Below are 57,671 nucleotides of genomic sequence, written 5' to 3'. Positions count from 1 at the left end.
GCTTCTTGTTGTGCCTGTACCGTTTGTGCTTGTGCTAATTGTAAACGTGCTGCGTGTAACTCTGCTTTCATTTGCCGCACTTGCGCATTGGGATACGCCTGTACTTGTGTCTTTAAATCGGCTAAACGTTGCATATTTTGTTGATAACTCTGCAACTTTTCTTGTAGATGTGCATATTGCGTTTGGGCTTTTGTCAAAGCCTGCACTGAATCAGCATACTTTCCTTTTGGCTGCTGTCTACTCGTGGTGACCAAAGCATCCAATTGCGCTTGCAAATAAGCGAGTAAAGGATGCGCTTGTTGGCATTCTAGATACTGCACCTGTTCAGCTAATGCTTCATGCAAACCTTGCTGTGCCACCTTTCCTTGCATCCCAAGGGTCGGAATCTGCCCTTGGGTTAACCAAAGCAAGCCCAATAATCCTTGATGTTCGCCCTTGCTTACCCCTTGTCTGGCATACTCATATCCCAAATAGTGAGCAAGATAATCTTCTGCAGCATCTCCCTGTAAATGCTGACCATCAACCCATAACTGACAATCGGCTTGATAAAAAAAACGTTTATAAATTCGCCACTGTTGTTGCTGATATAAAAAATCCACTTCAATTTCTATGGGCGTTTTATCACTTGCTTGCCAAGATTTAAAAGATTCTAAAGGTTTTTTAACCCGTGCACGTTGTAAAAATGCGGCTTTAATTGCCTCAACTAAAGTCGTTTTACCGGTTTCATTGGCACCAAAAATAATATTTAACCCTGCCGTAAAATGCACTTCTATGGGCTGCTGAAAACAACGGAAATTTTGGATTTTTACCCTTTGAATTTGCATATCCTTACGCCTTATTAATTTCTGTTAACCCTTGCGCTAAGATGGTTAATGCCGTGCGTGCCATAGGGGCTTGTTGTGGATGCTTTTGCAATTGCTGCAACTCTTTGAGTATATCCTGTAAATAGGCATCTGCTTGCAATGCTTGTAGATCCTCTGTCGTTGGGGTGACATCAATTTCAGCAATATTGACACGGCAAGCATGACATTGGGCGCGCGCTTGTGCGATAAGAGATTCTAATTGATTTTTTTCTTGCCATCCTAAAGTACCCGTTAATTGGATTTGACACACTTGATCCCGAGTTAACTGGTTTAAATAATGGGTTAAAGCTGCTAATTCTTGTGGCAAATCAAACTGAGATTGTTGCCATTGATATTGTCCTATAGGATAAGGTCTGATTTGTGGGTCCTCACCTAAATTTGTCAGCTCTACTTCTAAGCAATACCCTGAGTGATTATTACGAAATCGATCGCTTTCCGGCGTACCTGCATACCAAGTTTTTGCATTAATTTGTAAATATCCGTGCCAATCTCCCAAAGCGAAATAATCCAAGTGCGCACTTTGTGCCCGATCTGCTGCAATTAAGTTACTTGCTTGCATCTGCTCACTTAGCACACCCGCCACACTCCCATGCGCGATACCTACACGATAAAAATCTTTAGGTGTTGAGGCCTGATCAAACCAAGCGGTCAAATCTTGATAAGTATGACGCTGAGTTAAAGGCGCGGCTAAAAGCGCAACACCACTAGTTTCCTGCAAATAAACCTTGGGTTCTAATAATAAGTGGACATGATCCGGAATCAGGTTTAAGGCTTGGGCACGTGTCCATACACTGGCATTTAAAGCAGCATCATGATTACCCGGCAATAAATACCAAGGCCCAGAAAAAGCTTCTAGCGTATTAAATAAACGTCTTAAGGTGCGTTCAGGGACCGTATGCGAATCAAAAATATCCCCAGCCACCCAAACCCCTTGGCATTTTTGCTGCTGCGCATATTCCGCTAAGGCTTGTACAGCCTGTAAGCGAGCTTGTGCTAGCACAGCGGCTTCTTCTGGCTCAAAGGTGGTAAATTGACGGCCAATTTGCCAATCAGCTGTATGCAGAAATTTAGGCATATCTCGCCAGATCCTCTAGTTAGGTTTCATCTCATCGTCAAGCAAACGTCATCTTTTTGTTTTATAAGCAAATCAGTGGGTGATGTCGTTTGGGCTGACTCTGGTTGACTCTCTCACGGCAAATATCGCCTCCATAACATCATTACTGACCAAGATTTTGCTGCGGGAGCATTTAGAGTATGTCAGCTTCAAATGACTTTAACCATATATTAGAAAAAGGCTTAAGCCGTCGCCGTTTTTTGCAAGCCTCCAGTATGAGTGCCATGGGGCTCTTTCTTGCCACTCACCCTTTATCACAAGCGGTTGCCTCCGTCAGTCAAAAAACCGCTTTACTAGGTTTTCAACCTGTACCTGCTTCTACTGCAGATACTTTTGTGGTCCCTGCGGGGTATCGCGCCCAGCCGCTGATTTCTTGGGGAGATCCTTTATTACAACAAGCACCGGCATTTGATGAATCCGGCACGCAAAATTCACAAGCCCAAGCCGGCCAGTTTGGGGATAATACCGACGGTATGAGCTTGTTCCCACTTGCCGAAGATCGCGCCCTTTTAGCCGTCAACAATGAGTACACGAATTACGAATATCTATTTGCACATCAAGGGAAATCCATGAGTGCAGAGGATGTTAAAAAAGCCCAAGCCGCTCATGGGGTCTCTATTTTTGAAATTCGCCGCCAAGCCGATGGCCGCTGGCATTATGTGCAGGGTTCTGAATTTAACCGTCGCATTACCGCTTATACGCCCATGCAACTAACCGGTCCGGTGGCAGGGCATCCACTGGTCAAAACCGCACAAGATACCAGCGGCACGCACGTTTTAGGTACCTTTAATAATTGTGCCAATGGACAAACCCCTTGGGGTACCTACCTCACTTGTGAAGAAAACTTTCATGGTTATTTTGGATCAGCACAAGCAGATTTGGCCCTGGATGCCCGTGCTCAACGCTATGGTTTGGGTGCAAAAGATGCTGGCTATCAGTGGCATACACAAGATGAGCGTTTTGATTTAGCACAACACCCGCATGAGCCACATCGTTTTGGCTGGATTGTCGAAATCGACCCCATGAACCCAGAATCAACCCCGCTTAAACGTACGGCGCTGGGACGTTTTAAACACGAAAATGCGGCCCTAGTACTGGATGATACTGGGCATGTCGTGGTCTATATGGGGGACGATGAGCGCGGCGAACATTTATATAAATTTGTTTCTAAACACAAATATCAGGAAGGCCAAGCACAGCATAATCGTCAACTCTTAGAAGAAGGCACCTTATATGTAGCGCGTTTTGAGGCACAAGAAGGCGCTTTAGAAGGACGTGGCCAATGGATCGAACTGACCCATGGCAAACATGGCCTGACCGCAGAAAACGGTTTTGCTGACCAAGCAGAAGTCTTAATTTTTGCACGTGCAGCGGCCACCCAAGTCGGTGCAACCACTATGGATCGTCCTGAATGGGTCGCTATCCACCCGAATAAACAAAGTGTTTTCTGCACCTTGACCAATAACAAACACAGAGGCAAAAAAGATCATCAACCCGTTGGCGGCCCCAATCCACGTGCGGCGAATCATTATGGGCAAATTGTACGCTGGTATCCTGCACAAGCCAGCCATATCAGCCAAGCGTTTACTTGGGATTTATTTGTATTAGCAGGTAACCCTGAAGTGCATCAAGACTTGTATGCAGGCAGTGCCAATATTCATGCAGATAATATGTTTAACAGCCCAGATGGTTTAGGTTTCGATCAAAGCGGACGCTTGTGGATTCAAACCGATGGCAACTATTCCAATGCCGGCGATTTTGCGGGTATGGGCAATAACCAAATGCTCTGCGCAGATCCCCATTCTGGTGAGATCAAGCGTTTTGCTACCGGCCCTATCGCATGTGAGCTGACTGGGCTTGCCTTTAGCCCGGATTACAAAACTTTATTTGTTGGTGTGCAGCATCCAGGGGAAGATTTAGCACCTTCACACTTCCCTGCTGGCGGGCAAAGCAAACCACGCTCCACCATTATGATGATTCAAAAAGAAGACGGCGGTGTGATCGGTAGTTAAGTTCAACCTAGGCACATACTTTTCTGTGATAAAACCCCGCTTTGCGGGGTTTTTTCTTTTATACTGACCAGTTTGATTTCATGGTTAGGAAGAAGTGTATGCTTGCCAGTTTGCTCCCTGTAGATGTTATTTTCGGATTTCTCATCACCGCCTTACTTCTCTGTCTTGCCCCTGGGCCAGATAATTTATTTGTTATCGCACATTCTGCAAGTCAAGGTTATCAAAGTGGCTTATGGATTACTTTAGGCCTATGTAGTGGCCTGATTTTTCATACAAGTGCCGTTGCTTTAGGGATTGCGGGTTTATTGCAAACCACACCTTGGGCTTTTTTACTCCTTAAAATCTTGGGTGCGGCTTATTTAATTTATTTAGCTTGGCAAACTTGGCAAACCGCACAGCAAGCGCCTCAAAAGATAGCGGATACAAAGACACAACTGAGTGCCGCTGTAGCGTATCGTCGCGGGCTGATTATGAATTTAACCAATCCTAAAGTTTCTTTATTCTTTTTAGCTTTATTACCCCAGTTTATTCCAGATCATCTGGAAGCCACTGGGTTACGTATTTATTTTCTCGGTGGATTATTTTTAATCACTGCACTGGTGAGTTTTTCTTGCATGGCGGTTATTGCTGCTCGTCTCGGTCAAGGTTTAATGCAATCTAAAAAAATACACCAAGGCATGCAATATATATTAACTTTAGTTTTTGTTGTGCTCGCGGCGAAGTTATTGGTTTGATTGGACTTACCAGGAAAATATCCATATTTAGCAAGCGGTTACTTAACTATCTAAACCGGATAACATCAATCTAGATCACAATCTTTAACCACATCATCACAAAAAACCACCAAGGTGACATCAACGAGCATCTTGGTGGTTGTTTTATAAATAAATGACGGAATTGTCATTTTTTATTCTATTTGTTCTGGTCAACTCCAACCGGACACTTTTTGTAGAGACTTTTCATAATTAACCGGCGACATATCATTGTTCGCCGAATGCAACCTTTCGAGGTTGTAATACCTCATGTAGGCTGCGACATCTTCCTTCATATACTCTCTGGTTGGCTGATGTACTTTAAATAACCAGTCGTGCTTTAAGCTTCCGAAGAACCGCTCGACCACGGCATTATCCCAGCAAGCTCCTACATCTCCCATGCTCGCACGCATGCCATAACCCCATAGCTGTTTGCGATATTGTCTGCTCGTATACTGGGAGCCTCTGTCGCTGTAGAACACAAGCCCCTTTCCTGGTTGCCTCAGGTTATATGCCTTTACCAATGCCTTGCTAACCAAGTCGGTTGTCATTCTCTTATCAATATGCCAGCCAACAACTCGTCGCGAGTACAAATCCATGACGATAGCTAAATACATCCAGCCTTCACCTGTTTTCAGATAAGTCACATCACCCGCCCAAACCTGATCAGGAGTAACTGGATTAAAGTTCTGATTTAACAAGTTATCAGCTACTGCATCACTGTGTTTGCGCTTCGTCGTGACTTTGTAAGCTACTCGCTGAGTCACTTTTAGGCTAAGCCTATTCATCACAGTGCGAACCTTGTACCGACCAACGCTAAAGCCTTCTTCACGCAGCTTCTTTGTCATTTCCCGATTACCAAGACTCTGTCGGCTTTGTTTAAATAGCCACTTCACCCGGCGATACAGGTTCAGCGTTTCAGCAGTGACCACTTTTGCTGGCCGTTTTAGCCAGTCGTAATAACCTGAGCGGCTTACTCTCATCGTCTGACATAGATGGGTTACTGGGTATCGGGTTGACTCAGTTTTAATGAAGTTAAACCTTACTTCATTTCTTTCGCGAAGAAGGCTGAAGCCTTTTTTAGAATCTCCTTCTCCATACGTAACTCTTTGACTTCTTTACGAAGTCGTTTGAGCTCGTCACGTTCGTCATCGGATAGTTCAGTGCCTTCTAGTTGGGCTTCTAACTTTTCCTTCCACTTGTAGAGAACCGTAGTTGTAACACCAACAGCTTCTGCTGCCTGAGCTATGCTATAACCTTGCTCTCGTACTAATGCGACTGCTTCTTCTTTAAATTCCTTGGGGTAGCGTTTGTAAGCTCTTTTCTCAGTCATGTTTCACCTCATTGTTCTGACAAGTATTGTCTCTCAATTCGGTGTCCAACTTCATTAGACCAGTACATACCTTCAGTGACTTAGATTTAGCGACAAACAAGATTGTTTTTTCTGGCACTAAAAACGGTTGTATTCGTGCTGTGCCTGTACAAGTTGGCTTAATCCAGCGCCTTGCTAGGCGTGGCAACAAGCTTTTTAGGAATGTAGATCATAGTTCTACTTTTAGAGATGCTATTTACGCGACGGGCATTCAATTACCCGCAGGTCAATTAACTCATGTATTAAGGCATACCTTTGCTAGCCATTTTATGGCGAATGGTGGGAGTATTTTGGTATTGCAAAAAATTTTAGGTCATTCGACCTTGGCTATGACTATGCGTTATGCGCACCTTGCCCCTGACCATTTGCTTGATGCTTTAAGCAAATTACCTTTGTCTAAGGCAAAATATCTCGACTTGGATTTAGCGATTTAAACCGCCGTTGACACTTGGTTGACACTGCTTAATTTTTTTCAGGTAGTTTTAGGAGTTTCTTGCTTGGATTAAGCTTTTTATAAGCTTTTGATATTGCGGGTTTTTTTGAATGGTGCCCAGGGCCGGACTCGAACCGGCACAGCCTTGCGGCCGGGAGATTTTAAGTCTCCTGTGTCTACCTATTTCACCACCTGGGCAGGTGTCCACTTGTGTGGCTTGGAGGCTGGAGTCGGAATCGAACCGGCGTACACGGAGTTGCAGTCCGCTGCATAACCACTCTGCCATCCAGCCTCTAGTGAGGATGTGTTCTTTGGAGCGGGAAACGAGACTCGAACTCGCGACCCCAACCTTGGCAAGGTTGTGCTCTACCAACTGAGCTATTCCCGCTGAACACAGGGCGGCATTATAGAGAATTCCGCGTGGGTGTCAACACCTTTTCTAAAAAAAATTTAGTTTTTTTCCATTGCTAAGCTAGGACGCATCATAGGCCAAGCCACTTTCAAGTAAATAAACATCGACCATAAGGTCAATACTGCTGCTATATAAAGCAATAGCAGGCCCAAACAAGCCCAAACATGGCCTGGTTCAAAAGCTAATAGCATGCCTATGGCTATCATTTGCAAGCTGGTTTTCCATTTCCCTAAAGATGAAACAGCCACCTGTGCCCTTTGTCCAAGTTCTGCCATCCACTCACGCAAGGCAGAAATTACAATCTCACGCCCAATGATGATCAAAGCAGGTGCTGTCATCCATAAGCTGGCATGGGTTTCAATCAAAACACCCAAAGCGACTGCGACAATTAGTTTATCGGCTACCGGATCAAGAAAGGCACCAAAAGGTGTTGTCTGATTCCAACGCCGCGCCAGGTAACCGTCTAACCAATCTGTAATCGCTGCCAAAATGAAGATTGCCGAAGCAAAAAGTGCAGCCCAAGCTATTGGCAAATAATAAACCACCACCAAAAGCGGGATTAATAAAATACGCAGCAAAGTCAATAAGGTGGGAACATTTATGCTCATGCAGTCCAAGCTCATCCTGTCATTCTTGTCATTAGGCGCAGAGTTTAGCATTTTTTATACCTAATGCGTTCCAATAGCTGAATTTTTCCCCGAAGAACACCAAGAGAATTTCTAGAAAAAAAAGACTTGCTTTAAAAAAAAATTCCCTTATAATGCACGCCCATAACCCAGAAGGACTATAGCTCAGTTGGTTAGAGCACCACCTTGACATGGTGGGGGTCAGCGGTTCGAGTCCGCTTAGTCCTACCAAATTTTAAGAAAAAGCCATCTTTTATGAGATGGCTTTTTTTTGCTTTCTGCCTTAGCTGATTTTATCTTATTAAGACGCAAGGTACCTTTAGCAAACCCTTTTCTAATAGCAGAAAGTCAATAAATTAAAACCAGCTAATTTACATAAGAAAAATATTTTTTCTTATTTTTAATCAATAAGTTAATGATTTTTTCCAGAAATGCTTTCTACTTTCACACCCACAAACCAGCTTCTTAGCTACATGCCGAAACACTTTCCAACATTCTGAATGCCACTTTAGGCTTATCAGTGTCTTCTAAAACCTCTAAACTTTAGCTTAATATGCCGCAGGATTTTTTAGGGTTTTCTAGATGACAACTTCCGCTTATGCCTTTATCGAGCGTCTTTATAGCCAAGTTCTCGGGCGCACCAGTGACACTGCAGGCGCAGATTATTGGGTGCAAGTCTTACAAAATTCCACTGCTGCCGAGGTTGCTTATACTTTTTTTAATAGTCCCGAATACTTACTGACAAACGCGAGCGATGATGCGTTTGTCAGCACCTTATATCTGACTTATTTAGATCGTAGTGCAGACACAGGTGGTCTTAGCTATTGGTTAAGCGAGCTAGATGCTGGCAAGACACGCAACGACTTGATTGATGCCTTTGCACGCTCTTATGAGTTTTCTGTGCTTGCACAAACTTATGACGTCGTTGCTTATGAAGATTTTAGTACCGCCTCTTTTATCACCCATCTGTACAAAGGATTACTTGATCGTCCGCCTGAGCCTTATGGTTTAAATCTTTGGGTGCAAGATTTACAAGCTGAAGAAAAAACTGCTGCTGATTTGGTCTACTCCTTGGTGTTTTCTGAAGAGTTTACCCAAAGAGATTTAAGCCAGAATGAATTTATTGATACCTTGTATCAAGCCTTGCTGAAGCAAACACCCGACGACACGAGCCAAGCTTATTGGAGCAGCCAGCTCGCTACAGATGGTAGTCGTTCGCAAATGCTTGACCAACTGATTGCAAGCAAGGAATTTGCCGAGTTTAGCGCGCGCTATCAGGTGCAAGCACGCCCTTTAGATCCAGTTGCCGATCCAGATACAGACCTTAGCCTGGAAGACTTGGTAGGTTACTACAAACTGGAAGGCGCCTTAGTTGAGTTTGATACTGGGCATATTGAAAATATTACCCCATATGAAGCACAAGGCTCTTTTATGCATATAGAGATTGATGGTTCTATCACCCAGTATCTGAATTATTTGGGTGAACATCTGTATGCCAATGGGCATATTTTGGAAGTAGATGCTGAGCGTCTATACGTACAAGATCATGTACAAAACCGAGAATATCACCTAGAAATCGAATTTAATCCACCTGAGCTTGTCACCCAACTGCAAACTTACACTTATACAGAAACCGATTATTGGGTGATTGCTTAAGGGTCGGCGCGCATTTGGGAGCCTCTTTATGTTCAGCATCCTGCGCAATCATCCATCATTTTATGTATTGAAGAATATCAATCTCTTTTAGATAGATTTTGGGGGGCAGACATAAAGACTCGGTGGTTTTAGAACCTTCGTCTGCCTTATCCTAACTCAGTGACTGCCCCTTTGACATGACCCGCCTTGCATGAGCCATTCTATCGAGTACGAATAAGAAGATTTTGATCTTCGAATGGTATTTACAATCCAGACTCGCATAAATGTGGGCAAGCTAATTTCCAGACTTCATAGCCTCCGTCTAAGCTATAGACGGTGTCAAAGCCTTGCTCTGCTAAAAATGCCGCTGCACCCTGACTACTATGGCCATGATAACAGCACACAATGACGGGGTTTTGATAGTCAACTTGCGCTAAAAATGCATTGACATTGGTATTATCTAAACGCTGCGCACCTAGAATATGGCCTTGCTGAAAGCTGTTAGCATCACGAATATCCACCCAAGTGACATGCATTTTTTGCATCATTTTAGCGGCATCAGCTGCTTGAATATGCTTAAAACCGGCCATGATCAACTCCTACTGACATTTTGTTAGAAACAACGAATATAAAAGATCTCAGGATGCAGCGCTAGCGAAAAATACTTAAGATGTCTGCGCAAGTATTGAAAATAACGATAAGGATCGCCTGATGAGTACACCACTTTATATTGTTGCTGCAGCACGCAAAATAGACCAAGAAGGTCATTTAGATAGCGTCCAACAAACCCAGCAAGCATTGCAGGAAGCTGGTGCACGGATTGAAACCCTCGTTATCGACCCTTTAAAAGCAGGTTGGCAAACACAAATACGCCCTGGACATTTTCGTTCTGGATGCGCACCCTTAGATGCCTTAGCAAAAGCCCAACGCCGTTTACAAGCTGACTTAGCCGATGCAGTCCTGATTCAAGGAGAAGATCTTTTACGCACTGGCTATACACGCGCACAACGTCATCAATTGATGGCAATTTATGGCGATGTCAGTATTCCGGAGGCTTATACTTTACTGGCCAAACACTTTTGCCGCTTGCATGATCTTGCTCAGTGTGAGTTTTTTGCCTTACGTAATTTGCTGCTGGAGAATTACCGACGCACCTATCAAGCCCTACATCCTGATTTTGATCCAAACACACAAGCCGCTTGGCTAAAGCCAGTTACCGAATGGTTTCGTGGTGTCGATTGTGCAAATCCCAGTATCGATTTTAGCGGCCAATTGCTATTAACCCGTGCGGACTGGTTAGGCGCTTTGACCCCCTTATCTCAACGTCCTATTCGCTTGGCAGGGATAGGTATTGGTTTAGCACCTGATGATGGTCCTGATCATGTGGCAGAGTTAGCAGAATACTGGCATCTACAAAAAGCAGTGCATTATGCCAATTTACAGGCAGAAGTGGATTTTTGTGAACTTTTTCAACAAGGACAGGCTTACCTCGAAGCCTATACCTGTTATCCAGTTGTCCCTTTAGCTTTTTTGATGCATGCAGGACTAGCAGACTCTGTGCATGCACTAGCAGATATCTTGCAAAATCAGGCGATTACCATCACAGGAGGTATGAACTTAGCGCGCGCCCCCTGGAACAACCCTGCATTTAGTGCCTTAATTGCCGCTTATCAAAAGTTACAAGACGAAAATGCACGCCCTTGGGCTGGTATTCATGCCAATGGTGGCTTAGGTTATCGTCAAGGTTTTGCTTTGCTGCATAGGGATAAGCTTTAATTTGCTCGCATCCCCGTTTTGTGCGAAGCGGGGATTTTCCAACACCTTATTAAAAAGATACCTCCATGGCCATTGTCCCCTTAATTCCTATTACAGCAGCTAATTGTTTTGCGGATTTAGGCATGCTTGCTGCAACACAGACACAAGATGCTTTTCAACGTGCACCCAAGCCAAAAGACCCTATCACCGAGCACTGGCTAATCCAAGCCAATGCCCAGGGTGCTTTAGGCACTTTATCACAGGCTCCCCCACACCTTATCTTAGAGCCGCCTACAACATCCTGTCTATTTATCGGCTATTGGCAGCAAAAGCCCGTTTATTTGCAGCCTATTGAGGTCATGGAAACGGCAGAGCTTATCCCTTGGCGAACTTGGTTTCAACACACAGATAGCCAACATTTCGCGCTGTATTCAACTTGTGCACAAGTATGGCATTGGTGGCATGAGCATATTTTTTGCGGACGCTGTGGGCAGCAAACTTTGATTGCTGATCATGAATTTGCGCGCATCTGCCCTGCATGTGCACACACGAGCTATCCGCGTATTTCTCCTTGTATCATTACGCTTGTCGTGGATGGCGAACGCTTTTTATTAGCTCACAGCCCAAGATTTAAGACGGGATTTTATAGCACTTTAGCCGGTTTTATCGAGGCAGGGGAATCCGCAGAGCAGGCCTTACGCAGAGAGGTGTACGAGGAGGTGGGTTTACACTTGGGACGCTTACATTATTTGGGAAGTCAATCTTGGCCTTTTAGTCATTCACTGATGCTAGGCTACCTTGCCGAGTACCAAGCAGGCGACATACGCTTAGATGAAGAAGAAATCACAGATGCCGCTTGGTTTAGCGCAGATAATTTGCCTTTATTACCGCCACAATTTGCCATTTCACGCCAACTGATTGACTACTATCTTACTTGTATTGCCGCACATCGTCAGTGACTGCTTTCCATCCTGAAAGACGGGAGTTTCGGCTCATCTGATAAAAAAAGGATGCACTCAGTGGCATCCTTTTCTTGAGTTTGCTAAGACATCATCAAAAATTCTAGCAAAGCTTTTTGCGCATGTAGGCGGTTCCCCGCTTCTTGCCAGACAACAGATCTTGGATCTTCCAACATATCTAGGCTGATTTCCTCACCGCGATGTGCAGGCAAACAGTGCATAAACAGCGCCTCTTTAGCCGCCAAATCCATCAAGGCAGGGGAGACCTGATAAGCTGCAAAATCACGTTCACGTATTTTTTGCTCTTCTTCCTGCCCCATAGAAGCCCACACATCCGTCACTACTAGGTGTGCTCCAGCTACTGCCGCTTGTGGATCTGCTTCTAAAGTCACCCGGTCAGCGTTAGCATCGAGCAAATCTTGTCGTGGTGCATAGCCTTCTGGTGTACTAATACACAGCTCAAAATCAAACTGGCGTGCGGCATTAATGTAAGAATTACACATATTATTGCCATCACCGATCCAGACGACTTTTTTACCTTGGATACTCCCACGGCACTCAACGAAAGTTTGCACATCTGCAAGTAATTGGCAGGGGTGGAAATCATCAGTCAAAGCATTAATCACGGGTACGGAAGAATAAGCAGCAAACTTTTCTACCATTGCATGACTAAAAGTACGAATCATGACCCCATCAACCATTTCGGCCAACACACGCGCAGTATCTTCGACAGGTTCCCCACGCCCTAGTTGAGTATCACGCGATGACAAAAACATCGCCGATCCGCCTAACTGCGTCATGCCGGCTTCAAAAGATACCCGTGTGCGCGTTGATGATTTTTCAAAAATCATCGCTAATACGCGATTTTTTAGCGGCTCATCAATCTGGCCACTTTGATGACGCGCTTTTAATGCAATCGCGCGTTGGATCACTTGATTGAGCTCCTGCGGAGTCAAATCTAATAGGGTTAAAAAATGGCGTACACTCATTCTTATTATTCTCCTTGCGCTTCCAGCTCCACAGGTACGGATGCACCGACAAAGCGCCGCACTAACAGGGCAACTTTTTGGCTAATTTGTATCGCTTCAGCTTCATTAATTATCAAAGGTGGCAACAAACGCACCACCTGTCCTGCAGTCACATTAATTAAAAGTCCTGCATCTAAAGCCTGTTTCACCAACTCCGTACAAGGACGATCCAGCTCTACACCGATCATCAAACCTAAACCACGAATTGAGCGCACTGCGTCAACATCTGCCAGCCAGTGGCTAAGTTGAGAACGAATCAGCTCTCCCCGTGCTTGCGCCCGCGCTGGTAAGTTTTCCCGCTCTAAAGTGTCTAAAACCGCCAAACCCACTGCGGAAGCCAAAGGATTACCACCAAAGGTGGTGCCATGACTCCCTGCTTGAAATAAATCTTGCGCTTTACCTTGCACCATCACAGCACCAATAGGAAAGCCATTTCCTAGACCCTTGGCGGTCGTCAGCACGTCTGGCAACCAAGTGTGATGCTGAAAAGCAAACATGCGCCCAGTCCGTCCGTTACCAGTTTGCACTTCATCTAACATCAGCAAAAGATCATGTTGATCACACAGTGTACGCAAGCCATCTAAATATTCTTGCCGTGGTATATGTACACCACCTTCACCTTGTACTGGCTCAACTAAAATGGCACTGATTTGTGCACAATTTTGAATGGCAGCCTTTACCGCAGCCAAATTATCATAGGGAACCCGAATAAACCCTTCGACTAAGGGTTCAAACCCAGCTTGGGCTTTTGGATTGCCAGTCGCACTTAATGACGCCAGAGTCCGCCCATGAAAAGCATTTTCCATCACAATAATATGAGGCACCTGATGCCCTTTGCGATGTCCATAAAGACGCGCCAATTTAATCGCCGCTTCATTAGCTTCTGTACCTGAGTTACAGAAGAATGCACTTTGCATCCCTGTAATTTGTGTTAGCTTACGTGCTAAAGCTTCCTGTTGCGGAATTTGATATAAGTTAGAGGTATGCAACAAACGTCGCGCTTGCTGACTGATAGCCTCACTCACTACAGGATGCGCATGCCCAAGGCCACACACCGCAATGCCACTGAGTGCATCTAGGTAGGCCTGCCCGTTTTCTGCATACAGCCAAGCGCCCTCACCGTGAGTAAAAGCCACAGGTAAGCGAGCATAGGTTTGCATTAAGGCCTGATCAGTCATGGAGTTTTTCTTTAACCTCCTTGCAAAAGCGCGTGATGCGCGACAAAAAGAGAAATCCTATAGACAAAGCGTGTCTTTGGCAACTTTTCCGCCTTGGGTTTGTGGAAAACTAGTCTAGGCGACTCAACTTTACACTTTTGCTCAGTCACATAAAATTGACTTAAACACTAGGAAATAGCTAGTATACTGGAAATTGATCACCTACCTTTTCTTTTATCATTCACTGACGAGGATTCAGCATGAGCACAACGCTGGAGACTATCCAAGAACAAATCCAAGCTAACCCTGTTCTCCTTTATATGAAAGGTACGCCTCAGCTACCTCAATGTGGTTTTTCTGCACAAGCTGTACAAGCTGTGATGGCCTGTGGCGAGCGATTTGCCTATGTGAATATCTTAGAGCATCCAGATATTCGTGCGGAACTGCCTAAATATGCCAATTGGCCAACGTTTCCACAATTGTGGATCAGTGGCGAGTTAGTCGGTGGTTGCGATATTATTACTGAGCTTGCGCAACAAGGTGAGCTTGAACCCATGATTAAAGCTGCTGTTGCAGCCTAATTTTGATCTGAATAAGGATTTTTACATGAGCGTTTTAGTCGGTAAGCCAGCACCAGATTTCACAGCAGCTGCAGTTTTAGGCGATGGCCAAATTGTTGGTGACTTCAACTTTAAACAAGCGACCCAAGGCAAATACGCGCTGGTCTTCTTTTATCCATTAGACTTTACCTTTGTTTGCCCTTCCGAATTGATCGCACTGGATCACCGTATGCCTGAATTTAGCGCACGCGGTGTCGAAGTCTTAGGTGTTTCTATTGATTCTCAGTTTACCCACAATGCTTGGCGTAACACCCCAGTGAACCAAGGTGGTATTGGTCCGGTCAAATACACCTTAGTGGCGGATGTGAAGCATGAGATTTGCCAAGCTTATGATGTTGAAGCTGAAGCAGGTGTTGCTTTCCGTGGTGCGTTTTTAATCGACAAAGAAGGCACTGTGCGTTCACAGATCGTGAATGATTTGCCTCTAGGCCGTAACATGGATGAGTTGCTGCGTCTTGTAGATGCCCTGCAATTCCACGAAGAGCACGGCGAAGTTTGCCCTGCTGGCTGGCAAAAAGGTGACAAGGGCATGCAAGCCTCACCTGAAGGGGTCGCTCAGTACCTAGATCAGAACGCTGATAAACTCTAAACCAAGCTGTTAGCCAGTGTTTTCCAATCCACACACTTCCTTTGAAGGTGTGGATTTTTCGTCTCTAGCCCTAGACTAATGACCCAAGTTATACTGCTTGCATTCAGCTGCATCACATGCAGATTTGATTTTATCTTTTTATTGCTAGCTTGCGGAGGATGCATCAAATGCTATCTGGGTCTTTTACTCAACCAAGGCGCTTTTTATGTTCACTTTTTACCTTGAGCGCTTTGAGTTTAGGCTGGAGCACACCCGCCGCTGCGCTTGAATATTCAGCCACACAAGCAGATTCTCAGTGGGAATCGGCAACACCTTCTCCTTTAATGTGTCGCTTAAGCCATTTTATTCCAGAATTTGGCGAAGTAACCTTTAGTCATCGCTCAGGTGAAAAAGTCAAGGCCATCATTCGCCCACTTGGGCAAGTATTTCCTGCAGGTGGTGCGCATTTAGTTGCCTTAGCGCCAAGTTGGCTACCTGGACAAGCTACTGCGGATTTAGGTCAGGTAAAAATTGGCCGTGGTGAAGCAGGGATTGAGATTGCCAACCCACAAACAGAGCTCATGCTAGAGTATTTGCAACGTGGCATGCAGCCTTCTTTGTTGCAAGAAGATAAAGACAGTCGCTATTCTAGTCGAATCGCCCGTATTTCTCATTTAGCGTTTAAACCCGCTTTTACTGAATTTAAACGCTGCCAAGCACAATTATTACCAGTTAACTTTGAGCAGATTGCACGCTCTGCGGTTTATTTTAAATCTGGTCAAGCCGATGAGCTAAATCAAGAACAAAAAGACTTACTTGATTTAATTATTCGTTATGTGAAAGCAGATCCCGATGTCGGGTATGTTTTTTTAGATGGACATACGGACTCTTACGGTACACGCCGTGATAATCGCCAACTGTCTAAGATTCGTACTGATTTAGTCTTAAATCATTTAATTCGCTATGGTATGCCGCAAGAGCTCATTAGTGCGCGTTATCATGGTGAACGTTATCCTGTAGCCTCCAATAGTTCAGCTGCAGGACGCGCAAAAAACCGCCGTGTGACTATCCGTTTAGAAAAGCGTGATCCTTTATTAGAGCAAGAAATTAATACTGATGCAGCCTATGGCACAGCAGATTTAGCGCCTTTAACCACGACACAATAAGCAAGAAATTATTGCTCTATCGTGCAAAAAGCCTGCGGAATGATCTCAGCGTGATCTGCAGGCTTTTTTATTGGGTTTCCGGCAATCTCTTTAAGTGAAATTTGGTTGAATTTATCAAGATAAGCTTGCAACACCTGTCGACTTTCTTGGTTCCAAGGTGCCGGCAAAAATGCCACCTGATTTAATGTCTTTGTTTGGATATCTTCTTTTTTCAGTACTTGTGCTTGCTGCCAGCAAGCTTCTTTGACAAAACGGCTCACACAGGAAGAATCACTTTTTTCATTGGGGATAAATAAGATTAAATGCCGCTTGGCGCGTGTCATAGCGACATAGAATAAACGTCGTTCCGCTTCAAGCTCACGTGCTTCCAAAATTTGATGCCGGAGAATACAAGGGAAATCGCCTTCTTGTAATCCCCATAAAATCACCGTATGCCATTCACGCCCTTTGGCACCATGGACACTAGAAATTTCTATACTGGCTCTATGCATTTGCCACTGGTTTGTATCTTCTTGGTTGTGCCAACGTGCTAACCACACATCTAAAGGCGCATCTTGTTGTTTTATGTAGCTTTCAAAAGTCTCTAACAAACGCACCGCTTCCAAAGCATCTTCTTCCTGACTGGCTTGCTTCTCAAGCTGCGCGTGTGCATCCAGTACTTTCAGCAGGTGTTTCACTAAACGCGCTGTAGATTTTAAACGGGCGGGGGTTAATAATCGATGCAAAATATTTAAACGTTCTTGTATTTTCTTCTGCATTGTGACGGAAGCTGTAGGTAAAACCTCTTTAATTGATGTTTTTTTCAGATCCTTTAAATCTTTGATTTGAGCAAGCGCTTTGACTAATACCTTTTTTTGCTCTCTACGTAAATATAAACTAGGCGCACTTAAAATCGCATAAAAATAATTCTCTCTTTTTTCTTCAGGAATTTGCTCTAAACTGGAAATTTTATCTTGGTATGCTAAATACATATAAGAAAATAGGGTTTGAATACTCGGCAAGTTAAAAACAAATTTATCTTGACGACCAATTTTAAAAGGGATTTTCATTTGTAGCAGGACTAACTGTACAGTCAAACTTAAGCTCCAATGGCGCACTAATATCCCTATTTCGGGCGCATTATTTGCTTGGCTTCGCCAAGTATCTAGCATGTCGATTAGTTGACTAATTCCTACTTTAGTATCTATTTTCGTATCTTGGCTTTCAGGATAAGCAATACTCAATTGATTATGTAAACGTGCCTGATTATGACGAATACAGGCATTTGCAGCAAAGGCAATTTGCGGTCCAAAACGAAAACTATAACTTAATTGATAGTCTGTCACCGGATGAAAGCGCGTTTCAAAATGCTTAAGCATATAATCTGGACGCGCCCCACGCCACTCATAAATACATTGATCAATATCACCAACCACCATAAGTTGCGCGCTCTCTCCAGCAACTATTTCTAGCAAATACTCTTGTACTGGGTTTACATCTTGGTATTCATCCACAATAATATAATCTACAAAGCCTTGCAGCGCTTTAGCAAGCTGAGGATTCTTTATCAAGGCTTGTAAGGGGCGATATAAAAGATCATTAAAAAACATGACCCCTTGTTGTGCACAAAGTTTTTCAAAAACATCAAACCCTTTAATAAAATAAAGGTATTCTTGTTGATATTTACCCGTTGTAAAAGTCTGGCTTGCATCTTCTAGCCCAGATTTCACGTGATCGCAAAAGCTCTGAAAGGCCTGTAAATGGCTATCTTCTAAAGCCTTTTCGATATTGAAGTCTCCTAAATCACTTTTATTGACTTGCCCAGCGAGCACATGCATACACTGTTTGGCGATTTTCTCCCATTGCCAAGTTTGTGTCTGGAGCTGCCTTGACGCTAAAATGCCACGCCTTTGCCACTGATGGCATAAACGCCAACCGAAAGAATGAAAGGTTCTTACATCTAAAGTAGCCGCTAGGTTTGCTGGCAAACGCCGGCTCAATCGCTGCTGGAAATCTTCTCGTGCACTACGATTATACATCACCACAAGCAAACGACGCGCTAGCACCCCTTGATCTAATAAATAAGCAACACGCTCTACCAAAGTCGAGGTTTTCCCTGATCCGGCCACAGCACTAACACGCGCATGCCCTTGTGTATGTTTCACCACAGCAGCTTGCTCAGCGGTTAGCTTGTACATCCTTGTGTATCCTCTTCTAGGACCCAGCCCAGCGGGTAACTTCCAGTATGTAGCGCAATAACCGGGACTTGTACTCCTTGTGTTTGCGGTACCAGCATACTTTGAATGCCTTGGGGCCATGCTTGTTGCCATTGTGCTTGATACGCTGTTAAAACTTGTTGTGCTTGGGCACCCTCACACCAAGTTGCTGCATCTAACAAACGGTAATAAAGATTACGATGCATACGCGCATATAAATTAGCACGTACTTTGATATAAGGCACAGGATCTTGTGCAAATTGTCCTAAGCACCAAGGTGCTTTTTGATCGAGCACGCAGCTGTCTCCACTTTGGGTACGCCCTTGATAGTGGCCAGCTTCAGCATCCCAGTGCATATCAACTAGGATAAAAGGCACATCTTCCACGTGGATTTTTACTTTTTCTGCTGGCGTAACTAAATAGTAAGCGCCAGCCTCGTATTTCAAAATTGATGCAAACAAACGTACCAAGGCCGCACGAGTAAAAGCCTGTCCTTGATAAAACCACTGGCCTTGGGCATTGATACGTATATCTAACTCCCCACAATAAGGCGGATTCCAAGTCTCAACAGGTGGTACTGAGTGCGATGTCAGCGCTTGCATCGAAGCTGCCAGCTGCTGTGGGTTGATAGCACTTGGCATAAATTCCCTCGCTTGCGTGTGACTGCGTAAATCTGTTCAGTTTAACCGTTTGTTCCCAACTCTGCATCCCGAAGGCGACGCCCTCGTTGCCCACGATTTCCCATGCGCACACCGATATCCATGAGAAAGCGGAAAAATTCCTCTTTATCCTGAATCACTTCTTGGAAAAATTGTGATTGATTTAACACCGCCGCGCCATGTACTAAAGCCCAAGAAGCACAATAATGGAAATAAGGTGGCACATCTTCTAAGTGTCCCTCAGAAACACGTGCATTAATCAAATCCGATAGACTTTCCAAATTACGCGCACGAAATTTATGCACTTCTTCGATTAATTCAGGAATTGAATTAGATTTAACTAATTTCTCCTCCAAACGATTAAAGAGCAGATATTTTTCAGGATTTTGCATACGGAATTCAAAATAAGCACGCGATAAGGCTTCTTTATCCTCCGCAATTTTAGGCGATTGAAATAAAGCTGCCATTTCACGCTCATAATCCAACATAAGACGCACATAGATTTCGGCTTTAGTGCGAAAATGCTTGTAAATCGTCCCTTTACCTATCCCGACATGATCAGCAATCATCTCCACTGTCACCCTGTCTTCACCATATTGTAAAAACAGTTCAAGTGCAGATTCCAAAATCCGAGTTTCCCTTAACCTAAATTCCTGCACTTTACGTGCTTGCTTTTCTACTGTGGATGCACTCATAGTGGCCTCACGGTTTGAGATAGTGATTATTCACACTCATGCTTGCTCGCTTGTATAGCTTGAGTGACATTTTTTGTGCACTGCACACAAAGATTATAATCGACCTCTAGATAATCAGCGACACCCACATGCAGATTCTGGTTAATTTTCTATGACATTGTGCATACAAGCCGATAAAATGTTTTACGTTTTAACTAATTAGCTCATTTTTTTCACCTAAGCGCCTAGGTTTTAGTATGCTAAGTCCAAACGGGCTTTGGCTTATATAAAGCATGATTTATCAAAATGTTACTCAAAATATGTACAATACGGATGTGTTATCTAACCTAGCTTGCTTAGACATTGAGGCGACAGGCTTGTACACAAGTGAATCTCGGATCACAGAAATTGGCTTGATTTTAATCGATCAAGGCCAAGTCGTACGCCGTTGGCAACATTTAGTGAATCCACAAACTCAGATTCCTCAACCGGTACAAGCACTGACAAGGATTACCATGGAGATGGTGCAAGATGCGCCTGTTTTTGCTGATTTAGCGCAAGATCTTGCTCATTTACTGAAAGGACGTGTGCTTGTGGCACATAACGCACGTTTTGATTATGGTTATTTGTATCATGAATTTGCTCGTCTAGGATATCGCTACCACACAGAAACCTTGTGCACTTTGCGCTTATCACGCAAACTTTATCCTAAATTTCGTCATCACAGCTTAGAGCATCTAATTCGCCGTCATCATCTACGGCGTCAGGCACGCCACCGAGCACTCGGCGATGCACTGACTCTTTAGCTGTTTCTGCAGCATTTAAGCAGTCATTTTAGTCAACAAGTTCTGATCCAAGCGATGCAGGATATACAAGCACAAGCGCAATTACCTGTCCATTTGGATCCTGGTAAATTACTAAGCCTCCCAGAAAGCCGTGGAGATTATCAGCTCTACGCTTACCAAGACAGCCAAAAAAATCAGCCCCTAAGCACGCATACTAATGTATCTAATATCAGGGCACATCTTGCCTCTTACCTCAACTTACTTCTCCAACACACACAAGAAACTTGTCCAGAAAAGGCGCGTACAGCACACCATCTACTCACCTGTTTAGGGCAGATTACTTGGTCTAGCCCCGCATGGCATCCACAACAAAGTTTATCTTTTGCTACTCCTTGGTTATGTGAGTCGAAGGATTTTTGATATTAGCTAAAGAGGTTGCTGAGGAAGGCACAAACGGCCATTGCCAAGCCGTTTTATGGGAACTTTTAGGCTGTAATGGCTGAATTTGCGCTTGAATCACATAGGTTCCCCGCCAGCCAACACCAGAATCCTTCAGCTTGTTAGGCAGCTTGTGGATTCGATAGACACTCAAATGCGCCGCTTGTAACTGATTGACAACCGCTTGTGGTGTACGCCAAGTAGTCGACGACCAAGGGGACATCTGCTTGCTTTTTGCACGTGCCAACCCGCCTAGGATACTAAAAGGACAAAATCCCAAAATCCAGATATAACCACTAGGACGTACCACACGTACAGCTTCCGCTAGCACAGCTTGCGGACTTGTACAGACCTCCAACATATGATGTAACACCAGCTGATCCATACTATGTTCAGGTAAAGGCATTTGATGAGGCTGACAAATTAAGGCCGTTTGCGGCTTACCTGCCATATCAGGTTGCCAACTGGGCTGCCAATATAAGGTGTGATAACAGTTAGCAGGTAACCAGGCTTGCTCATAGCATGCACTCATACATAAAAGCTGCTCACCGTAACGCCCCTTGTGTAAATAAGAAGCAAGATATTGGCTTTGATACTGCAAAATCTGCTGACCAAGAGAGGTGCGCCACCAAGGTGCATATTGACGTAAAGGCAAAAGGTCACCACTTGAACTTGCGTACTGGCCAGCGAGTTGCTTATTTATTTCATCATCTGGATGCACAAGATGCTCTCACTATATTGGCATAGGATTTGATTAGCATGAGTATAGGCCTGCATTGGTTGACTGATCCAGAACGCAAAAATTCCCTACAAGTTAATTGAAAATCAAGAGCTTGCTTTTTTTTACTCAGCATGCTAACACAGGAATCTTATATCAGAGGGAGTTTTCTTTATGCTTAAAATTCGCCCCTTAGCCGCTTTAGACGATAACTATATTTGGCTATTAACTCAAAGCGGTAGTTCAAGATGCTGGGTTGTCGACCCAGGAGATGCACAAGTTGTACAACGTGCACTCACTCAGTATGAATTGCACTTAGAAGGTATCTTGCTCACGCATCACCACTCAGATCACATTGACGGCGTGCAGGCCTTACGCAGTGCAGATACCCTAGTGATAGGTGCCGCTAAAGATCAGCATAGATTACCAGAGTTAAGCCTTAGCTTAAGTGCGGGAGATAGTTTTATTCTCTTGGGACGCACCTTCCAAGTATTAGAATTCCCCGGACATACTTTGGGCCATGTGGGATACTTTGCGCCTGCGGAAGAAGCGGAACAAAGCCCCTTATTATTTTGTGGTGATACCTTGTTTTCTGCAGGTTGCGGACGCTTATTTGAAGGCAGTGCTGCGCAAATGTGGCAATCTTTACAACAAATTATGGCTTTGCCAGAAGAGACCCTCATCTATGCCACACATGAATACACGCTAAGTAACCTGGCCTTTGCACAGCATGTAGAGCCCCATAATCAGGCACTTAGCCAGTATACAGAAGGTTGCCGACAAGCACGGGCAGCAAATCAACCCACCTTGCCTTCTTCCTTGGGGATAGAATTAGCTGTTAATCCTTTTTTACGTGTACAAAAAGCACAGGTGCAAGCCAGCTTGCGCGAGCATGCGGGCTTATCGGAACAAGCATCTATAGACGAATACTTTGCCGCTTTACGTACTTGGAAGGATAATTTCCGTTAATGGGATGCCACCAACCAAGATCCTCCCACCGCAAACACATACGGCAGCTGCAAATAGGCTGCCGCCTTCGATGCATTGATTCCCCCTGTAGGACAAAAATACATTTGGGGCAAGGCAGCATGCAAAGCGGATAAATATCCTATACCTCCCAAGGGTTCAATCGGGAAAATTTTCACCGCTGATAAACCATACGCCTGGGCTTGCATGAGTTCGCCGGCGGTGGCAATGCCCGGCAAGATATGCATCTTTAGATTTAGCGCTTCTTCTACTAAAGCTGGCATCCATCCAGGCGTAACAATCGCTTGAACCCCCATTTGCTTAAGCGCCTTCACCTGAGATTGCTGAGTGACAGACCCAACCACCAGAGGTAACTCAGGCACTGCTTCTTGCCAAGCGCGAATGTTTTCCCAAGCATTCGCATCTCGCAAAGTCAGCTCACACACTTTGGCACCTTGCATACTCAAGTGCTCGCCTAAGGCTTGCCAACTCGGGATTAATTTAGGCAAGGTAGTCACTACAGGGAACACAGGTCCCAAAGCTTGCCAAAAAGCTAAACTCATGCGCGTAACCGCCCTATTTGTTGTTGTAAGTCTTGTGCAAGTGTAGACAGCGCATGACTATCTTGTGTTGCTTGGGATGCCCCTTGGCTTACTTGCGCAGCTACCTCACCAATACGGGTAATGCTTCGGTTAATATCTTCAGCAACTAAATGTTGCTGTTCTGCAGCACTGGCAATTTGCGCAGCCATATCATTAATACCCTGTATTGCCCTAACCACAGTTTCTAACTCTTGTACGGCTTGATCTGCTGCTGCTTGCGTATGCTCTGCTTTCGCATGTCCATGCTCCATACTCTGTACAGCACCTTGAATTTTGGCTTGTAGCCCATGAATTAACACATCAATTTCTTCTGTCGAAGTTTGTGTGCGAGAGGCAAGGTTTCTTACTTCATCTGCAACGACGGCAAAGCCACGACCTTGTTCCCCCGCGCGCGCTGCTTCTATCGCGGCATTTAACGCGAGCAAGTTGGTTTGCTCAGCAATTTCACCGATCACTCCTAAAATACGATTGATATTATCGCTTTCAGCCGCCACCGCTTGAATCACTTGTGCAGATGTTTGTACATCTTGTGCTAATTGACGAATGGCATCTGCACTTTGATACACTGTGTCACGCGCACCCAACACCTGCTGCTGCACTTGGTGCGCTTCTTGTGCAGCACCTGCAGCATGCTGGGCAACTTCTTGAGCACTGGCTGTCATTTGTGTCATTGCTGTAGCCACTTGATCAATTTCATGGCTTTGCTTATCCACGCCTTGATTAGCTTGTGCTGCAATTTGTGCTGATTGTGCTGCTGATGCTTGCACCCGAGTTGCCGTTTGCCGCACATCAACAACCATTTGCCGTAAGTTTTCGGTAAATTGATTAAAATACGCACACAAAGCAATCAACTCTTTATGCGATTCAATTTGCAAGGCTTTTGTTAAATCTCCATCACCTGCGGCTAACTCCTGTACTCGATCCACCAAATTTTGCAAGGGGCGCACCAAAGAGCGCGAAAAACCCCATAACATCAGGACACCAAGCAAAGCCATCGCTGAACCAATAAGAAATTGCTGTTGAAAAACTCCCGCAAACAAATTGATCAGCGAGGTTTCCAAAGTCTGTACTTCTTGCGTTACCAAGTGTGTCGGTAACTCTACCAACACACCCCACGCATTGGCTTGCACGCTAGGAAAGCGGATAGGCTGCATCACACGGACCCAATTTGCATCACGTGTTTCATATAAATGATTTTTTGCAAGGTGATGTTGAATTCCTTTTGCCAACGCGGGTAATTGATTTTGTAAACTTTGACCAGCCCAAGTTTCTCCGTGGGTTGAGGCAAGAATACGCCCACTTTGGGTCATTAAGGTGAGATGCGCTTGCCCTTGGTAAAACTGAGCAGCCGCTTTTTGTAGTTTTTCTTGCAAAAAATTTAGATGGAAATCAACGCCTGTAATCCCTAGAAAGCGCCCATCTTTAATCATAGGCACCACCAAGGAGGTCATTAATACTTGCTGGCCTTGGACTTCGTAAGTGTAAGGATCAAGCAAACACGCCCGTAAATTTTCTTTAGGACATAAATACCATTCTGAAAGACGTACTCCGGCGGCATCTTTTTGTGTGTTGTACTTTTCTCCTGTCACTTGATAAGCAAGTTGTCCTTGGAGACTGCGACTCCAATAAATATCCAAAGTACCCACACCTGGTTTACTATGCTCACTTGCTTGCTTAAACACAGCATCCTGCCCATCAAAAGCATTTGGCTCCCAATCAGTATAAATCCCCCCTAAGAAAGGACGCTCTTGAATCACTGACTGCAGCAAGGTTTTGACTTCTGTACGTTGTAAATTCAAGGCAGGATCTTGAGAGGCTTGGTATAAGATATCCGCGAGTACTTTAGCAACACCAAATCCTTCTTCAATACGTTCACGGACTAGATTCGCCTGCATTTCACCAATCAAGCGTAACTGTTGATCAATTTCATCTGTGAGTAGCTTTTGAGTACGCTCTGTCACTAATCCTTGGGCATCACGCGCGACCTGATATGAAAACCCTAAAACAATGGCCAAGGTCAAAATTAAGCTGGCACTACTCCATAAGAGGATTTTTAATTGGATTGATAAGGTTTTCATAGGAATGCCCTCACAAATATAGGGTCAAGTATATTTCCTTATACTCCCACCCAGTTGGGCGAGGGTTTACGCGGATGCCTGCAAAATCTCTCAGGGGTTTCCAAGATACCTTGCCAGCACCTTACTTCATCCCTAATACGGATCAGCCTAAGTTCAGGGTACTACAAAAAAATGACCATTGACTAACAACAAACAGGGTAACCAATGGGCGACGCTCGTTGAAATAGGCGATAAAAGTTTTCCGTCGTTGCTGTGGCTAATTCTGGTAGTGAGATGCCTCTCGCATCAGCAATACACTGAGCCACCTCATACACATAAGCCGGTTGATTGACCTTGCCACGATAAGGTACAGGCGCAAGGTAGGGGGCATCGGTTTCGATCAGCAAGCGATCTAGAGGCACACGGCGCGCCACTTCGCGTAGATCCTGGGCATTTTTAAAGGTCACAATCCCAGATAGAGAAATATACATCCCCAAATCTAAGGCCGCTTTTGCCATATCCCAATCTTCAGTAAAGCAATGCAGCACACCGGAAGCTTGCGTATCCAGCCCTTGACGCAAAATCGCAAGCGTAGCTTGTTTCGCTTCACGTGTATGTACAATCACAGGTAGTTGCAACTGACGCCCTGCCTGCAAATGGGTATAAAAACGTGCTTCTTGCACTTCACTAGCAACAGCTTCCGTATAATGGCTATCTAAACCAGTTTCACCAATGGCCACCACTCTTGGCTGTGCTTTTGCCAAAGCGCATAAGGTCTCTAGGCTAGGTTCTTGTTCCACTTCATATAAAGGATGGACTCCAAGAGATACAGAGACATCTGGATATCTTTGTGCCAACAACAACATTTGTGGCCAAGTGCTTAAATCAACACTCACACATAAAAAATGCGCCACGCCACGTGCACGCGCCTCAGCAAGCCTTTGATCTAAAGCTTCGGGCGCAAGTTTAAGCATATCTAAATGACAATGGGAATCGACAAGCGTTAAGGTATTTTTCATAAATAGGGATAAACTAGTTTAAAATATGTGTTATAACGTATAAGTTGGACGTCCTGAGCTCAAAGCACCGGCTAGGTAGGTTTCTATTTTATCACGCACCAAACTTTGATCTTCATTAAACTGCAGGCCTATACCCGGTGTACGCCGACCTTGCGCGCCTTGCGGTGTCACCCACACGATTTTGCCCGCAACAGGTAACTTTTGTGGTTCGTCAATCAAACTCAATAACATAAAAAGTTCTTGCCCTGGGCGAAACCTGCGTGTGGTAGGAATAAACAACCCGCCAAAACGCAGAAAGGGCATATAGGCAGCATAAAGCGTTTGCTTGTCCTTGATCGTTAAAGTTAAGACATTACGGGCTGCGGCGCTCATAAGCTATCATCCCAGGTTGAAGGTTGATCATCTGTTTACTGCCACTCAAATTCGGCTACTAGTGATAAAGTATCGGCGATCTTGGCTTAACTTGAACACAAATCAAGTGATTTCCTTCAACACAGGTATTTTTAACAAACAAACTAATACAATTTAAAGCCTTGTACTAACTTATCAAGACGCTGAGCAAGGCTCACAAGTGCATCACTGACCTGCGCCGTACTTTGTGCATCATCACGGGTACGCTCTGCGATTTCATTGATAGATTGAATCAAAGCATTCACTTCTTCTGTGACCTGCTCTTGCTCATGTGCCGCTTGTGCCATTTGGCTATTTAAGGCATTAATGCCTGATACCGCCTGTGTAATGTGACCTATCGATTCTGCAACTTGCTGGACATCTGTGACCCCTTGGCGTGCATCCTGATTGGCCGCTTGCATCACCTTGATGGCCTCTTGTACTTCCTGCTGAAGCTGTTGAATTGTTTGCTGAACTTCTTGGGTTGAGACATGGGTACGATTTGCTAATGAGCGGACTTCATCAGCCACCACAGCAAATCCGCGTCCTGCTTCGCCCGCGCGGGCTGCTTCAATTGCTGCATTTAAGGCTAATAAATTAGTTTGCTCTGCAATCGAAGTGATCATGTCTAATACATGGCCCACCTGTTCACTGTAATCTCCCACTTTATTAATGACTTGAGTCGCTGATTCAATGCTCTTACTCAAATTTTCAATGCCTTGGATCGCACCTTGTGTCAGCTGATGACTTTGCTGAGCTTCACTATCTGCATCTTGGGAAGCTTCTGAAGTACGTGCCGCATGTTGCATCATCTCTTGTACACAAGAGCGCATTTGCTGCATTGCCGACACCACATTTTCTGTTCCGTGGCACTGTTCACTTGCTGCTTGAGTTGTTTGATCCGAAACTTGCGAGATTTGCTGTGCCGCTTGTTGCAAGGTTTGTGTTGTACCAGCGACTTGCTGCAGGCTATCACCAAAGCGTTCTAGCATGCGATTAAAGGTATTGGATACCATACCTATTTCGTCAGTCCGCTGCACATCTTGGGTGCGCAAACTTAAGTCTGAATCTTCTTCTATCTGCTGCATGACATTACGTAGACATTCTATAGGACGTATAATTAAGTGCCTGACTAAAAACACCATTAAACTCATGCCTACAATAAATAATAAAACTTGTACTCCAGCCAAACGCCACAAATTCCCACGAATTTGACCATCCAACTCAGCTAAGGAATAACTGATACGCACGGCCCCAACAATGGTGCCTTCATCGACAATGTGGCAGGTTAAACAATTGGTGCCTCTATAATTGCTCGTTGCAACAATCGGTTTAACCACAGTTAACAAGCGCCCGTCTTGCGTATCTTCTATTAGAGTGATGTCTTCTCCCTGCAAACCACGCTGGTCTAATGCATCTTTGACTTGTTCCTCCGCACGTCCTGGGCCAAAAAAGCGCGTAATTGGCTCACCACGGACAATACGCGCATCTACAACCCCAGGTTGGCTCATGACCTTGGTACGCAAAATATCTCTATTATCCAACGTCCCAGTAATCATCATAATATTTAGGGCGTCAAAATAAGAATCCGCAGTATCATGAGTGTGGCGTGTAATCACATTTTCGACCAAGGTCCGTTCGCTGTGTACGGTAAAAGCCATGGAAACCAGCATAATCAATACGAGTACGCCGACCAAAGCCGCACTTATCTTAGCTTGCACACTCATTCCCGCAGTTTTTTTAGGCATGCTTGTTAACTCCGCATACGTCACTAGGCTTGGCCTGTACGCATTTTAATGCCTTCGCTTATACTACGAAGGTCGTTTTATTAGGCAGCTTATCGAAAATTTATCTAGACGCAATCAAGACAAAAACATGAAGCACTACAAGCATCCATCTTAACCCATCATCAGATGCTCGGATTTTATTCATTTATAAGGCATGATTTCAAGCATTCTACTTTAGTCGCCTTTCTCTCCGTTTAGAAACCGGATTTGCAAGCACGTTCGCCAAAACATTATCACTTTACTATCATCACCAAGGTAAATTTATTTATGTCATCCACAGATCAAGCCAAGGTTTCCCCACAAATCATTGCCTATCAAGGGCATGAGGGGGCTTATTCTCATTTAGCTTGCCGCAATGTCTTTCCAGAAGCGCAAGCCTTAGCTTACCCAAGTTTTGAACAAGCCATGCAGGCCGTCGTCAAACAAGAAGCACAAGTTGCCATGATTCCGATTGAAAACTCGACAGCAGGCCGTGTTGAAGAAATCTACCGTGCTTTACCTAAAGCAGGTCTATTTATTATTGGCGAATATTTTCAACCTATTCATCATTGTTTATTAGCTTTACCTGAAGCCAACCCAACAGAAATTCATACCGTCGCATCACACCCCCAAGCGCTTGCCCAATGTGCACGCCATATCCAAGCTTTAGGCTTAGTTGCTGAGGCCGCTTCTGATACAGCAGGGGCTGCTAAAGCGCTTGCACAAGCAAATAATCTCCATCAGGCTGCGATTGCTTCTAGCATTGCCGCTGAGCTATACGGACTGAAAATCTTAGAATCTCAGTTTCAGGATGAAGATACCAACACAACCCGCTTTGTTATTCTTGCAAACTGCCCCATAGAACTCACTTATCAAGTAAAAACACCTTATCTAACTTCGTTATTATTTAAAGTAAGAAATTTGCCAGCCGCCTTGTATAAAAGTTTAGGTGGCTTTGCAACCAATGGGATTAACATGGTCAAACTAGAAAGCTATATGGATAGACGCACCTTTACAGCCACAGAATTTTATCTCGAAGTAGAAGCACATCCGCAAGATCCCGCAATGCAACGTGCTCTAGAAGAGCTTGGCTTTTTTGCTGAAGATGTCCGCTTATTGGGCAGCTATCATCCCCACATATTGCGCTACCAGTACGCTTAGTGAATAAAAAAAGCACCAAAAATTTAGGTGCTTTTTTGTCAGCCTACTTTCTTATCAATAAAAGTTTAATTGATGATTCTTTGATTAGTTAAGCTTCACTTTAAACCCTAAACTAATCAATTTTTGCGCCAAAGCCTTTTGTTTACTTTTCAACTCTACGCGCACATTAGCAAACTCACGACGCACAGGATAATCACGGCGTAATTGATCATAGGCTTGCGCCGGCGTTAAAGTACGCAAAGCTAAACGCAAAGCAAGATCATCCGAGCGCACATCATAACAAGCACGAATGAGCGTGCGCACCCCTTGTTCAGGTAACATCTGTGCAGAAAAATTAATTTTACGTAGCGGTGGCTCAGGGATCAGCTGACCTAATTGCTTACGCATTGGCAGGCCAAAGTGCTGACATAAGCTTTGGCAGACCATTTCAGTCCCTCGCAATTTACCGTCCAAACTGTACCCAGCAATATGCGGTGTTGCTAAAGTTACCAATTTAACTAGTTCCGCATCAAAGTGCGGTTCTTGTTCCCACACATCTAATACAGTTAAAAGATCTTCCTGTGTCTGTAAACGTTTTTTCAAAGCTTGGGTATCTATAACAGCACCACGGCCGCTATTAATAATAATTTTGCCTGCAGCTAAATTTTGAATACGTTTTTTATCTAGCAAGTGATGCGTTGGATGCACTCCTGAGCTAATTAATGGTGTATGTAAGGAAATAATGTCTGCTTGCTCTAATAAAGTATCTAGATCAGCCCAACAAGATTCTGGAAAAGCCTGTTCATTTTTAGATTGTAGAGGAGGATCATTAATTAAGATGTTTACACCAACTTGGTGCAAGCGCTCATATAAACGTCCACCTACATTACCAGCGCCAATAATACCCACAGTTTTATCTTGTAATTCAAACCCTTCCCGCTCTTCTAAATAGACAAGCGCACTCAATACATATTCAACAACAGATTCTGCATTCGAACCTGGCGCATTAGCAAAAGCTATTTTTTGATTTTTTAACCATTTAAGATCAATATGATCCGTTCCAATGGTTGAGGTCCCTACAAAGCGTACGCCTGAATGTTGTAACAAATCTGCATCCACTTGCGTCACAGAGCGCACCAAAAGTACATCGGCTTCTTTAAGATATTTCGCTTTAATATCTCTTCCTAGATATACTTTAATCTTACCAATATCTGCAAAAAACTCTTGTACCAAGGGAATATTTTCGTCAGCAATGATGCGCATGGGTTAACCTCTAGCAGAGATGCTGTGAAGATAAGGTCTTCCAGTATGCCGCATTTGTTCGAAGGCAACAATTATTTGAGGGTGTAAAATCTCCTGATCCAACAAAGGGAATCCCCAAAATTAGTGCCTTGATTGCTAGAGATCAAAACCCGTCATAATACTGCACTTGCAAAAGCAATTTTGCACATAACAGAGGCTTTGTCTGTGCCTGTGCTATAGTGTGTTACTAATCTTTTCTTATCATCCAAGCTGCTTGGATGTAAGCTTGCCAAGCGCCGCTGGAATTTTTGACTTTTTTCATTTTTGTATGCGAGGAACGCATGTCGCGTTTACTAATCCTTGTTGATAAACCAGAAGATTGGACTGCTTTCTACCCCACAGAAGACCTGATCTCAGCGCAAGATTATCTTGCACAAGGGAGCCAGCAGGAAGATAACACACCGACCCAAGTGATTAATTTGTGTCGCAATTATCGTTACCTTAGCTATGGCTATTATTGCTCTTTACTTGCAGAAGCAAGAGGTCACAAAGTCATTCCATCAATTCAAACAATCAATGATTTAGGTAAAAAATCTATTTATGGTTTGAATATGGAAAGCTTAAATAAAGCGCTAAATAAAACACTAAGCAAAAATCCAGAACTTGCCCAGCAAGTCACTTGTGAGCAAGAGTTAAGTATTCAAGTTTGTTTTGGTCGTACACGCTTTGAGCCGTTAGCCGATTTAGCTCGCCAAATTTTTGAGCGTTTTCCTTGTCCAATTTTAAGTATTACTTTTCGTCAAGGGGAACATTGGTTAATTCAAGCAGTAAAACCTGAAGGTTTATCTCAACTTAAAACAAATGAAGAAGACACTTTTGCATATGCTTTAGATACCTTTTCACGCAAGGTATGGCGCAAACCCAGCTTAAAACGTAAATATCGTTATGATATGGCTATTTTAGTCGATCCAGAAGAGAAATTACCGCCTTCAAATACAGGTGCTCTGCGCCATATGATCCGTGCTGGGCGTCGTCTTGGTATTGATGTTGAGTTAATTCAAAAACGCGATTATACCCAGCTTGCTGAATATGATGCTCTTTTTATTCGTGAGACAACTTCAATTAGTAATCATACTTATAAATTCGCTAAAAAAGCTGAAATGGAAGGTATGATCGTGCTTGATGATCCAAACTCTATCCTCAAGTGCACGAATAAAGTCTATCTTGCTGATTTGCTGGCCAAAAAGGGCGTTCCTATTCCAGAAACACACTTTTTATATAGGGATCGCAAAGATACTCTAGATTTTTTAGTCAACCGGAATCAGTTTCCTTTAGTGCTCAAAATCCCTGATGGTGCTTTTTCAAAAGGTGTTGTAAAAGTAAGTCATGCAGAAGAATTAGTCACTCAAGCTAAAGCATTCCTTAAACAGTCTGCCATTGTTATTGCACAAGAATTCATGTATACAGATTATGATTGGCGTATTGGCATTTTAAATAATAAGCCTTTATTTGCTTGCCAATATTTTATGTCTAAAGGACATTGGCAGATTTATAATCATGCTGGTGGAAAATCGGTTTCTGGTGCTTTTCGTACCTTACCAGTACATGAAGTACCCACTAAAGTCCTTAAAGTCGCCCTTAAAGCCACTAAGCTCATAGGTAATGGACTATATGGTGTTGATATTAAACAAAGTGGTGATCGTATTGTTGTTATAGAGGTAAATGATAACCCCAACTTAGACGCTGGGGTTGAAGATGCGTTTCTTAAAGATGATTTATATCGTTTACTGATGGAAGACTTTTTACGCCGCCTAGAATGCCAACGTCTAGGTTTAAGTTTATAAAGACCCAGTGAGTATAGGAGTGATTTTTATCACTCCTTTAATATTATGCCCCTTGATGATTACCTCTATCTTGACACAGAAAACAAGCTTTATTTACAAGGTGCTTGGCATACCAAGACCCTAGCTTTTATCGAAACACAGGTGCGCAACCATTGCCACCCTGAGTATTTACAAAGCGTCACTCATATTCATGCAGATATTACGCATTTAGATACTAATGCAGCTTATCTCTTGGTAAAGTTATGCCGTTATTTTAACCTTGATCCTGAAGGTTTAACTAAAGAACAACAGCAAACGTTTACCTTAGTGACAGCACACCTCTCTCCTATTCCTGCTAACCAAAACAACTTGCCTTGGTTAGCTTCTTTTGGTAAAGCCTGCTTATCCCCTATACTCCAAGCAAAAGCCATGCTCGCTTTTCTTGGTGAAATGAGTTGGGCTTTAGCAGAGCAAATACGCCAACCCAGCAAAATTCGTCTTGGGTTAATTCTCTCTGTGATTGAAAATGCTGGTGCTTATGCAATTCCTATTATTAGCTTATTATCCTTCCTTATGGGCGCTGTCATTGCTTATCAAGGTGGACTGCAATTACAGACTTATGGCGCTAATATTTTTATTGTTGAACTGGTCAGCCTCACTTTATTACGCGAGCTTGCACCTTTAATTACAGCGATTATTGTTGCAGGTCGCTCTGGCTCTGCTTTTACTGCAGAAATTGCGACCATGTCTATTAATGATGAAATTCGTGCAATGCAAAGCTTAGGATTATCGCCGCAACATATTCTTGTTCTTCCTAAAGTAATGGGGTTGATTTTTGTATTACCCTTATTAACTGCGTTAGCAGATGTGGCTGGACTTGCTGGTGGCATGTTAGTTGCATTATTACAACTTGATGTCAGCTTTTCTGAGTTTTTACAACGTGTTCCTGAAACGGTCTCAGTCAATCATTTTTTAGTAGGTATTAGTAAGAGCTTTGCTTTTGCATGGATTATTGCACATGTCGGCTGTATGCAAGGGTTCTATGTACAAGGGGGCGCAGACAGCGTTGGCCGCCAGACAACTAAAAGTGTTGTACAATCTATTTTCTTAGTTATTTTGGCGGATGCACTTTTCTCCATCCTGTTTACATGGTTAAAAATTTAAGGTGCGCCATGTCTTCTATTATTCATATTCAAGGTTTAAGTACCAAATTCCAGACAGATACGGTTCATGAGAACTTACATTTACGTGTCAAAACAGGCGAAATTTTAGGCATTGTCGGTGGTAGTGGTACAGGTAAATCCGTATTACTCAGTCAAATTGCTTTATTAAGACGTCCAAATGCTGGTGAAGTTTATTTATTTGAACAAGCTACGGCTAACCTAAGCGAAAAAGCTTTATTACCAATACGTCAACGCATTGGTGTCATGTTTCAACAAGGTGCTTTATTTTCTTCCTATACAGTGTTGGAAAATATTTGTGTTCCTTTGCGCGAACATACCAAGCTTTCTAACAATTTAATTCGTGAGCTGGCGATGCTCAAGCTCAAACTTGCCGGCTTACCAGATCATGCAGCCCATAAAATGCCTAATGAACTAAGCGGCGGTATGCTTAAACGTGCAGCTGTAGCAAGGGCTTTAGCTTTAGATCCAGAATTACTCCTTTTGGATGAGCCTTCCGCTGGTTTAGATCCTGTAGGTGCACATGCCCTCGATGAGCTTATGATAAGTCTCAATACAACCCTTAAGTTAACCTTGGTGCTGGTGTCCCATGACTTAGATTCATTATGGCGTGTTACCCATAGAGTTGCGTTTTTAGGGCGTAAGCAAGTTTTACAAGTGGCTGATATGCAAACGCTTAGCCAATCAGATGATGAATTAATTCAGAACTATTTTAGTAATCCGCGTGCGCATGCGGCGCAAGCGCGTCAACTCTAGCGGAGATAAATATGCAGGCTCGTGTTAATTACACTTTAGTTGGCGCTTTTGTGCTTGCGGGTATCACCTTATTAAGTGCGATTTTATGGTGGTTACTCTATGATCGCCAACAAATTCCCATGTTGCCCTATGATACTTATATGTATGAATCTGTCTCTGGGTTAAATCCTAAAGCACCTGTAAAATATAAAGGTGTTCAAGTAGGTTATGTTGAGCGTATTAGCTTAGACAAAACAAAATTTGACCGTGTTCATTTACGCTTACATATAGAAAAAGATGTTACCCTTACTGAAGATACTAGCGCGACTTTAGCAACACAGGGTATTACTGGACTAGCTTATGTGGAACTTTCTGGTGGATCACATTTTTCCCCTGCGTTAATGTCAAGCGATAAACAAGTTGCAGAAATCCCATCACGTCCTTCTAAGTTAATGGAAATTAATCATGCTTTATCTAGTTTATTTGCACAGTTTGCTTTATTAAGTGAGCGTTTAGATACATTGGCATTACAAATGAGTGATTTATTAAAAGAAAGTAACCGCCAAGAATTTGCACGCATTTTACAAAATACACAAGCTTTGTTAACAGAACTTCGGGGGCTTACCCAAGATACACGTCAATTTACCAATCAAGAATTACGTGTTCAATTAGATACTTTGCTCACTAGTGTGACCCAGTTGGCAGAAAGCAGCCGCCATGAATTAGCGCAAACACGCCAAAATCTCACACAAGCTCTGACTGCAATCCAAGCAGATACACAGCAACTTGCTGCGACTTGGACAAAAACTGGGCAAAGTGCCCAAGGTGTCAGTCGAGATGTGAGTCAAAGTTTGGCCCAGATCACCCCACTTGTTCAGCAACTACAAAATCTCGTAAAAAGTCTAGAAGCACGCCCTAATCAGGTTGTTTTCGGCAAGCCTAGGCCTGCACTTGGACCTGGGGAATAAATTCATATAACAAAGGGGTAAGACAATGGCGAGAAATTTTATCAGGTGTTGTGGAATTTTGACTATTGGTTGGCTTTTAAGCGCTTGCAGTTTACAGCCGGTACACCACGCTCACTTATTATGGTTAGAAACTGAACCTGCACAAAAACAAGCACTTACCTTAGATACGCAATTGATTATTTTGCCAGTGCAAGTTCCCTCCAGCTTGGCAACCCAAGACTTGGCTTACCGAAATACAGGGCAAGAAATTGCTTATTTTGCAACCTACCAATGGGCAAATCCACTACCAGAGGCTATCCAAATCTTGCTAACACAATATTTAAGCCAAACAGGCCGTTGGCGAGCGGTTAGCCGAGCACAAGTGGGCCTGAATAATCCTTGGCAATTGGATACACAAGTCTATGCTTGGTGGTTTGACTATCAAGATTTACAAAATCCACATTTTTATATTCAATTGAACGCGAATCTTGTAGATCAACAAGGACATATCCATCAACAATGGCCTTGGCAGATTCGCGTTCCGCTAACCCAGCTTGGTCCTCAAGCCTTAGCACCTGAGCTAAAACAAGCTCTGACACAGTGGCTACAAAGCCTAGAGCAGCAGCTACAGATTTTTTTCACCCAACAGAAGATATCAATAAATAAACATTAAGATCATAGAGGCTTAGCGTGAAAGAAAGCTAACGCCTCCTGATTCGCCACTTCCTGCATAAATGAAAAGCCCCACGAGCATCACAAATAAGATCCCAAACACTATCCACATCAGGCGTTTGTCTTGCATGGCATCACCTATCAAGTCCGCATTAGCCTTATTCTTATTATGATCCATTCCATGCACTTAATGCACATGTTTTTGAATGAAACGGCCTGCTCGGCGTAAGGCTACGCCTGCTTGCGGAAGATAGTTATACATAAGTTGCCATACATGCGGCAAGTAGGCCCAATCATCTAGTGTGGCTTGGCCACCTTTTTCTGCAATCTTTTTGACAAGGCGCACAGCATCATCACGTAACAGTTCTTGCTGAGAAACCTGTACAAGAATAGGCGGCAGGTTTTCTAAATCGCCAAATAATGGGGAAACACCCGCATCTTCTAGATCAATATCTCGCGCATAAAGCTCTGCGAAGGCACGCATTTGCTGCTTATTAAGAATTAGGTCTGTGGCCGCGTTGAGATCTAAGGAAAGACTAGAACAAGTTAAATCAACCCAAGGCGACATAAACACAGCCGCAGCGGGTAAAGGTAAGCCATCTTGTTTAAGACGCTGCAAAAGCGCTAGTGCTAAGCCACCGCCAGCAGAGTCTCCTGCAAGCGCAATGCTAGAATGTGCCGTCCCTTGCTCTAGTAGCCAATGGTAAGCGGCCAGTGCATCTTCAAGCGCTGCAGGGTAAGGAGATTCAGGTGCCAACCGATAGTCGATTGCCAAGATGCGCGCATCGGCAAAACGTGCCAAGTGGCAGACCAGTTCCCTATGTGTATCAATAGAACCTAAGGCATAGCCGCCACCATGTAGATACAAGATGTACCTCTGGCTTTGTTGACCTTCGACATGAATAAACTCTGCTTCACGTCCGGCGATGCACAAGCTTTGACGCTGAATATCATGCGGCAAGCGCGTATTATTTAACAGGGCCTGTTGCTTTAAGTGCTCTTTTAACAACAAACACTGACTTGTCAAACATTGGCGGCTTAACAATTGGGTGCTTTTTTGCCAAAAATTTATAGGCATGGTGAACATCAAATGAAAAATTAACAACACGCAAAGCCATACCTCGTCTGTTGGCTGAGCCAGGAAAGCATACAAGCCTTACAGTGTATACTAAAGCACCGCATTTGCCATGTTTAAAGCTCTTATGATCGTGAACCCTAAGTCGCATTTTTTACTTGCAAATTGCGCCAGTTGCATATTGACCTGCGATAAGATCTTGCACATGCCAGAGCGCATGCAGGTCCATACAAGCTGCGGCACGTACTTCACCATGCAACCAAGCAGCACTGGCAGTATTCATAGGAACTAACTCATGCAAGTGTCCTTGAGTGAGTAAACTAATCACATCACTCACTAAAGGTTGGTGGCTAATTAATATTTGTGGGCTGGAAGCCAAGGTTAATATTTGCTCTAAAACGATATAGGGATCTTCCGTTGGCAAAAGCCAATCCAAGTCACCAACACTCGCGTTGTTCCAGTGTTGTGCCACCAAGTGCGCTGTTTGTTGCGTGCGTGTAAAAGGGCTTGCCCAGATTTGAGGTGCTTCAGGTAGGTGCTGAGCAAGCCAAGCTCCCATCTCGGCCGCATGTGCCTGACCATAAGGGGTAAGAGGGCGAGCCTGATCAGGCCAAGAATAGACTGCCTCAGCATGACGCATGACCACCAAAACATTTTGCATCAGCGATACCCTCCTACTTCTTCAACAGACTAAAAAACTCAGCAATAGCATTACTTGCTTAAGATCGTTTGCATAGACCCAGTCAAGCTTTTGTCAGCTTTTGCTAACGCTTTTCAGTTTTGCTATGCCAATATTTTTGCATTGACTTTTATACGCAGAATTATACTTAGCGATATAAATAATATCTCATGCTATAAAATGATTTTTTTATCTATCAAAAGAAGCAAGGGTGAAAATATTTCATATACAGAGATGGCCTCAACTTGGCTTTGTTTATTAAAGTCGTTAAGCTTGCTAGCAAGTCTTTACACTTTGACATACAGGTATCTTCAAGATGCAAGTGACACGCACAACAGATACGCAGGCACTTTTCGGCGCTCTTTTAGAAGAGTATCAATGGAACAGCCAGCATTTAACCTATAGCTTCCCAGGGAGCCAAGTCCCCACAGCTTACTTTATTGAAAGTTACGGTTTAATGGAGTTACCTGCAAGTGAGACTTCTTTGCCAGCAGGTATTGAATGGCAAAGCATGCATCCTTTAGATGTGCAACAGCAAATGGCCTTCCGTGATATTTTGGATGAAGTTGAGAATTTAACCCAACTCACTTTTACGCAAGTTGCAGATACAGTGACTTACGGCGATATTCGCGTTGCTTTTACGGATATCAATGCTTATCTCGGGCCTTGGATTGCAGGCTACAGCTTTTTGCCTGCACCAAGCCAAACCAACCCAGATCAAGCCTTTGCCGAGTCCGCTGATATTTGGATTGATAAAAGTATGCTGCACGAACTCAGTGATGAGTTTGATCCAGAAGAGTTCGGTACCCATGTGCTACGTCACGAGTTAGGCCATGCTTTAGGTCTAGGGCATCCACACGAAAACAGCATGGAAGCCACTTTTGGTACCTTGGCACCTGAGTATGATTCTTGGCAATACACAGTCATGTCTTATAACTCGCATCCTGATATGCAAGAGTTAGCCTTGCCACAAACTTTTATGCCGCTTGATATTGCCGCCTTGCAACATATGTACGGCGTCAATACGGAATATCGTGCGCAAAACGATCGCTACACCTTTAGCGATGAACTGAGCATGCAAACTTTATGGGATGCCGGTGGCTGGGATACTTTCGATTTAACAGCCCTAAGTCGTGGTGTCACCCTAGATATGAACCCAGGAGCCTTTAGCAGCATTGGCCAACACCCTTACTCTTGGTATGCTTCTGGGCTAGCTGCCTACAATCAAAATACTTTTGCCCTTGCATATGGAGTTGAGATTGAAGAAGTCCTTGCCACAGAACATCAAGACTGGATTCAAGATGCCCACCACGCGATCTCTTATCAACTAGGTGGCGGCAATGATACCCTAGTGTATTTAGGTGGTAATGACCTGATTGATGGTGGCAACGGCCAAGATACTCTTGTCTTACCTGATTTAGAAAGCTGGTATTGGTGGCGTACAGGGGAATACCTGTATGGTCAGTATCAAGACCAAATCCTACGCTTGCATGACATCGAGAACTTACAAGATTGGAATGCGCAAAACCAGCTCAGCACCTTGTATCTTGGGCAAGGTAATAGCGCACCAGAAGAATTTAGCAGTCAAGTGTATTTAACCCACCCAACACCACAAGCCTATTGGCAAAGCGATATTCACACGCCCGCAGGGATAGGGGAAGCAGTCGAAGCGCAAGTGTATCGTTTATATCTAGGTGGTTTAGGGCGTACCCCTGAAGCAGCAGGCTTCCAATGGTGGGTTGATCAGGTCAAACAAGGCACCAGCCTACTTGATCTGGCCCAAGGCTTTTACAGCTCAGCAGAATTTCAGCAGGGTGCAGATACTAATACCAATGGCCAAGTGTCTCATCAAGAACTGGTTAATCATTTATACACACATGTTTTACAGCGTGAACCTGATCAAACCGGCTATTACTGGTGGCTTGATCAACTCAACCAAGGCCATACCCAAGGGGTGAAAGTGCTAGCAGATTTCACCCAATCGGATGAATTTGTTTTAAAAACCTTAGACGCTTTTGCTGATGATGCTTGGCTGTGGGTATAAGATGTTACTAAAATTTTTGCATCCTCCCCCCATAAGCAAACCCATCATCTTGGGGGGATTTCCACCACTAGATCACCATGCCACACATTTCAGGGCACAACGGAGATTTTTTCTCAAATACACTGGTATTTCAAGCATCACTTCGTTTGCCCCCTTGATCCAGAAAACCGGACAGGCGGGTCAGGCCAAGCGCCATCAGAGCACCAATCCACGGCAGATCCAGCAAGGTCATGCTTTCGATTTTGCCCGCCGCTTGCCAAAATGAAAGCGGCTGAGGCTCTGAATACGAACACAATAAAAGCCGCGTACAAGACAACCGGGATCCTAGCCCTCAGGCACATACACCATAGAGCCGTCCTGCAGCCGATAGGTGATGCCGGCCTTCACGCCTTCGCCTTCGCCTACTTCGCCTGAGGAGGTGTAGTGCTTGAGCGTTTCCCCCTCTTTGACGATCATCTCCATGTTGTCCTGCCCTGGGTTCTTCACCACGACCACCGAATCGCTGGTCAGAGGATTGAGCGGGTTCTGGATGATGACGATCAGCAGCACGGCGATGATCACCAGAAACACATCGATCAGGTTGACCACGCTGGTGATCGGATCTTCCTCGTCGTCACGCAGGATCGACAGGGGTCGGCGCTGTGTCGTCATGCAGCCTCCTTGAGTGGCACCGATGCCGCCTCTTGCTGGCTCAGCAGCTGGTGCAACTCCTCCAGCAGCCAGCGCTTGCGTACCGACAGAATCCAGTAGCTGACCGACGCCGCCAACAGCGCGATGATCACCGCCGAGAAGGCCACCACCAGATTGTCAGCCATGCTCTGGGTGTTGCCGGCCGCCACCGCCATCAATGCAGGTCCCATCGGGATCATGGTAGCGATCAGTCCCAGCATGGGTGCGATGCGGTTGATCAGCCGGGGCCACTCGGTCTGCTTCAGCAGCGCCAGCTCCAGCTGTTCCTGATCAATCCGGCCATGATGCCGGGCTACCCGTTCCAATGGCCCGGTGCGCTCCGGTCGAGTACGGCGTTGCACATACTCCATCAAAAACTGCCCAAGCATGAACAGGGCATAAACAAACATCAGTATCAGCACCAGCAACACCGGGGTCAGAAAAATGCCGGTGATGCTGTACAGCCATTGTTCCAGTTGGTTCATCTCATTTGATTCCTTTGATCAGATTCACTTCAGGCTCACATCAGGCACGGGCGCGGCGCCCTTGGTGCCAGAATCCCGCCGCAATTGGCAGCAACAACATAAACAGCCAGTAGTCCAGCGGGCTGTCCTGCACCTCCTGGCTCACCTCTTCCAGTTTCTGGCCGCTGACCTGCTCGCCCAGTGGCTGAGGTTCATTGGCGCCTTCCGGCGGTGGCGTGGCGGCACTGCTGGCCTGATCCGGCGCCGGTGCAGCACTGATGCCATAGCCCGCCGCCTTGTCGGCCACGAACTGGGCAAAGGTGCGGTTTTCGGTATAGACGTCATGTTTGGCCGCAATCTCGGTATACACCTCGACCAGCTCACGCAGGGTTTCGTCACTGGCCTCCCAGTAGCCCTTGCGGATCGCTTCGATCATGCGCTCGCTGATCTGCGCCAGCGCCGTGGGGTTGGACTGTTCGAACCACTCACGCAGCCCCAGCTCATACTTGTCCTTGACGTATACTTCGTGGAAGGCTTGCCACTGATCGTCCCTGACCACATTGCGATCCATCACCTGCCAGCCCCAGAAGTTGTTGATTGTTTTCAGCATGTTCAGAGTGCCGGCATAGTCTTCCTGCATCATCTCTTTGACCCAGTTCGGATGCTGGTACACCGACCTCAGCTCCATCGCCATGAAGTTGGCCGCATCCTGCAGCCGTGCCTTGCGCGGGTCGCGCATGTTGGAGATGTACAGCTGGGGTGCCTCGCCATCCAGGTATTTCACCGCCATGGAAATGCCGCCCAAATACTCGAACGGATGATCGGTATCCAGCAGTCCGCGCAGGTTGGAAGAGCGCGAGAAGACCGCCGCGTCGGTGCCTTTCAGGTGCTGAGCGTAGGTGTTCACCACCTTGCCTTCGGCGTCGGTCAGCTTGCGGCTCCACTGGCTGGCATCGGGGCCGTAGGCCCAGGACATGCGCGACAGGTATAGCTCTTCCAGCTTGCCGTCGCCCTCCTCCCACTGGTCCGATCCCAGCGTGGCCTCGGGCAGCTTGGTGCCGTAGTCGCCGCTTTCGGTGCCGAACACCCGTGTCAGCGCATGATTTTCCGCCTGCTCGGCAGGAATGCCCTGCGCCACCAGCTCTGCACGAATACGCTCGGTGTTGGCACGGACGAAGTTGAGTTCTTTCGGCTCCTTCAGCGCCGCCACCAGCATCACCGCTTCATTGAAACGCTCCATCACCACCGGGAACTGGTCACGGTAGAGCCCGGTCAGGGAAATCACGGTGTCGATACGCGGACGCCCCAGCTCCTGCTGCGGAATCGCTTCAATAGCGATCACCCGGCCACCGCGATCCCACACTGGCTTCACGCCCAGTGCCCAGAAGATCTGCGCCTCCAGCATGCCCAGATGACGCATGGTCTCGGTACTCCAGAGCGTGAAGGTCAGCTTCTGCGGATAACGTCCGTGCTGCGCCTTGTAGTTGTCGATCAGCTCCTGCATCGCCTTCACCCCGGCATCATAGGCGGCCTGGGTGGGCACCCGGTTGGGATCGAAGCCATAGATATTGCGCCCGGTCGGCAGCGCATCGGGGTTGCGGATCGGATCGCCACCATAGCTCGGATCAATGAATCCGCTGGACAAACCGGTAATCAGCGCCCGGGTTTCCGCTTCGGCGGCATAGTTGTCCGCCAGCTGACGTGCTTCCCTGACCAGCTGCTGCTGCGTCGGCGGCAGGGCATCCGTTGCGGCCTGCTGCACCACATACCTGAGGACGAAGCGGTAGGGCTCGGTCTGCTTGATCTGCTTATAGTCCGCCACGAACAGGGCATCCGGGTTATCGATGCCCAGCTCGGCGGCCAGTGGCTTGAGCAGAATCAGCATCAGATTCATCGCCCGGTGCTCGTCCGTCATGGTGTCGCCAAAGGTGTGCAGGCCCAACGGTTGCAGGGCTCCGGCCAGCAGTTCGATATGGTCTTCGACTCGACGCAGGTGGGTTTCGAAGCCCTGCCGCCAGGTCTGTTCCTCCAGCCCCACGTCCTTGTGCAGGTTCTGCTCGATCACTGCCTCAATGATATTGGCCCTGGCGGCCTGCTTGACCATGCCTTCATCCACGCTGTGGTATTCCTGCAGCATGTCGTTCAGCGCTGTCAGTTCCGGTGCCAGCCCGGCCGGTGAAAAGGCCGGTGTCTGGTGCGAAACTACCACCCCACGACCACGGCGCTTGACGTGGATCGCTTCGCCGATGTTGTCGACGATATAGGGATAGAGCACCGGCGTATTGCCCACCAGCAGGTTGGGATAATCATAGGCCCAGAGTCCGCGCTCCTTGCCCGGCGTCCACTCCTGGGAGCCGTGGGTACCGAAGTGGATGATGGCATCGCTGCCAAAGCCTTCACGCAGCCACAGGTAGGTGGCCAGATAGCCATGGTGCAGCGGCACCTTGGTGTCGTGGAACAGATCCTTTTCGCGCTCGTCGCCGGGCCGATCGCTGCGCTTGGGCTGCGGCAGGATCACCAGATTGCCGGCCTCAATACGCGGGATGGCAAAGCCCTTTACCCCGCCCTTCTCCACCAGCCAGCCACTGCTGTCCGCATCGCCCCAGAACCCGGTGATCTCGCTGCGCACACTGGCGGGCAGCGCCTCAAACCAGCGCTGATAGTCCGCCAACGGCATAAAGGCCCAATACTCGGTCGCCGTCAGTTCCTGCAACGCGTCTTTACGGTAGAAAGGCCGCAACAGCGTACCGAAGCTGTCGATCAGCGTCTGTTCGTCACGGCTCTCCAGCTGGTAGCCCTCGGCCTTGAGGTCTTCGATCAATTTGGCGACCGAGCGCGGCACGTTCATGTTGGACGCACTGATGTTCTGCTCTCCGGCCGGGGTGTTCCAGAACACCAGCGCCAACCGCTTGTCGGCATTGGCCCGGCGCTTCAACTGCGCCAGCTTGATTGTCTTGCCCAGCAACAGATCGAGCTGTTCCGGCATCGGCACCATCTCACCACCTTCGTTGGTCGACAGCACCACCGGGTCCTGAATACCGATGTACTCCGCCACCGACAGTCGGAACGGGATATAAAAAGTGCTGATACCGGCCAGATCTGACCGGTATTCCTCGCGGGTGCCGTTGCGATAGTTGATCACGTTCAGCACTGGCATGTTCTGCGCCCGGTAGCGCGCCAGCCGCTGGTCCGGCCCGACACCGAGAAAGGTGTTCACGGTCATCACGTCGACGATCAGTTGCCCGTCCAGCGTGATCAGTGGTTCGTCCAGCTGATGCGGTGCCAACTCCTTTGGATTGGGAAAATCGCCCGGATTGCGTTCGATCACCGGCTCGCCCTGCTCGGCCGCAGCCGTCGGCTGGCCGACTCCCGGCCGGCCCCCTTCCGGACGCCCGCCAGCGGAACGACCTTCACGGCGGGGCGGCGTCAGGCTGCGTGCATCGCGGTAGTACACAATGGGCACGGCGCTACGCACTTCAGCACCCTGAATAAATTCATCCAGCATGCGATTTTGCGCATCAGCAATATAGGTCGAGCTGGTTTCCATGCCGATCACCGGCAGGCCTTTCCAATCCTTGCCCATACGCTGCTGCCACCATTCCAGATAATCAGCCAGATCGGTAAACAGCTCACCCGGTGCATCCGGGTGGTAGATGGCGCCATCCGGCATCGGTACGGCATCGGGCACCTGCGCCCAGTCTTCGCCCTTGAGCCAGAGCGCCAGGAACTGGGCCAGATAGGCCCTGTTCTGCTCACGCCCGCCCAGGTAATAGGCATAGAGGCGCTCGGCAAAATCGGACTCGATCCGCTCGGCCCGCAGCCGGCTCATCCAGCTCATTCGGTTGATATGCACCACCGGCTTGGCAAAACGACGCCAGTAATCGCCTGCCTGACTGTCCACCTCGGCGATATCTTCCTGCCGAGGGGCATCGACAATGATCAGCCGGGCCGCCTTGACAGCAGCTTCCAGTGCAACGGCATCGGTGCGGCTGACATCATGCCAGTTCAGACCCACACCTTCGCTCCTGGCTGCCTGCGCAACCTGATCCAGCTTTTTCCCCAGTACAAAGTCGGTGGTCAGCAGCACTACATCCGCCGCGTTGACGCCGGTCGCCAGCAGACACAACATCACACTGGCCAGCACTCTCGACAACATGCTCAGCCCCCTCAGAAACGATAGCGCACACCGGCCTGCCAGCGGCGGCCGGTGGACGGAACGATGGACAGGTCTTCAGCGTTATAGACACCGTCATACTGCATGCCGGTGGCCGGACTGCCGTTGCTGTCGTTCACGCCACGGGCGATGATCCAGTATTCCTTGTCGAACAGGTTATCGATGCGCATGAACAGCTGAATGTTGTCCTGCTCACCGCTGCCAACCCTGAGGTTGTACTCGGCCATCAGGTTCACCAGCGTGCGTCCGGCCCACTTCTCCTGATTGATCTCATCGGCCCAGGCGGTGGAGCGGTAATCAACTTCGGTGGTCAGTTTCAGGTTGTCGATACCGTACCAGTGCAGCCGCGCATTGATCTGATGTGGCGAAACACGCGGTACCCGGTTACCGCTGTTGTCATAGTGCACCAGGGTGTAGCTGTTGGCCGGATCATTGAAACCGGCCGGATCGACATAGCCGAAGCGCCCGTAGGGGTTGCCCAACGCCTGATAGAAATCGTCGTAGCGGGTAAAGACGGAGTGCAGCCAGGTATAGGACAGGTCGAATGCAAAATCCTGATGCGGCTCGGTGGTCAGCTGGAGCTCAAACCCGCGCGTTCGCGTACCACCTATATTGTCGTAAATAGCCGCTTCACCCGTCACATCATGACTGGCGCTGTTCGGGCTGTACTGACCACTGGTGTCAAGAATGAAATCATCACGTTCGACCTGGAAAACAGACGCACTGAGCGCACTGGGCCAGCCACCGAGATTGAAAGCCTGACGAAGTCCCAGTTCGTAGGTCAAGGATTCTTCGGGTTCCAGATTCGGGTTGTTGGCCACCGCCTGGTCGCCGCCGAGATCGGTGCGGTACAGCTGCGACAACGTCGGCGTTCTGAAACCGGTGGAGGCACTGGCAAACAGTGTAGAGCCCGGGGTCAGGTCGTGGGTCAGCCCCAGACGCCAGGAGTTGACGTTGAAGGCCTTGTCAGCGTCGGTGTCACTCAGATGGTCTCGGTACTCAACCTCAATTCGGTCATGGCGGGCATTGGCGGTCAGCGTGGTGTCCTGCGCCAGTTGATACTTGAACTCCACGAACAGCGCCTGGGTGTCGGTTTGACCTTCATCCTCGCTGAGCAGTGTGCCCGCAGCCGTGGTCGCGCCCCGAGAAAAGGTGCGATAGTCCCTCAACGCGCGCACTGTATTGTCCGTGCTGTCCCGGCGCAGATCCAGCCCCAGCAGTGTCCCCAGGCGGTCGCCGCTGTGGTTGAACTCTAGCTTCAGGCCACGCTGGGTTTGGGCATAATCAGTATCATACTTGTAATCATCCGCCGCCATGGTGCGCGCACCCGTGCCATCATAACTCATCGGGGCCGACCAGTAGCTGGTATCGTCCGTGTACTGATAGACTAGGCCACTCAGGCTCAGGCTATCGTTCAGCTCACGTGAATACGCCAGATTGAGGCGTTCAAGATCCACATCGAAGTTGCGGGTATAGTCACGTGACGCGGTATTGCCTTCGGGGTCGGTCGCGGCTTGGGTCGCACCCTTGACTGAGCCGTTGCGGTCCCGATAACGGTCCGACTTTTCGAAGCCAAAACTCAGATCGCTGACCTCATCCGGATACCAGGTGACGTTGCTTGACAGGGTTTCCGACCAACTGTCACCCAACGCATAGAAACTATCGCTGCTGCGGTCGGCGTACTGAACATGCGCCTGCAAGTTGTCGGTCCCGCCACCAGCTCTCAGTACGGAGCGCTCATAGCCGAAGCTGCCACGCTCATGCTCCAGCGAAACGCCTTGTTGCGCATAACCACGCTTGGTCTTGATGATGACAGCACCGGCCAGCGCGTCTTCACCGAACAGATAGGACGCCCCACCCTTGACCACATCGATGGACTCGATGTTATCCAAATCGATATTGACCTTGCCGGTGCGCTCAAACACGGGCACGCCGTCAATCACGATCACCACACCCGGCGGCTCACCCATGTAACGCTGATTCTCGACCCCCCGGATCTTGATCTTGATATCCTCACCGCCGGACTGATCCGTGGTGATGCCGGGGATCGCCTGCAATACCTGCTGCAGGTTCTGGGCATGCTGCTGCTCGATCTCTTCCCGCGACAGCGACACAGTGGAGTTGGGTTGAGTTCTGTCCTCACCGAAACGGTCCTCGATAGTCGAGGAGTACACCCGAATCACCTGCTCCTGTGCCTGTGCGGCGGCAATCGGCAAACCCGCCAAGACCATGGCGGCCCAGAATTTTTCATATCTTTTCATGGTTAGATCCTGTCTTGAAGCGAATAAATCATGCGAATCTGCACACTGACTGGCGCCTGCCCTGGGTCGGGGGGATAGGGCAAGGCGCGACGTACCGCCTGCAACGTCGAAGCGCGAAACGCGGTATGCCCTTCCAACCAATGAAATGCCTGCATCTCTCCCGTGTCGTTAATACTGACGCTGAACAGCACTTCATCGGACAGTCCCCTCGCTCGGGCACGGCGCGGGTAGGTTTTATGTTGCTCGATACGCTGAGTAAGACGCTGGGCATAACTGGGTTGAAGCGGTTTGGACGCTGTATTATTCACAGGTGGTGCAGGAGATAGCGCGGGCATCGCCGACGCAGCGGACGGTGGTGATGCAACAGCAGCAAGACTTGCTGTCTGGTCAACAGACGCCGTGACATCTTTCTCCACTTGAGAAACCCTGGCTGGCCTTCGAGAAGGTGTAGACTCGGCAGGCACGCGAGACTTTTCCTGAACAACCCTGTCTTGCCTGACGTTTGGTTCCGGCTGATCAGCGGCTACTGCTACAGCTGCTGATCGGGTACTTGGCGGAGCCTGAACAGGAGGGGGCGGAGCTTGGACGGGAGCTGCCTTCAATTGATAAATGGCCACCAATACAGGCGCAGCTGTATAGTCCGGTGAGTGCGTTACTCCTCTAAACCAGTCCAGGTCCCAAAAAAACCAGATCAACATCACATGCATCAGGCAGGAGAGCAGCACGCCCTTGAAGATCATGTCAGCTACCTCACCGGCTCTTCAACGGCAAAACCGATACTTGATACGCCCTCTTGTCTCGCCCTGTCCATCAACGCCATGACTGGCTCAAACGGAGATCGCTTATCAACTCTCAGTAGCAGTGATTGTTGTTGTTCGACCATTTGCAACAACAGGGCATCTAACTGTTCATCAGACAGCAACTGGTCAGCTTTATATAAATGGCCCATTAAATTTATATTAATAAATACAGCATTATCGAGGCTTTTCTCATGACCACTTTTAGCATCGGGTAAACTGACTTCGAATTGTTTTTCATTAATAAAGTGTGATGTCAGCATAAAAAACACCAGAAGAATGAAAACAATATCGATCAATGGCGTTATATTAATACTCTGGTTGGATAACCGCTTGCGAGGATAATACTGCATGGCATTTTCCTATCATCAGATCCCTTGACTTTCAACCGGCTCATGAAGCATCTCAGAAACAGCCACATATAGCTGCCAATGACGCTTTTCAATCAATGACTCCAATGCATGCAGAAAAAACAATAAAGGCAAGGCAACCGCCAAACCTACACCTGTTGTCAGCATGGCCTCCCAGATACCGCCCGCAAGCATCTGCGCATTGACGCCCGTACCTTCTGACTCAATGACACGAAATGCTGATATCATGCCGATAATAGTACCTAAAAGTCCCATTAGCGGAGCCGTATTAGCGAGGACGCTCAGAGTTTTTAGCCCAGTTTCAAAATACCGTATATGCGTGGTTATCAAACGCAGCGCGAGAATGCGCAGAGCTTCCTGATCTAGGCCGGATTGCTGTGCAGCCGTGAGACGCTGAAAGATTTCTTTATATTCACCGGCCGAATAATTAGGCACCCGAGGACTTGAGTAAGCCCCCCAATTTTTTAAGAGGCGTAAATAGGCTGATATAACAATTGAAAATCCAACGACCGAATAGGCAACAAGTATCCAAGTGATTATACCGCCTTTTACTAATATATCCATGGCGCCCCCTTATTTTTAATGGCGCCATTTTAAGCATAAAAAAATCTTATCCAATGTGACATAGTGTCACATACGCACTCATAATCTGTAGTGAGCACAATCCAGATTAGGCACTATATTGCATAGGGTTTTATTGCATAGGATTTCGTTATAATGATCCTATTTAACTTAGGATCGATTGGATCTGGGGCTAGTGGAAGATGGCGTTGCCGAGATATGCATCCGTGCTCAATCTGATCAAGGAGGATCGCGTCTAGGCTGAACTTGAGGTGACGCTGATCAAGCAAACTCTTCATAAACTTCAGCTCACCGGTGAAGGTAAGCCGTTTCTCGATCAGATTCGTAGCAGTTTAAAGCAATTAGTGGCTGTTGAAGAGAATGTGACTGCGCCCCGCCCGATTGAGCGAGGGTTTACGCGGGGTTTCGCTAAAAGTTGCTGCAATATGATCACTGTGGCCGTTTAAATCCGAGTCACTCTTTGTGCTGTCTTCACCACTTCATCACGTGGCAGCACAAATTCTACATCTGTACTTTGCTCCCCTTGCATCAATAACTTAGCAACATCCTTGGCATGATAGCCAGCAAAGAGCACTTGATATAAACCCGCCACTAAGGGCATGTAAATCCCCATACTTTCGGCTTTATGTTTCACAAAACGGACGGTATTCACGCCTTCAGCTACTTGCCCTAATGCATCGACTGCTTCTTGCAAACTTTTACCTTGGCCTAAAGCAAAGCCCACACGGTAATTCCGTGAGAGAGGTGAGGTACAAGTGACAATCAAATCGCCCACCCCAGATAGGCCGAGAAAAGTCAGTGGGTTAGCGCCTAAACTTACAGCAAATCGGCTCATTTCCGCCAAACTACGGGTAATAAGCATACTTTTAGTATTTTCACCCATACCTAAAGCTGCGGCCATTCCGGCGGCTATCGCGTAAATATTTTTCAATGCGCCGCCCAGTTCTACCCCATAAATATCATTGCTGGCATAAACACGAAAATATTGGCAGCCTAACACTTGCTGTACACAAGTACGGGTATGTTCATCCGTGCTTGCAATCACAGTTGCTGTCAGTTGATGCTGAGCGACCTCGCTGGCAAGGTTAGGCCCGCTCAGCACGCCAATATGCGCAAACCCAGTTTCTTCTACTAACAACTGGCTCATCAGTTTAAAACCATCTTCCTGAATGCCTTTTGCTGTACTCACTAAAATTTGTTCTGAGTTTAAATAAGGACGCGCTTGCGCTAAGACCTGAGCAAAAGCTTTACTAGGAATTGCCATAAGTACCAAGGTCGCGTTAGTTAATGCGCTTGCTAGATTCGTAGTCGCTTGCAACTGTGGATGCAAAGCATACTCTGGCAAATACCTAGGGTTAATATGGGTTTGGTTAATCGCCTGCACTAACTCAGGGTCACGCAACCATTGATGCACAGGGTGGCCATTATGAGCGGCGATGTTCGCTAGGGCGGTTCCAAAGCTACCACCGCCCAAAACACATACTTTTGCTTGTGTGAGTGAACCCATAAACTTGCTTATCCTACGCTTTAGAAGTTGACCGCTAAAAATTGCGGCCTAGTGTAGCGAAAAATGCGGCTCCATGCTGAAAACTTTTTGCCAAGGCTTACTCAAGCAAGGACGTATTATCATCTATCGATATGCCGCACCTCAGCACAAGGTGCAATCACCTTGGTAAAAAGTGCTAACAAAGGCTTGATCCTATAACACTTGTGTACTATCTATAGGCGTAGAATAATGATGCAGCGCAAAATGGTATAAGTTTTGCTACCAATTCCATTGCCGGTGATGACAGAAGTGTTCAAAATACGCGAAATGTGCAGGATGAAAGTAAGGTTTTCTAGCGGTTGAGTGGAACATGGACCAACAAAACCATCCTCAGAGGATCGGCGTAGACCCATGTTCAATGCTTTGCAAGCAGGTGAAGCTCTAAGAGCCTAGACTAAAAATAAAAAGCATCTTCTAGCAGTAGGCTCTGAATAAAAAGCTCAGGTGCAATATAGGAAAAATTATAAGCCAGCCAAAGCTTGCACATGCTTTTCCACTGAACGTGCAAGCGCATCTAGCTCATAGCCACCTTCAAGCACAGAAACCACACGCCCTTGACTATAGGTTTTAGCCACATCACAAATCAGTTGCGTAATCCAATAATAATCATCTTCTAGTAGATTGAGCTCACCCATAGGATCTTCTTGGTGAGCATCAAAACCCGCGGAAATAAAAATAATATCCGGTCGGTGCATTTGTAAGGCGGGCAACCATTGGGCCTCTATCGCGCGGCGAAAATCTAGCCCGCCGGCACCTGCATCTAACGGTGTATTCAGGATATTGTCCCACTCAGAATCAGCATAACGCCACGGATAGAAAGGATGCTGAAAGCTTGAACACACCAGGACATCTTCACGTCCTTTAAAAATATCAACCGTACCATTGGCATGATGGACATCAAAATCCAGCACAGCAACACGCTGTACACCGAAATTTTGAATGGCGTGTTCTACCCCTACAGCCACATTGTTATAAAAACAAAAGCCCATGCTTTCAACACGTTCAGCATGGTGACCTGGGGGACGAACTGCACAAAATACATTATCGGCTTGGTTTTTGAGCACTTGTTCGGTACCCCGAATCACAGCACCTGCAGCCATAGTTGCTGCTTCAAGTGAATGTGGGCACAGCAAGGTTTCATCTTCAATAGCCACAACCCCATCTTCTGGCACACTCAGTTCCAAAGAACGCACATGTGCTTTAGGGTGGACACGAAACAATTGTTCAGGCGTCACAGGTCGCGCTTTATATTGTAATAATTCCTGCATCAAGCCCGAACGCCGTAAGCGTTCATCAATCGCAGTTAAACGATGCGGACTCTCAGGGTGCCAAGGCCCCATATTATGTAGGGTGCAATCTTGGTGCGAGATAAATGAAGTAATCATGGCCGCTCTCCCTCTATAAGAACTTTAGTTTAACGACATCTTAAGGGAGGCGATACTGTAGAAAAGTCGAGTGATCGCAAAAATCGGGGGTTTTCCGTGAGTACACGTTTTTTACGCTATTTTTTTGAGCCAAACAGTATTGCTGTATTTGGTGCTTCAGAAAAACAACTCAGCATGGGCGGGCAGGTCGTTCGCAACTTGTTGGAAGCTGAGTTTAAAGGAAAAATTTGGGCAGTGAATCCCAAAGATTATGAGCAAGTCTATGGCATTCCTAGCTTTACAGATGTTAGCGCTTTGCCCGCTTTACCAGATTTAGCCATCATTTGTTTGCCTGCCTTAAGTGTTCCTGCCCTCATTGATGAGTTGGGACGTTTTGGTGTCAAAGCTGCCCTGATTCTCAGCGGGGGTTATGTTGGCACAGACACCGAAAATGACATTACTGAAACCCAAGATAGTCAAGATACACGTTCACCCAGCCAGCGCTTTCGGGAACAAGTCTTAGAAGCGGCTAGGCCGTATGGGATTCGTATCATGGGGCCTGAGTGTTTGGGTGTGATGGTACCAGGGCGTTGCCTCAATGCGACCTATGCCGCTCAAAGCGTCAAAGCCGGTAAGGTCGCTTATATTGGTCAATCCGGTATGTTAGGCAATGCGATTATTGATTGGGCCAAAGGACGTGGTATTGGTTTTTCCCACTTGATCACCTTGGGGGAAAGTGTGGATGTTATGCTTGCAGATGTCATTGATTACATCAATCGTGCCTCCAATGCCCAAGCCATTTTATTACATCTAGAACATATTCCCGATTCGCGCCATTTCATGACTGCGGTGCGTGAAGCATCACGTAATAAACTCGTACTAGCAATTAAAAGTGGACGCACCGCCAGCGCACAAAGTATAGAAATGTTTACCCCAGGATTAAGCACACGTGATCCTGTGTATGATGCTGCTTTCGCGCGTGCTGGTGTAGTGCGGGTTGATAATAGTGAAGAACTTTTTGATGCCTTAGAGACCCTCACACGCATGAAACCGCTACGTGGTGATAGGCTAGCGATTGTCAGTAATGGCATTGGCCCTAGCCTGCTGGCAGTTGATAAACTGATTCATCACGGTGGGTGTTTAGCCCAATTGGAAGATGCCACTTTAGAACGTCTCACCCAAGCCTTGCCTTTGCATTGGCGTCGAGGCAATCCTGTAGATTTGGGTGGCGATGCCCCCCCAGAACGTTTTGCCACTGCGGTCGAGCTCCTGAGCCAAGATCCGAATGTTGATGCTATCTTAGTCGTTCATGCGCCAACACGTATGGCCTCCAGCATGGCCACGGCCACAGCACTGATTGCCAACAAAAGCAAGTTCAAACGTAATTTGCTCACAAGTTGGATGGGGTTAGAACAAGCTTTCCCTGCACGCCATGAATGCAACCTTGCCGGTATTCCGACATATATCTCCCCAGAAAAAGCCGTCAAAGCTTTTATGCACATGGTCAATTATCAACGCAACCAAGCTTTGCTACAAGAGACACCGCCTTCTTTGCCTTTTGAAACATCTCAGCAAGCGCGCCAACAGGCCCGCGCTTTGGTACAGGCAGCGCTTACCCAAGGTCGTGTTTTCTTAACCCATCAAGAAGCCACCCAACTTCTTGAAGCTTATGGGATTCAGGTGGCACCTTCTGCCTATCCGCAAACGCCACCACAAGCTGCGCATATGGCTACCGAAATTGCAGGCCCGAAAGCCTTAAAAATCGTACATAGCACCAACTGTCACCCCTTCGTCTACCGTAAACACCCACACAAGCTTTCTGCGGGGTTACAACAGGACTTAAACACGCCTGAAGAAGTCGAGCATGCGGCACAACGTTTAGCTGCCAAGGTCGAAGAGAAATTCCCACAAAGTCAGATTTTTGGTTTTTGTTTACAACCAATGCAAAGGGGCAAACATTCACTCTTACTTAATGTCGGTATTACCCGTGATCCTGTATTTGGGCCTTTAATTGTTTTTGGGATTGGCGGATTTAAAGTCAATATTTTGATTGATCGCCAAGTGGCTCTCCCCCCTTTAAATTTAAATCTTGCACAGGAAATGATTGATCGTAGCCATGCTGCGCGTTTAGTACGCGAACATTCTAATCAGCCTGAAGAAGATATGCGCAGACTCTGCCAACTCTTGGTCAAGCTATCGCAAATTTGCTCCGATCTTCCTGAACTAAAAGGTCTAGAAATCAACCCATTATTGGTTAATCGTGATGATTTCTTTGCGGTGGATGTACAAATTGATTTGGGTGACTCAGCTTACCAAGCCATCATGCCTTATCCGGAAGAGTTGCGCGAAACCGCCCTACTCAAAGATGGTCGCCAAATTGAAATTCGCCCGATTCGTGGTGAAGATGCGCCTGCCTTGTTACGTTTTCACAGTCGCCTATCAGAAGAAAGTATTCGTTTTCGATATTTCCACAATAAAGCAGATTTAACCAAGCGCGATTTATCTTTGCTAACACAAATCAACTATGATCGCCAAATGGCCTTTATTGCCGAGCAAGTTTTGGCTGATGGCAGCAAAGAAATTTTAGGTGTCGTCCGTGTGTGGACAGATCCAGATAACATTCGTACTGAGTTCTCGGTGATTATCCGTGATGATCTGCAAGGCTTGGGGCTAGGTGCAAAATTGATGCGCAAAATGATCGCCTATTGCACAAGCGTAGGTACCTTAGAAATGATCGGTAAGGTGATGATAGACAATCATCCGATGCGCGGGTTAATGGAATATTTAGGCTTCCGCTGTAAGTACAATATGGAAGAACAAGTCGTAGATGCTGTGATGCCACTGAACGAACCAGCCAACGAGTGGCAACGTCACCGTTTGGAAAGTGCCCTATAAAACCACCAAAAACCCAGCCCTAATGGCTGGGTTTTGTTTTTCCAACATGGGGTTAAGGTAATAACCATGGCTTTTGGCTATATTGAGTTTGTTGTAACACATTGAGCATAACTTGACTCATTTGCCGTGTAAAAGCCTCGAAAGGCGTATCTTCTGGCGTATAGTCCACGAGATTTTCTGCTTGAATTAATTCACGACTGAGATAATAAATATCCCCTAATTGGTCAATCAACCCCAATTCTACTGCCTCTTGTGCATTCCAAACACGCCCTGAGAAAACTGTATCCAAAGCTTGTGTAGGTAAACGATCACCACGCCCTTGGCGCACACTCTCAATAAATTGCTGGTGAGTGTAATCTAACGTCGCTTGCCAATGCGCTTTTTGCGCTTCTGTCATCGCTGAAAAAGGATCCAAAAAGGCTTTATCTTCCCCTGCAGTAAATACACGGCGTTCAATTTGCCAATTTTCCAACAAGCGATCAAAACCAAAACCTGCAGCAATCACACCAATGGAACCGACTAAGCTTGAGCGATGTGCAATAATTTGGTCAGCCGCCGCCGCGATATAATACGCACCTGAAGTTCCCAAGTCTTCAATCACGGCATACAAGGGTTTTTCTGGATAGGCTTGACGTAAACGGCGTGCTGCATCATAAATAATCCCTGCTTGTACGGGGCTACCACCAGGACTATTAATCCGTAGTACCACAGCCTGCGATTCTGCTGCTGCAAACGCCTTTTTCAAGCCACTGACGATACGCTCAGCAGACGCTGCTTGTTGATCAAGAATTACCCCCTCAACACGCACCACTGCCGTATGCGGACCTTGCACTTGGGCATCTTGCCCTTGCAAAGCCGCGATCAGTCCTCCCAGTAACAAAAGCCAAAAAATAGGCTTTAAGATCAAGCCCACATAACGCCAGCGACGTGCACGCTTTTGTTCTGCTATCGCTTCCAGTAACACACCTTCTAAAGTCACAGGTGATGAGTTGTTTAATGGATTGTTTAAAGGCGGGGTCTGAGATCGACTCGAGGTTTCATTCCACGCCGAAGGTTCAGACATAGATTATCTCCTTAGGCTTATCAAAGCCTTTAGTTTACCTTGAGTCTTGTGAGTTGCACTCACCTTTCCCATCAAGATTTTGCAGCCCAAGGTTACTTTAGTTTTTGTGCTGTAACAGCCACTGCAAAACCTCTGCAAATGTATCTAATAAAGCCACTGGCTCACAAGCTTGTAAACGCTCTTGCGGATGTGCACCATAAGTTACCCCTAAACGCGGCATCTGAATACTTTGTGCCATAGCCAGATCGAACTCTGTATCTCCAATCATAAGCGCTTGCTGCACAGGGACTTGTAACTCATCGAGTATTTCATGCAACATTTGCGGATGAGGTTTAGAACGAGTTTCATCCGCACAACGTGTACAAGTGAACAAATCTTGGGTTTGGGTTTCCTGCAAACCACGGTTTAAACCACGACGGCTTTTTCCCGTAGCGACTGCTAATTGGTAACCTGCCGCCTTCAACGCCGGTAAGCCTTCAGCAACCTGTGCAAACATAGGCATAGGTTGCGTGTTTAACTCTAGAAAATGTACCCCGTAACGCTCACGCAAGGCCTGCGCTTGCGTATCCTCAATCCCAGGACATAGCGTACGAATCGCTTCAGGTAGCCCTAGGCCGATAATAGAACGTACGGCCTCAGCACTGAGTGCTTGTGGCCAAGCGACATCTTGCGCAGCCGCCTGCATACTACTGATAATTTTGGCCTCTGAATCAATCAAAGTGCCATCCCAGTCAAAAATTAATAGCGAATACAAAGCATTAGGCTCCTTCAGCATTTAAGTGTTCAAGTAAAGATCGCCAAGCTTGATCATAAGGTGCTTGGATGTTTTGTACACTTTGCGTACTCGGGTCGGTAAAACTTAACTGATATGCATGCAAAAATAAGCGCCCCCAACCCAAATGTTTATATTTGGTATTCCAATGCGAATCACCATATTTTAAATCACCTAGAAGAGGATGCCCCATCGCCTGCGCATGCACGCGAATTTGATGTGTGCGCCCTGTGATAGGTTCAGCGTGAACTAAACTCCAAGTATTTCCCTGTTGCAGTGGTTTAAAAAGCGTCAACGCACTTTTTCCTGCCTCATCAACACGCACTTGTGCTTCCTTTGCGCCTAAGGTGGATTTACTGAGAGGATATTCCACCTGTTGATACGCTGCAGGCCATATCCCTTGCACAATAGCATGATAGCCTTTACGCATTTGT

51 protein-coding genes and 4 tRNA genes (2 of these 55 cut by a window edge) are annotated in these 57,671 nt (G+C 46.4%); 21 read left to right on the top strand and 34 right to left on the bottom strand.

Going from position 1 to position 57,671, the window contains the following annotated elements:
* Nucleotides 1–824 carry the start of an AAA family ATPase gene (locus tag BMX05_RS06835; protein ID WP_093309289.1) on the bottom strand. It extends 1,843 nt beyond the left edge of the window, so 824 of the gene's 2,667 nt are visible here — the first part of the coding sequence; the start codon lies at nucleotides 822–824; its stop codon lies off the left edge, out of view.
* Between the two features lie 4 nt (nucleotides 825–828).
* Nucleotides 829–1,938 carry a metallophosphoesterase family protein gene (locus BMX05_RS06830; protein WP_093309288.1) on the bottom strand — a complete coding sequence of 370 codons (1,110 nt, stop codon included), beginning with the start codon at nucleotides 1,936–1,938 and terminating at the stop codon, nucleotides 829–831.
* Between the two features lie 179 nt (nucleotides 1,939–2,117).
* Here BMX05_RS06830 and BMX05_RS06825 point away from each other — a divergent pair, with 179 nt between their 5' ends.
* Both BMX05_RS06825 and BMX05_RS06820 read left to right on the top strand, forming a co-directional pair.
* Nucleotides 2,118–3,989 (top strand): PhoX family protein, encoded by a 1,872-nt coding sequence (locus BMX05_RS06825; protein ID WP_093309286.1) that lies wholly within the window; start codon nucleotides 2,118–2,120, stop codon nucleotides 3,987–3,989.
* A gap of 98 nt (nucleotides 3,990–4,087) precedes the next feature.
* On the top strand, nucleotides 4,088–4,723 hold the full coding sequence (locus BMX05_RS06820) for a LysE family translocator (protein ID WP_093309285.1): 636 nt from the start codon (nucleotides 4,088–4,090) through the stop codon (nucleotides 4,721–4,723).
* 191 nt (nucleotides 4,724–4,914) lie between these two features.
* Here BMX05_RS06820 and BMX05_RS06815 read toward each other — a convergent pair.
* Nucleotides 4,915–6,074 (bottom strand): IS3 family transposase gene (locus BMX05_RS06815; protein WP_093309283.1). Its coding sequence is split into 2 segments (ribosomal slippage): nucleotides 4,915–5,810 and nucleotides 5,810–6,074, totalling 1,161 coding nucleotides; the frame shifts between segments, so codons are not numbered across the junction.
* 140 nt (nucleotides 6,075–6,214) lie between these two features.
* On the opposite strand from BMX05_RS06815, the gene BMX05_RS06810 reads away from it, so the two are divergent.
* Complete coding sequence (locus BMX05_RS06810; RefSeq protein WP_245710518.1) at nucleotides 6,215–6,547, top strand: tyrosine-type recombinase/integrase; 333 nt, start codon at nucleotides 6,215–6,217, stop codon at nucleotides 6,545–6,547.
* A 110-nt stretch (nucleotides 6,548–6,657) separates the two neighbouring features.
* Here the strand turns inward: BMX05_RS06810 and BMX05_RS06805 are convergent.
* From BMX05_RS06805 to pgsA, 4 genes are all read right to left on the bottom strand, one after another.
* Nucleotides 6,658–6,744, bottom strand: a tRNA-Leu gene (locus tag BMX05_RS06805).
* A gap of 20 nt (nucleotides 6,745–6,764) precedes the next feature.
* Nucleotides 6,765–6,838, bottom strand: a tRNA-Cys gene (locus tag BMX05_RS06800).
* A 20-nt stretch (nucleotides 6,839–6,858) separates the two neighbouring features.
* Nucleotides 6,859–6,934 (bottom strand) — tRNA-Gly (locus tag BMX05_RS06795).
* 62 nt (nucleotides 6,935–6,996) lie between these two features.
* Nucleotides 6,997–7,560 carry a CDP-diacylglycerol--glycerol-3-phosphate 3-phosphatidyltransferase gene (gene pgsA / locus BMX05_RS06790; RefSeq protein ID WP_093309312.1) on the bottom strand — a complete coding sequence of 188 codons (564 nt, stop codon included), beginning with the start codon at nucleotides 7,558–7,560 and terminating at the stop codon, nucleotides 6,997–6,999.
* 178 nt (nucleotides 7,561–7,738) lie between these two features.
* Here pgsA and BMX05_RS06785 point away from each other — a divergent pair.
* Both BMX05_RS06785 and BMX05_RS06780 read left to right on the top strand, forming a co-directional pair.
* A tRNA-Val gene (locus tag BMX05_RS06785) sits at nucleotides 7,739–7,815 on the top strand.
* Nucleotides 7,816–8,166: 351 nt separating this feature from the next.
* Nucleotides 8,167–9,240: a DUF4214 domain-containing protein gene (locus BMX05_RS06780; RefSeq protein WP_093309280.1), complete on the top strand. Its 1,074-nt coding sequence runs from the start codon at nucleotides 8,167–8,169 to the stop codon at nucleotides 9,238–9,240.
* Nucleotides 9,241–9,482: 242 nt separating this feature from the next.
* Here the strand turns inward: BMX05_RS06780 and glpE are convergent, their stop codons facing one another.
* Nucleotides 9,483–9,809 carry a thiosulfate sulfurtransferase GlpE gene (glpE, locus tag BMX05_RS06775; RefSeq protein WP_093309279.1) on the bottom strand — a complete coding sequence of 109 codons (327 nt, stop codon included), beginning with the start codon at nucleotides 9,807–9,809 and terminating at the stop codon, nucleotides 9,483–9,485.
* Between the two features lie 121 nt (nucleotides 9,810–9,930).
* Here glpE and BMX05_RS06770 point away from each other — a divergent pair, with 121 nt between their 5' ends.
* A complete protein-coding gene (locus BMX05_RS06770) occupies nucleotides 9,931–10,995 on the top strand; it encodes a hypothetical protein (RefSeq protein WP_093309277.1) in 1,065 nt (354 codons plus the stop codon).
* Between the two features lie 65 nt (nucleotides 10,996–11,060).
* Nucleotides 11,061–11,933, top strand: coding sequence for an NAD(+) diphosphatase (nudC, locus tag BMX05_RS06765; RefSeq protein ID WP_245710516.1), 873 nt, complete (start codon nucleotides 11,061–11,063; stop codon nucleotides 11,931–11,933).
* An 83-nt stretch (nucleotides 11,934–12,016) separates the two neighbouring features.
* Here the strand turns inward: nudC and argF are convergent, their stop codons facing one another.
* Complete coding sequence (argF, locus tag BMX05_RS06760) at nucleotides 12,017–12,922, bottom strand: ornithine carbamoyltransferase (RefSeq protein ID WP_093309275.1); 906 nt, start codon at nucleotides 12,920–12,922, stop codon at nucleotides 12,017–12,019.
* Between the two features lie 5 nt (nucleotides 12,923–12,927).
* Complete coding sequence (locus BMX05_RS06755) at nucleotides 12,928–14,139, bottom strand: aspartate aminotransferase family protein (RefSeq protein WP_093309272.1); 1,212 nt, start codon at nucleotides 14,137–14,139, stop codon at nucleotides 12,928–12,930.
* Nucleotides 14,140–14,378: 239 nt separating this feature from the next.
* Here BMX05_RS06755 and grxD point away from each other — a divergent pair, with 239 nt between their 5' ends.
* The 3 genes from grxD to BMX05_RS06740 all read left to right on the top strand — a co-directional run bounded on the left by grxD (nucleotide 14,379) and on the right by BMX05_RS06740 (nucleotide 16,472).
* The gene (grxD, locus tag BMX05_RS06750; RefSeq protein WP_093309268.1) at nucleotides 14,379–14,699 is read left to right on the top strand and encodes a Grx4 family monothiol glutaredoxin; all 321 of its coding nucleotides are present in this window, start codon (nucleotides 14,379–14,381) and stop codon (nucleotides 14,697–14,699) included.
* Between the two features lie 25 nt (nucleotides 14,700–14,724).
* Complete coding sequence (locus BMX05_RS06745; protein WP_093309265.1) at nucleotides 14,725–15,327, top strand: peroxiredoxin; 603 nt, start codon at nucleotides 14,725–14,727, stop codon at nucleotides 15,325–15,327.
* Between the two features lie 167 nt (nucleotides 15,328–15,494).
* Nucleotides 15,495–16,472: a MotY family protein gene (locus BMX05_RS06740; RefSeq protein WP_177166819.1), complete on the top strand. Its 978-nt coding sequence runs from the start codon at nucleotides 15,495–15,497 to the stop codon at nucleotides 16,470–16,472.
* Between the two features lie 8 nt (nucleotides 16,473–16,480).
* Here the strand turns inward: BMX05_RS06740 and BMX05_RS06735 are convergent, their stop codons facing one another.
* The 3 genes from BMX05_RS06735 to BMX05_RS06725 are packed head-to-tail and all read right to left on the bottom strand — an operon-like array spanning nucleotide 16,481 to nucleotide 20,021.
* Nucleotides 16,481–18,649 carry an ATP-dependent helicase gene (locus tag BMX05_RS06735; RefSeq protein ID WP_177166818.1) on the bottom strand — a complete coding sequence of 723 codons (2,169 nt, stop codon included), beginning with the start codon at nucleotides 18,647–18,649 and terminating at the stop codon, nucleotides 16,481–16,483.
* Entirely contained in the window at nucleotides 18,637–19,308 is a 672-nt protein-coding gene (locus BMX05_RS06730) for a DUF1285 domain-containing protein (RefSeq protein ID WP_093309261.1), read from the bottom strand. The genes BMX05_RS06735 and BMX05_RS06730 overlap by 13 nt, the downstream gene beginning before the upstream one ends.
* Nucleotides 19,309–19,349: 41 nt before the next feature.
* Nucleotides 19,350–20,021, bottom strand: coding sequence for a TetR/AcrR family transcriptional regulator (locus BMX05_RS06725; protein ID WP_093309260.1), 672 nt, complete (start codon nucleotides 20,019–20,021; stop codon nucleotides 19,350–19,352).
* A gap of 272 nt (nucleotides 20,022–20,293) precedes the next feature.
* Here BMX05_RS06725 and BMX05_RS06720 point away from each other — a divergent pair, with 272 nt between their 5' ends.
* Nucleotides 20,294–20,806: a 3'-5' exonuclease gene (locus BMX05_RS06720; RefSeq protein ID WP_093309258.1), complete on the top strand. Its 513-nt coding sequence runs from the start codon at nucleotides 20,294–20,296 to the stop codon at nucleotides 20,804–20,806.
* 54 nt (nucleotides 20,807–20,860) lie between these two features.
* The gene (locus BMX05_RS06715; protein ID WP_093309257.1) at nucleotides 20,861–21,205 is read left to right on the top strand and encodes a hypothetical protein; all 345 of its coding nucleotides are present in this window, start codon (nucleotides 20,861–20,863) and stop codon (nucleotides 21,203–21,205) included.
* Here BMX05_RS06715 and BMX05_RS06710 read toward each other — a convergent pair.
* Nucleotides 21,171–21,944 (bottom strand): methyltransferase domain-containing protein, encoded by a 774-nt coding sequence (locus BMX05_RS06710; RefSeq protein WP_093309255.1) that lies wholly within the window; start codon nucleotides 21,942–21,944, stop codon nucleotides 21,171–21,173. The genes BMX05_RS06715 and BMX05_RS06710 overlap by 35 nt on opposite strands.
* Before the next feature lie 171 nt (nucleotides 21,945–22,115).
* On the opposite strand from BMX05_RS06710, the gene gloB reads away from it, so the two are divergent.
* Complete coding sequence (gene gloB / locus BMX05_RS06705; protein WP_093309254.1) at nucleotides 22,116–22,910, top strand: hydroxyacylglutathione hydrolase; 795 nt, start codon at nucleotides 22,116–22,118, stop codon at nucleotides 22,908–22,910.
* On the opposite strand, the gene BMX05_RS06700 is transcribed toward gloB, so the two are convergent.
* From BMX05_RS06700 to BMX05_RS06680, 5 genes are all read right to left on the bottom strand, one after another.
* The gene (locus tag BMX05_RS06700) at nucleotides 22,907–23,470 is read right to left on the bottom strand and encodes a beta/alpha barrel domain-containing protein (protein ID WP_093309253.1); all 564 of its coding nucleotides are present in this window, start codon (nucleotides 23,468–23,470) and stop codon (nucleotides 22,907–22,909) included. The two genes, gloB and BMX05_RS06700, sit on opposite strands and share 4 nt — an antisense overlap.
* Entirely contained in the window at nucleotides 23,467–25,587 is a 2,121-nt protein-coding gene (locus BMX05_RS06695; RefSeq protein WP_093309251.1) for a methyl-accepting chemotaxis protein, read from the bottom strand. Before BMX05_RS06695 ends, BMX05_RS06700 begins: the two co-directional genes overlap by 4 nt.
* Nucleotides 25,588–25,769: 182 nt before the next feature.
* Nucleotides 25,770–26,585, bottom strand: coding sequence for a TatD family hydrolase (locus BMX05_RS06690; RefSeq protein ID WP_093309249.1), 816 nt, complete (start codon nucleotides 26,583–26,585; stop codon nucleotides 25,770–25,772).
* A 30-nt stretch (nucleotides 26,586–26,615) separates the two neighbouring features.
* The gene (locus tag BMX05_RS06685; protein WP_093309248.1) at nucleotides 26,616–26,957 is read right to left on the bottom strand and encodes a PilZ domain-containing protein; all 342 of its coding nucleotides are present in this window, start codon (nucleotides 26,955–26,957) and stop codon (nucleotides 26,616–26,618) included.
* 143 nt (nucleotides 26,958–27,100) lie between these two features.
* On the bottom strand, nucleotides 27,101–28,723 hold the full coding sequence (locus BMX05_RS06680; protein ID WP_093309246.1) for a methyl-accepting chemotaxis protein: 1,623 nt from the start codon (nucleotides 28,721–28,723) through the stop codon (nucleotides 27,101–27,103).
* Between the two features lie 306 nt (nucleotides 28,724–29,029).
* Between BMX05_RS06680 and BMX05_RS06675 the strand changes: the two genes are divergently transcribed.
* Nucleotides 29,030–29,902, top strand: coding sequence for a prephenate dehydratase (locus BMX05_RS06675; protein WP_093309244.1), 873 nt, complete (start codon nucleotides 29,030–29,032; stop codon nucleotides 29,900–29,902).
* 84 nt (nucleotides 29,903–29,986) lie between these two features.
* On the opposite strand, the gene pdxB is transcribed toward BMX05_RS06675, so the two are convergent.
* Entirely contained in the window at nucleotides 29,987–31,144 is a 1,158-nt protein-coding gene (pdxB, locus tag BMX05_RS06670) for a 4-phosphoerythronate dehydrogenase PdxB (RefSeq protein ID WP_093309243.1), read from the bottom strand.
* A 320-nt stretch (nucleotides 31,145–31,464) separates the two neighbouring features.
* Here pdxB and BMX05_RS06665 point away from each other — a divergent pair, with 320 nt between their 5' ends.
* Genes BMX05_RS06665 through BMX05_RS06645 form a run of 5 tightly spaced genes read left to right on the top strand, consistent with a single transcriptional unit; the run spans nucleotide 31,465 to nucleotide 36,482 of the window.
* Nucleotides 31,465–32,967 (top strand): RimK family protein, encoded by a 1,503-nt coding sequence (locus BMX05_RS06665; RefSeq protein ID WP_093309240.1) that lies wholly within the window; start codon nucleotides 31,465–31,467, stop codon nucleotides 32,965–32,967.
* A 45-nt stretch (nucleotides 32,968–33,012) separates the two neighbouring features.
* Nucleotides 33,013–34,110: an MlaE family ABC transporter permease gene (locus tag BMX05_RS06660; protein ID WP_093309238.1), complete on the top strand. Its 1,098-nt coding sequence runs from the start codon at nucleotides 33,013–33,015 to the stop codon at nucleotides 34,108–34,110.
* 8 nt (nucleotides 34,111–34,118) lie between these two features.
* Nucleotides 34,119–34,883 (top strand): ABC transporter ATP-binding protein, encoded by a 765-nt coding sequence (locus BMX05_RS06655; protein ID WP_093309237.1) that lies wholly within the window; start codon nucleotides 34,119–34,121, stop codon nucleotides 34,881–34,883.
* Nucleotides 34,884–34,894: 11 nt separating this feature from the next.
* Complete coding sequence (locus tag BMX05_RS06650; RefSeq protein WP_093309235.1) at nucleotides 34,895–35,830, top strand: MlaD family protein; 936 nt, start codon at nucleotides 34,895–34,897, stop codon at nucleotides 35,828–35,830.
* A 58-nt stretch (nucleotides 35,831–35,888) separates the two neighbouring features.
* A complete protein-coding gene (locus BMX05_RS06645; protein WP_177166817.1) occupies nucleotides 35,889–36,482 on the top strand; it encodes an ABC-type transport auxiliary lipoprotein family protein in 594 nt (197 codons plus the stop codon).
* 186 nt (nucleotides 36,483–36,668) lie between these two features.
* On the opposite strand, the gene BMX05_RS06640 is transcribed toward BMX05_RS06645, so the two are convergent.
* Together BMX05_RS06640 and BMX05_RS06635 are read right to left on the bottom strand one after the other, a co-directional pair.
* Complete coding sequence (locus BMX05_RS06640; protein ID WP_177166816.1) at nucleotides 36,669–37,559, bottom strand: alpha/beta hydrolase; 891 nt, start codon at nucleotides 37,557–37,559, stop codon at nucleotides 36,669–36,671.
* A 151-nt stretch (nucleotides 37,560–37,710) separates the two neighbouring features.
* The gene (locus BMX05_RS06635; protein WP_093309230.1) at nucleotides 37,711–38,217 is read right to left on the bottom strand and encodes a SixA phosphatase family protein; all 507 of its coding nucleotides are present in this window, start codon (nucleotides 38,215–38,217) and stop codon (nucleotides 37,711–37,713) included.
* Nucleotides 38,218–38,551: 334 nt separating this feature from the next.
* Here BMX05_RS06635 and BMX05_RS06630 point away from each other — a divergent pair, with 334 nt between their 5' ends.
* The gene (locus BMX05_RS06630) at nucleotides 38,552–40,279 is read left to right on the top strand and encodes a DUF4214 domain-containing protein (RefSeq protein WP_093309229.1); all 1,728 of its coding nucleotides are present in this window, start codon (nucleotides 38,552–38,554) and stop codon (nucleotides 40,277–40,279) included.
* A gap of 324 nt (nucleotides 40,280–40,603) precedes the next feature.
* Here the strand turns inward: BMX05_RS06630 and BMX05_RS06620 are convergent, their stop codons facing one another.
* From BMX05_RS06620 to BMX05_RS06575, 9 genes are all read right to left on the bottom strand, one after another.
* Complete coding sequence (locus BMX05_RS06620; RefSeq protein ID WP_175527606.1) at nucleotides 40,604–40,930, bottom strand: DUF2149 domain-containing protein; 327 nt, start codon at nucleotides 40,928–40,930, stop codon at nucleotides 40,604–40,606.
* On the bottom strand, nucleotides 40,927–41,433 hold the full coding sequence (locus BMX05_RS06615) for a MotA/TolQ/ExbB proton channel family protein (RefSeq protein ID WP_091824929.1): 507 nt from the start codon (nucleotides 41,431–41,433) through the stop codon (nucleotides 40,927–40,929). The genes BMX05_RS06620 and BMX05_RS06615 overlap by 4 nt, the downstream gene beginning before the upstream one ends.
* Nucleotides 41,434–41,473: 40 nt before the next feature.
* The gene (gene cobN / locus BMX05_RS06610) at nucleotides 41,474–45,568 is read right to left on the bottom strand and encodes a cobaltochelatase subunit CobN (protein ID WP_093309226.1); all 4,095 of its coding nucleotides are present in this window, start codon (nucleotides 45,566–45,568) and stop codon (nucleotides 41,474–41,476) included.
* Nucleotides 45,569–45,579: 11 nt separating this feature from the next.
* Nucleotides 45,580–47,847 (bottom strand): TonB-dependent receptor, encoded by a 2,268-nt coding sequence (locus BMX05_RS06605; RefSeq protein WP_093309225.1) that lies wholly within the window; start codon nucleotides 47,845–47,847, stop codon nucleotides 45,580–45,582.
* Between the two features lie 2 nt (nucleotides 47,848–47,849).
* Nucleotides 47,850–48,587, bottom strand: coding sequence for a TonB family protein (locus BMX05_RS06600; protein WP_093309223.1), 738 nt, complete (start codon nucleotides 48,585–48,587; stop codon nucleotides 47,850–47,852).
* A 5-nt stretch (nucleotides 48,588–48,592) separates the two neighbouring features.
* A complete protein-coding gene (locus tag BMX05_RS06595) occupies nucleotides 48,593–48,997 on the bottom strand; it encodes an ExbD/TolR family protein (RefSeq protein ID WP_093309221.1) in 405 nt (134 codons plus the stop codon).
* 15 nt (nucleotides 48,998–49,012) lie between these two features.
* Complete coding sequence (locus BMX05_RS06590; protein WP_093309218.1) at nucleotides 49,013–49,579, bottom strand: MotA/TolQ/ExbB proton channel family protein; 567 nt, start codon at nucleotides 49,577–49,579, stop codon at nucleotides 49,013–49,015.
* Between the two features lie 460 nt (nucleotides 49,580–50,039).
* Nucleotides 50,040–51,104, bottom strand: a complete 1,065-nt coding sequence (locus BMX05_RS06580; RefSeq protein WP_093309214.1) for an NAD(P)H-dependent glycerol-3-phosphate dehydrogenase — start codon at nucleotides 51,102–51,104, stop codon at nucleotides 50,040–50,042.
* 500 nt (nucleotides 51,105–51,604) lie between these two features.
* Complete coding sequence (locus tag BMX05_RS06575) at nucleotides 51,605–52,528, bottom strand: histone deacetylase family protein (protein WP_093309212.1); 924 nt, start codon at nucleotides 52,526–52,528, stop codon at nucleotides 51,605–51,607.
* A gap of 96 nt (nucleotides 52,529–52,624) precedes the next feature.
* Here BMX05_RS06575 and BMX05_RS06570 point away from each other — a divergent pair, with 96 nt between their 5' ends.
* Entirely contained in the window at nucleotides 52,625–55,402 is a 2,778-nt protein-coding gene (locus BMX05_RS06570) for a bifunctional acetate--CoA ligase family protein/GNAT family N-acetyltransferase (protein ID WP_093309211.1), read from the top strand.
* Between the two features lie 52 nt (nucleotides 55,403–55,454).
* On the opposite strand, the gene BMX05_RS06565 is transcribed toward BMX05_RS06570, so the two are convergent.
* From BMX05_RS06565 to BMX05_RS06555, 3 genes are all read right to left on the bottom strand, one after another.
* Nucleotides 55,455–56,465 carry a S49 family peptidase gene (locus BMX05_RS06565; RefSeq protein WP_093309210.1) on the bottom strand — a complete coding sequence of 337 codons (1,011 nt, stop codon included), beginning with the start codon at nucleotides 56,463–56,465 and terminating at the stop codon, nucleotides 55,455–55,457.
* Between the two features lie 97 nt (nucleotides 56,466–56,562).
* Nucleotides 56,563–57,219 carry an HAD-IA family hydrolase gene (locus BMX05_RS06560; RefSeq protein WP_245710514.1) on the bottom strand — a complete coding sequence of 219 codons (657 nt, stop codon included), beginning with the start codon at nucleotides 57,217–57,219 and terminating at the stop codon, nucleotides 56,563–56,565.
* A 4-nt stretch (nucleotides 57,220–57,223) separates the two neighbouring features.
* Nucleotides 57,224–57,671: the final stretch of an RluA family pseudouridine synthase gene (locus BMX05_RS06555; RefSeq protein WP_093309206.1), read on the bottom strand. Its footprint extends 509 nt past the window's final position; the window shows 448 of its 957 coding nt (coding positions 510–957); its start codon lies off the right edge, out of view; the stop codon is at nucleotides 57,224–57,226.

It is taken from the genome of Allopseudospirillum japonicum, from assembly GCF_900108915.1.
Taxonomy (GTDB): Bacteria; Pseudomonadota; Gammaproteobacteria; order Pseudomonadales; family Halomonadaceae; genus Pseudospirillum; species Pseudospirillum japonicum.
This window is presented reverse-complemented; position numbering and strand designations above follow the sequence as displayed.

What these genes read in the sequence shown, in the direction of transcription:
- BMX05_RS06745 (WP_093309265.1), top strand. Translation starts at nt 14,725, where the DNA reads ATGAGCGTTTTAGTCGGTAAGCCAGCACCAGATTTCACAGCAGCTGCA.
- BMX05_RS06830 (WP_093309288.1), bottom strand. Translation starts at nt 1,938, where the DNA reads ATGCCTAAATTTCTGCATACAGCTGATTGGCAAATTGGCCGTCAATTT.
- BMX05_RS06600 (WP_093309223.1), bottom strand. Translation starts at nt 48,587, where the DNA reads ATGATCTTCAAGGGCGTGCTGCTCTCCTGCCTGATGCATGTGATGTTG.
- BMX05_RS06740 (WP_177166819.1), top strand. Translation starts at nt 15,495, where the DNA reads ATGCTATCTGGGTCTTTTACTCAACCAAGGCGCTTTTTATGTTCACTT.
- BMX05_RS06655 (WP_093309237.1), top strand. Translation starts at nt 34,119, where the DNA reads ATGTCTTCTATTATTCATATTCAAGGTTTAAGTACCAAATTCCAGACA.
- cobN (WP_093309226.1), bottom strand. Translation starts at nt 45,568, where the DNA reads ATGTTGTCGAGAGTGCTGGCCAGTGTGATGTTGTGTCTGCTGGCGACC.
- BMX05_RS06685 (WP_093309248.1), bottom strand. Translation starts at nt 26,957, where the DNA reads ATGAGCGCCGCAGCCCGTAATGTCTTAACTTTAACGATCAAGGACAAG.
- BMX05_RS06575 (WP_093309212.1), bottom strand. Translation starts at nt 52,528, where the DNA reads ATGATTACTTCATTTATCTCGCACCAAGATTGCACCCTACATAATATG.
- BMX05_RS06715 (WP_093309257.1), top strand. Translation starts at nt 20,861, where the DNA reads ATGCAGGATATACAAGCACAAGCGCAATTACCTGTCCATTTGGATCCT.
- BMX05_RS06780 (WP_093309280.1), top strand. Translation starts at nt 8,167, where the DNA reads ATGACAACTTCCGCTTATGCCTTTATCGAGCGTCTTTATAGCCAAGTT.
- BMX05_RS06620 (WP_175527606.1), bottom strand. Translation starts at nt 40,930, where the DNA reads ATGACGACACAGCGCCGACCCCTGTCGATCCTGCGTGACGACGAGGAA.
- BMX05_RS06565 (WP_093309210.1), bottom strand. Translation starts at nt 56,465, where the DNA reads ATGTCTGAACCTTCGGCGTGGAATGAAACCTCGAGTCGATCTCAGACC.
- BMX05_RS06720 (WP_093309258.1), top strand. Translation starts at nt 20,294, where the DNA reads ATGATTTATCAAAATGTTACTCAAAATATGTACAATACGGATGTGTTA.
- BMX05_RS06770 (WP_093309277.1), top strand. Translation starts at nt 9,931, where the DNA reads ATGAGTACACCACTTTATATTGTTGCTGCAGCACGCAAAATAGACCAA.
- BMX05_RS06735 (WP_177166818.1), bottom strand. Translation starts at nt 18,649, where the DNA reads ATGTACAAGCTAACCGCTGAGCAAGCTGCTGTGGTGAAACATACACAA.
- BMX05_RS06675 (WP_093309244.1), top strand. Translation starts at nt 29,030, where the DNA reads ATGTCATCCACAGATCAAGCCAAGGTTTCCCCACAAATCATTGCCTAT.
- grxD (WP_093309268.1), top strand. Translation starts at nt 14,379, where the DNA reads ATGAGCACAACGCTGGAGACTATCCAAGAACAAATCCAAGCTAACCCT.
- BMX05_RS06690 (WP_093309249.1), bottom strand. Translation starts at nt 26,585, where the DNA reads ATGAAAAATACCTTAACGCTTGTCGATTCCCATTGTCATTTAGATATG.
- gloB (WP_093309254.1), top strand. Translation starts at nt 22,116, where the DNA reads ATGCTTAAAATTCGCCCCTTAGCCGCTTTAGACGATAACTATATTTGG.
- BMX05_RS06755 (WP_093309272.1), bottom strand. Translation starts at nt 14,139, where the DNA reads ATGACTGATCAGGCCTTAATGCAAACCTATGCTCGCTTACCTGTGGCT.
- BMX05_RS06665 (WP_093309240.1), top strand. Translation starts at nt 31,465, where the DNA reads ATGTCGCGTTTACTAATCCTTGTTGATAAACCAGAAGATTGGACTGCT.
- BMX05_RS06650 (WP_093309235.1), top strand. Translation starts at nt 34,895, where the DNA reads ATGCAGGCTCGTGTTAATTACACTTTAGTTGGCGCTTTTGTGCTTGCG.
- BMX05_RS06580 (WP_093309214.1), bottom strand. Translation starts at nt 51,104, where the DNA reads ATGGGTTCACTCACACAAGCAAAAGTATGTGTTTTGGGCGGTGGTAGC.
- BMX05_RS06820 (WP_093309285.1), top strand. Translation starts at nt 4,088, where the DNA reads ATGCTTGCCAGTTTGCTCCCTGTAGATGTTATTTTCGGATTTCTCATC.
- BMX05_RS06595 (WP_093309221.1), bottom strand. Translation starts at nt 48,997, where the DNA reads ATGCAGTATTATCCTCGCAAGCGGTTATCCAACCAGAGTATTAATATA.
- pdxB (WP_093309243.1), bottom strand. Translation starts at nt 31,144, where the DNA reads ATGCGCATCATTGCTGACGAAAATATTCCCTTGGTACAAGAGTTTTTT.
- BMX05_RS06635 (WP_093309230.1), bottom strand. Translation starts at nt 38,217, where the DNA reads ATGCAAAATGTTTTGGTGGTCATGCGTCATGCTGAGGCAGTCTATTCT.
- BMX05_RS06630 (WP_093309229.1), top strand. Translation starts at nt 38,552, where the DNA reads ATGCAAGTGACACGCACAACAGATACGCAGGCACTTTTCGGCGCTCTT.
- nudC (WP_245710516.1), top strand. Translation starts at nt 11,061, where the DNA reads ATGGCCATTGTCCCCTTAATTCCTATTACAGCAGCTAATTGTTTTGCG.
- BMX05_RS06640 (WP_177166816.1), bottom strand. Translation starts at nt 37,559, where the DNA reads ATGCCTATAAATTTTTGGCAAAAAAGCACCCAATTGTTAAGCCGCCAA.
- BMX05_RS06680 (WP_093309246.1), bottom strand. Translation starts at nt 28,723, where the DNA reads ATGCCTAAAAAAACTGCGGGAATGAGTGTGCAAGCTAAGATAAGTGCG.
- BMX05_RS06660 (WP_093309238.1), top strand. Translation starts at nt 33,013, where the DNA reads ATGCCCCTTGATGATTACCTCTATCTTGACACAGAAAACAAGCTTTAT.
- BMX05_RS06825 (WP_093309286.1), top strand. Translation starts at nt 2,118, where the DNA reads ATGTCAGCTTCAAATGACTTTAACCATATATTAGAAAAAGGCTTAAGC.
- BMX05_RS06725 (WP_093309260.1), bottom strand. Translation starts at nt 20,021, where the DNA reads ATGAGTGCATCCACAGTAGAAAAGCAAGCACGTAAAGTGCAGGAATTT.
- glpE (WP_093309279.1), bottom strand. Translation starts at nt 9,809, where the DNA reads ATGGCCGGTTTTAAGCATATTCAAGCAGCTGATGCCGCTAAAATGATG.
- argF (WP_093309275.1), bottom strand. Translation starts at nt 12,922, where the DNA reads ATGAGTGTACGCCATTTTTTAACCCTATTAGATTTGACTCCGCAGGAG.
- BMX05_RS06615 (WP_091824929.1), bottom strand. Translation starts at nt 41,433, where the DNA reads ATGAACCAACTGGAACAATGGCTGTACAGCATCACCGGCATTTTTCTG.
- BMX05_RS06700 (WP_093309253.1), bottom strand. Translation starts at nt 23,470, where the DNA reads ATGAGTTTAGCTTTTTGGCAAGCTTTGGGACCTGTGTTCCCTGTAGTG.
- BMX05_RS06695 (WP_093309251.1), bottom strand. Translation starts at nt 25,587, where the DNA reads ATGAAAACCTTATCAATCCAATTAAAAATCCTCTTATGGAGTAGTGCC.
- BMX05_RS06590 (WP_093309218.1), bottom strand. Translation starts at nt 49,579, where the DNA reads ATGGATATATTAGTAAAAGGCGGTATAATCACTTGGATACTTGTTGCC.
- BMX05_RS06605 (WP_093309225.1), bottom strand. Translation starts at nt 47,847, where the DNA reads ATGAAAAGATATGAAAAATTCTGGGCCGCCATGGTCTTGGCGGGTTTG.
- BMX05_RS06730 (WP_093309261.1), bottom strand. Translation starts at nt 19,308, where the DNA reads ATGCCAAGTGCTATCAACCCACAGCAGCTGGCAGCTTCGATGCAAGCG.